General features: G+C 70.5%; 52 protein-coding genes and 1 pseudogene (2 of these 53 only partly in view). 23 read left to right on the forward strand and 30 right to left on the reverse strand.

Annotated elements, in window-relative coordinates; all coding sequences use genetic code 11:
• Positions 1–898, forward strand: partial view of a nucleotide sugar dehydrogenase gene (locus ACIA5C_RS42200; protein WP_396065680.1) — the 3' portion only. 419 nt of this gene lie to the left of the window's left edge; only the last 898 of its 1317 coding nucleotides appear in the window; the start codon falls outside the window, past its left edge; the stop codon is at positions 896–898.
• The gene (locus tag ACIA5C_RS42205) at positions 888–2219 is read left to right on the forward strand and encodes a glycosyltransferase family 4 protein (protein ID WP_396065682.1); all 1332 of its coding nucleotides are present in this window, start codon (positions 888–890) and stop codon (positions 2217–2219) included. Before ACIA5C_RS42200 ends, ACIA5C_RS42205 begins: the two co-directional genes overlap by 11 nt.
• Positions 2220–2594: 375 nt before the next feature.
• Here ACIA5C_RS42205 and ACIA5C_RS42210 read toward each other — a convergent pair.
• Positions 2595–2930, reverse strand: a pseudogene (locus ACIA5C_RS42210) (glycosyltransferase); the annotation flags it as partial.
• Positions 2931–2950: 20 nt separating this feature from the next.
• Between ACIA5C_RS42210 and ACIA5C_RS42215 the strand changes: the two are divergent.
• Positions 2951–4168 (forward strand): acyltransferase family protein, encoded by a 1218-nt coding sequence (locus tag ACIA5C_RS42215; protein ID WP_396065684.1) that lies wholly within the window; start codon positions 2951–2953, stop codon positions 4166–4168.
• A 128-nt stretch (positions 4169–4296) separates the two neighbouring features.
• Here the strand turns inward: ACIA5C_RS42215 and ACIA5C_RS42220 are convergent, their stop codons facing one another.
• From ACIA5C_RS42220 to ACIA5C_RS42230, 3 genes are all read right to left on the reverse strand, one after another.
• Positions 4297–5418, reverse strand: coding sequence for a hypothetical protein (locus ACIA5C_RS42220; protein WP_396065686.1), 1122 nt, complete (start codon positions 5416–5418; stop codon positions 4297–4299).
• 151 nt (positions 5419–5569) lie between these two features.
• Positions 5570–7342 carry a hypothetical protein gene (locus ACIA5C_RS42225; protein ID WP_396065688.1) on the reverse strand — a complete coding sequence of 591 codons (1773 nt, stop codon included), beginning with the start codon at positions 7340–7342 and terminating at the stop codon, positions 5570–5572.
• A gap of 113 nt (positions 7343–7455) precedes the next feature.
• On the reverse strand, positions 7456–8337 hold the full coding sequence (locus ACIA5C_RS42230) for a glycosyltransferase family 2 protein (protein WP_396065690.1): 882 nt from the start codon (positions 8335–8337) through the stop codon (positions 7456–7458).
• 292 nt (positions 8338–8629) lie between these two features.
• Here ACIA5C_RS42230 and ACIA5C_RS42235 point away from each other — a divergent pair, with 292 nt between their 5' ends.
• Both ACIA5C_RS42235 and ACIA5C_RS42240 read left to right on the forward strand, forming a co-directional pair.
• On the forward strand, positions 8630–9580 hold the full coding sequence (locus ACIA5C_RS42235; RefSeq protein ID WP_396065692.1) for a TIGR03621 family F420-dependent LLM class oxidoreductase: 951 nt from the start codon (positions 8630–8632) through the stop codon (positions 9578–9580).
• A 57-nt stretch (positions 9581–9637) separates the two neighbouring features.
• On the forward strand, positions 9638–10774 hold the full coding sequence (locus ACIA5C_RS42240) for a class I SAM-dependent methyltransferase (protein ID WP_396065694.1): 1137 nt from the start codon (positions 9638–9640) through the stop codon (positions 10772–10774).
• Between the two features lie 60 nt (positions 10775–10834).
• Here the strand turns inward: ACIA5C_RS42240 and ACIA5C_RS42245 are convergent, their stop codons facing one another.
• The 5 genes from ACIA5C_RS42245 to ACIA5C_RS42265 form a co-directional block, all read right to left on the reverse strand.
• Entirely contained in the window at positions 10835–11716 is an 882-nt protein-coding gene (locus ACIA5C_RS42245; protein WP_396065696.1) for a phytanoyl-CoA dioxygenase family protein, read from the reverse strand.
• Positions 11713–12372 (reverse strand): PIG-L deacetylase family protein, encoded by a 660-nt coding sequence (locus ACIA5C_RS42250; RefSeq protein ID WP_396065698.1) that lies wholly within the window; start codon positions 12370–12372, stop codon positions 11713–11715. The genes ACIA5C_RS42245 and ACIA5C_RS42250 overlap by 4 nt, the downstream gene beginning before the upstream one ends.
• 4 nt (positions 12373–12376) lie before the next feature.
• Positions 12377–13201, reverse strand: coding sequence for a glucose-1-phosphate cytidylyltransferase (locus ACIA5C_RS42255; RefSeq protein ID WP_396065700.1), 825 nt, complete (start codon positions 13199–13201; stop codon positions 12377–12379).
• 1 nt (position 13202) lies between these two features.
• Complete coding sequence (locus ACIA5C_RS42260) at positions 13203–14432, reverse strand: methyltransferase domain-containing protein (RefSeq protein ID WP_396065702.1); 1230 nt, start codon at positions 14430–14432, stop codon at positions 13203–13205.
• 210 nt (positions 14433–14642) lie between these two features.
• Positions 14643–15689, reverse strand: a complete 1047-nt coding sequence (locus ACIA5C_RS42265; RefSeq protein WP_396065704.1) for a hypothetical protein — start codon at positions 15687–15689, stop codon at positions 14643–14645.
• A 452-nt stretch (positions 15690–16141) separates the two neighbouring features.
• On the opposite strand from ACIA5C_RS42265, the gene ACIA5C_RS42270 reads away from it, so the two are divergent.
• From ACIA5C_RS42270 to ACIA5C_RS42280, 3 genes are all read left to right on the forward strand, one after another.
• A complete protein-coding gene (locus tag ACIA5C_RS42270; RefSeq protein WP_396065706.1) occupies positions 16142–17776 on the forward strand; it encodes a fatty acyl-AMP ligase in 1635 nt (544 codons plus the stop codon).
• On the forward strand, positions 17773–19314 hold the full coding sequence (locus ACIA5C_RS42275) for an alpha/beta hydrolase (protein ID WP_396065708.1): 1542 nt from the start codon (positions 17773–17775) through the stop codon (positions 19312–19314). The genes ACIA5C_RS42270 and ACIA5C_RS42275 overlap by 4 nt, the downstream gene beginning before the upstream one ends.
• A gap of 74 nt (positions 19315–19388) precedes the next feature.
• Positions 19389–20171: a hypothetical protein gene (locus ACIA5C_RS42280; protein WP_396065710.1), complete on the forward strand. Its 783-nt coding sequence runs from the start codon at positions 19389–19391 to the stop codon at positions 20169–20171.
• On the opposite strand, the gene ACIA5C_RS42285 is transcribed toward ACIA5C_RS42280, so the two are convergent.
• Genes ACIA5C_RS42285 through ACIA5C_RS42295 form a run of 3 tightly spaced genes read right to left on the reverse strand, consistent with a single transcriptional unit; the run spans position 20158 to position 22512 of the window.
• Positions 20158–20562: a hypothetical protein gene (locus tag ACIA5C_RS42285; protein WP_396065712.1), complete on the reverse strand. Its 405-nt coding sequence runs from the start codon at positions 20560–20562 to the stop codon at positions 20158–20160. The genes ACIA5C_RS42280 and ACIA5C_RS42285 overlap by 14 nt on opposite strands.
• Positions 20559–21323 carry an SDR family oxidoreductase gene (locus tag ACIA5C_RS42290; protein ID WP_396065714.1) on the reverse strand — a complete coding sequence of 255 codons (765 nt, stop codon included), beginning with the start codon at positions 21321–21323 and terminating at the stop codon, positions 20559–20561. The genes ACIA5C_RS42285 and ACIA5C_RS42290 overlap by 4 nt, the downstream gene beginning before the upstream one ends.
• Before the next feature lie 4 nt (positions 21324–21327).
• A complete protein-coding gene (locus ACIA5C_RS42295; RefSeq protein WP_396065716.1) occupies positions 21328–22512 on the reverse strand; it encodes an MFS transporter in 1185 nt (394 codons plus the stop codon).
• Positions 22513–22570: 58 nt separating this feature from the next.
• Between ACIA5C_RS42295 and ACIA5C_RS42300 the strand changes: the two genes are divergently transcribed.
• From ACIA5C_RS42300 to ACIA5C_RS42315, 4 genes are all read left to right on the forward strand, one after another.
• On the forward strand, positions 22571–23572 hold the full coding sequence (locus ACIA5C_RS42300; RefSeq protein ID WP_396065718.1) for an ArsR/SmtB family transcription factor: 1002 nt from the start codon (positions 22571–22573) through the stop codon (positions 23570–23572).
• Positions 23556–24191: a transcriptional repressor LexA gene (lexA, locus tag ACIA5C_RS42305; RefSeq protein WP_396065881.1), complete on the forward strand. Its 636-nt coding sequence runs from the start codon at positions 23556–23558 to the stop codon at positions 24189–24191. The genes ACIA5C_RS42300 and lexA overlap by 17 nt, the downstream gene beginning before the upstream one ends.
• A gap of 44 nt (positions 24192–24235) precedes the next feature.
• The gene (locus ACIA5C_RS42310; RefSeq protein WP_396065720.1) at positions 24236–27040 is read left to right on the forward strand and encodes an FAD-binding and (Fe-S)-binding domain-containing protein; all 2805 of its coding nucleotides are present in this window, start codon (positions 24236–24238) and stop codon (positions 27038–27040) included.
• A 127-nt stretch (positions 27041–27167) separates the two neighbouring features.
• Positions 27168–27809 (forward strand): DUF5753 domain-containing protein, encoded by a 642-nt coding sequence (locus ACIA5C_RS42315; protein ID WP_396065722.1) that lies wholly within the window; start codon positions 27168–27170, stop codon positions 27807–27809.
• Between the two features lie 14 nt (positions 27810–27823).
• On the opposite strand, the gene ACIA5C_RS42320 is transcribed toward ACIA5C_RS42315, so the two are convergent.
• Positions 27824–28021, reverse strand: a complete 198-nt coding sequence (locus tag ACIA5C_RS42320; RefSeq protein ID WP_396065724.1) for a DUF397 domain-containing protein — start codon at positions 28019–28021, stop codon at positions 27824–27826.
• A 307-nt stretch (positions 28022–28328) separates the two neighbouring features.
• Here ACIA5C_RS42320 and ACIA5C_RS42325 point away from each other — a divergent pair, with 307 nt between their 5' ends.
• On the forward strand, positions 28329–29246 hold the full coding sequence (locus tag ACIA5C_RS42325) for a helix-turn-helix domain-containing protein (RefSeq protein WP_396065726.1): 918 nt from the start codon (positions 28329–28331) through the stop codon (positions 29244–29246).
• On the opposite strand, the gene ACIA5C_RS42330 is transcribed toward ACIA5C_RS42325, so the two are convergent.
• From ACIA5C_RS42330 to ACIA5C_RS42340, 3 genes are all read right to left on the reverse strand, one after another.
• Positions 29173–29682, reverse strand: a complete 510-nt coding sequence (locus ACIA5C_RS42330; protein WP_396065728.1) for a DUF6232 family protein — start codon at positions 29680–29682, stop codon at positions 29173–29175. The two genes, ACIA5C_RS42325 and ACIA5C_RS42330, sit on opposite strands and share 74 nt — an antisense overlap.
• Before the next feature lie 193 nt (positions 29683–29875).
• Positions 29876–30769 carry an acetoacetate decarboxylase family protein gene (locus tag ACIA5C_RS42335; protein ID WP_396065730.1) on the reverse strand — a complete coding sequence of 298 codons (894 nt, stop codon included), beginning with the start codon at positions 30767–30769 and terminating at the stop codon, positions 29876–29878.
• 84 nt (positions 30770–30853) lie between these two features.
• Positions 30854–32230 carry a PLP-dependent aminotransferase family protein gene (locus ACIA5C_RS42340; RefSeq protein WP_396065732.1) on the reverse strand — a complete coding sequence of 459 codons (1377 nt, stop codon included), beginning with the start codon at positions 32228–32230 and terminating at the stop codon, positions 30854–30856.
• 47 nt (positions 32231–32277) lie between these two features.
• Between ACIA5C_RS42340 and ACIA5C_RS42345 the strand changes: the two genes are divergently transcribed.
• The 5 genes from ACIA5C_RS42345 to ACIA5C_RS42365 all read left to right on the forward strand — a co-directional run bounded on the left by ACIA5C_RS42345 (position 32278) and on the right by ACIA5C_RS42365 (position 36151).
• On the forward strand, positions 32278–33426 hold the full coding sequence (locus ACIA5C_RS42345) for an MFS transporter (RefSeq protein ID WP_396065734.1): 1149 nt from the start codon (positions 32278–32280) through the stop codon (positions 33424–33426).
• Entirely contained in the window at positions 33423–34100 is a 678-nt protein-coding gene (locus tag ACIA5C_RS42350) for a hypothetical protein (RefSeq protein WP_396065736.1), read from the forward strand. Before ACIA5C_RS42345 ends, ACIA5C_RS42350 begins: the two co-directional genes overlap by 4 nt.
• Entirely contained in the window at positions 34097–34414 is a 318-nt protein-coding gene (locus tag ACIA5C_RS42355) for a transcriptional regulator (protein ID WP_396065738.1), read from the forward strand. Before ACIA5C_RS42350 ends, ACIA5C_RS42355 begins: the two co-directional genes overlap by 4 nt.
• A 115-nt stretch (positions 34415–34529) precedes the next feature.
• Positions 34530–35606, forward strand: a complete 1077-nt coding sequence (locus ACIA5C_RS42360; protein ID WP_396065740.1) for an EAL domain-containing protein — start codon at positions 34530–34532, stop codon at positions 35604–35606.
• Between the two features lie 101 nt (positions 35607–35707).
• A complete protein-coding gene (locus ACIA5C_RS42365; protein ID WP_396065742.1) occupies positions 35708–36151 on the forward strand; it encodes a nitroreductase/quinone reductase family protein in 444 nt (147 codons plus the stop codon).
• A gap of 374 nt (positions 36152–36525) precedes the next feature.
• Here the strand turns inward: ACIA5C_RS42365 and ACIA5C_RS42370 are convergent, their stop codons facing one another.
• The 4 genes from ACIA5C_RS42370 to ACIA5C_RS42385 form a co-directional block, all read right to left on the reverse strand.
• Positions 36526–37788 carry an MFS transporter gene (locus ACIA5C_RS42370; RefSeq protein WP_396065743.1) on the reverse strand — a complete coding sequence of 421 codons (1263 nt, stop codon included), beginning with the start codon at positions 37786–37788 and terminating at the stop codon, positions 36526–36528.
• 34 nt (positions 37789–37822) lie between these two features.
• Positions 37823–38152, reverse strand: a complete 330-nt coding sequence (gene fdxA / locus ACIA5C_RS42375; protein ID WP_396065745.1) for a ferredoxin — start codon at positions 38150–38152, stop codon at positions 37823–37825.
• Positions 38153–38161: 9 nt separating this feature from the next.
• Complete coding sequence (locus ACIA5C_RS42380) at positions 38162–39142, reverse strand: NAD(P)/FAD-dependent oxidoreductase (protein WP_396065747.1); 981 nt, start codon at positions 39140–39142, stop codon at positions 38162–38164.
• A 188-nt stretch (positions 39143–39330) separates the two neighbouring features.
• Positions 39331–40098: a FadR/GntR family transcriptional regulator gene (locus ACIA5C_RS42385; RefSeq protein ID WP_396065749.1), complete on the reverse strand. Its 768-nt coding sequence runs from the start codon at positions 40096–40098 to the stop codon at positions 39331–39333.
• A 73-nt stretch (positions 40099–40171) separates the two neighbouring features.
• Here ACIA5C_RS42385 and ACIA5C_RS42390 point away from each other — a divergent pair, with 73 nt between their 5' ends.
• A complete protein-coding gene (locus ACIA5C_RS42390) occupies positions 40172–40894 on the forward strand; it encodes a class II aldolase/adducin family protein (RefSeq protein WP_396065751.1) in 723 nt (240 codons plus the stop codon).
• A gap of 35 nt (positions 40895–40929) precedes the next feature.
• Positions 40930–41505, forward strand: coding sequence for a cupin domain-containing protein (locus ACIA5C_RS42395; RefSeq protein WP_396065753.1), 576 nt, complete (start codon positions 40930–40932; stop codon positions 41503–41505).
• Between the two features lie 49 nt (positions 41506–41554).
• Here ACIA5C_RS42395 and ACIA5C_RS42400 read toward each other — a convergent pair whose 3' ends face one another.
• Positions 41555–42544 carry an ABC transporter substrate-binding protein gene (locus tag ACIA5C_RS42400; RefSeq protein ID WP_396065755.1) on the reverse strand — a complete coding sequence of 330 codons (990 nt, stop codon included), beginning with the start codon at positions 42542–42544 and terminating at the stop codon, positions 41555–41557.
• Between the two features lie 79 nt (positions 42545–42623).
• Between ACIA5C_RS42400 and ACIA5C_RS42405 the strand changes: the two genes are divergently transcribed.
• Entirely contained in the window at positions 42624–43640 is a 1017-nt protein-coding gene (locus ACIA5C_RS42405; protein WP_396065757.1) for a cupin domain-containing protein, read from the forward strand.
• Positions 43641–43707: 67 nt separating this feature from the next.
• Positions 43708–44427 carry a methyltransferase gene (locus ACIA5C_RS42410; protein ID WP_396065759.1) on the forward strand — a complete coding sequence of 240 codons (720 nt, stop codon included), beginning with the start codon at positions 43708–43710 and terminating at the stop codon, positions 44425–44427.
• A 225-nt stretch (positions 44428–44652) separates the two neighbouring features.
• On the opposite strand, the gene ACIA5C_RS42415 is transcribed toward ACIA5C_RS42410, so the two are convergent.
• Both ACIA5C_RS42415 and ACIA5C_RS42420 read right to left on the reverse strand, forming a co-directional pair.
• Positions 44653–45387 carry an SDR family oxidoreductase gene (locus ACIA5C_RS42415; RefSeq protein WP_396065761.1) on the reverse strand — a complete coding sequence of 245 codons (735 nt, stop codon included), beginning with the start codon at positions 45385–45387 and terminating at the stop codon, positions 44653–44655.
• A 17-nt stretch (positions 45388–45404) separates the two neighbouring features.
• Positions 45405–46307, reverse strand: a complete 903-nt coding sequence (locus ACIA5C_RS42420; RefSeq protein WP_396065763.1) for an SDR family oxidoreductase — start codon at positions 46305–46307, stop codon at positions 45405–45407.
• 57 nt (positions 46308–46364) lie between these two features.
• Between ACIA5C_RS42420 and ACIA5C_RS42425 the strand changes: the two genes are divergently transcribed.
• Positions 46365–47324: a LysR family transcriptional regulator gene (locus ACIA5C_RS42425; protein WP_396065765.1), complete on the forward strand. Its 960-nt coding sequence runs from the start codon at positions 46365–46367 to the stop codon at positions 47322–47324.
• A gap of 81 nt (positions 47325–47405) precedes the next feature.
• Here ACIA5C_RS42425 and ACIA5C_RS42430 read toward each other — a convergent pair whose 3' ends face one another.
• The 7 genes from ACIA5C_RS42430 to ACIA5C_RS42460 all read right to left on the reverse strand — a co-directional run.
• Positions 47406–49430, reverse strand: a complete 2025-nt coding sequence (locus ACIA5C_RS42430) for a hypothetical protein (RefSeq protein WP_396065767.1) — start codon at positions 49428–49430, stop codon at positions 47406–47408.
• A complete protein-coding gene (locus tag ACIA5C_RS42435) occupies positions 49427–50221 on the reverse strand; it encodes a CbbQ/NirQ/NorQ/GpvN family protein (protein ID WP_396065769.1) in 795 nt (264 codons plus the stop codon). Before ACIA5C_RS42435 ends, ACIA5C_RS42430 begins: the two co-directional genes overlap by 4 nt.
• A complete protein-coding gene (locus ACIA5C_RS42440; protein ID WP_396065771.1) occupies positions 50221–51678 on the reverse strand; it encodes a hypothetical protein in 1458 nt (485 codons plus the stop codon). The genes ACIA5C_RS42435 and ACIA5C_RS42440 overlap by 1 nt, the downstream gene beginning before the upstream one ends.
• Positions 51671–52804, reverse strand: coding sequence for an ABC transporter ATP-binding protein (locus ACIA5C_RS42445; RefSeq protein WP_396065773.1), 1134 nt, complete (start codon positions 52802–52804; stop codon positions 51671–51673). Before ACIA5C_RS42445 ends, ACIA5C_RS42440 begins: the two co-directional genes overlap by 8 nt.
• Before the next feature lie 5 nt (positions 52805–52809).
• The gene (locus tag ACIA5C_RS42450; RefSeq protein ID WP_396065775.1) at positions 52810–54573 is read right to left on the reverse strand and encodes an ABC transporter permease; all 1764 of its coding nucleotides are present in this window, start codon (positions 54571–54573) and stop codon (positions 52810–52812) included.
• 64 nt (positions 54574–54637) lie between these two features.
• Complete coding sequence (locus ACIA5C_RS42455) at positions 54638–55705, reverse strand: ABC transporter substrate-binding protein (RefSeq protein WP_396065777.1); 1068 nt, start codon at positions 55703–55705, stop codon at positions 54638–54640.
• Between the two features lie 155 nt (positions 55706–55860).
• Positions 55861–55954 carry the 3' portion of an MFS transporter gene (locus ACIA5C_RS42460; RefSeq protein WP_396065779.1) on the reverse strand. 1145 nt of this gene lie beyond the right edge of the window, so 94 of the gene's 1239 nt are visible here — the last part of the coding sequence; its start codon lies off the right edge, out of view; its stop codon occupies positions 55861–55863.

The following is a 55954-nucleotide window of genomic DNA, read 5'->3' on the forward strand; positions in this document are numbered from 1 at the left end:
GCAGTCCGGCAAGACCGCCGGCGTCGACTTCGGCGTCGCCGTCAACCCGGAGTTCCTGCGCGAGGGTTCGAGCGTCAAGGACTTCTTCGACCCGCCCAAGACGGTCATCGGCGAGCTCGACGCGCGCAGCGCCGACTCGGTCGCCGAGATGTACAAAGGCCTGCCGGGCGAGATCCACCGGGTGCCGATCGCGGTGGCCGAGATGGCCAAGTACGCCGACAACTGCTTCCACGGCCTCAAGATCGCGTTCGCCAACGAGCTCGGGGCGATCAGCCGCGCGCTCGGCGTCGACTCGCACAAGATGATCGAGGTCTTCCTCTCCGACACCAAGCTGAACATCAGCCCCGCGTACCTCAAGCCGGGTTTCGCCTTCGGCGGTTCCTGCCTTCCGAAGGACCTGCGCGGCCTGGTGTACGCCGCCCGCCGCGCCGACGTCGCGGTGCCGCTGCTGTCGCACGTGCTGCCGTCCAACGAGGAGCACCTGAAGCGGGCCATCGAGCTGGTCGTGGCGACCGGCAAGCGCAAGGTCGGCCTGTTCGGCCTGTCGTTCAAGCCGGGCACCGACGACCTGCGCGAGAGCCCGCTGGTCGAGCTGGCCGAGCGGCTGCTGGGCAAGGGCTACGACCTGAAGATCTACGACTCCAACGTCGCCCTGTCGCGCCTGATGGGCGCCAACCGGGAGTACGTCGAGGGCCGGCTGCCGCACCTCGCCGACGTCCTCACCAACGACGTCACCGAGGTGTTCGAACACGCCGAGGTGTGCGTGGTCGGCAACACCGAGCAGGCCGTGCTGGACGCGCTGGCCGAGCCGGGCGACCGCCTCGTCGTCGACCTTGTCCGTATCCCCGACGCCGAAGAGCGCCGGGAGACCGTGGGGTATCAGGGCCTTGGCTGGTAAGCACGCACTCATCCTGGTCGAAAACCTGTCCGTGCCGTTCGACCGGCGCGTCTGGCAGGAAAGCCTCGCGCTGCGGCAGGCGGGCTGGGAGGTCAGCGTCATCTGCCCGCAGGGCACGAAGCGCGACACCGAGACGTACGCCGAGATCGAAGGCGTACGCATCTACCGCTACCCGTTGAAGGCGGCGGCCGGCGGCCCGCTGGGCTACCTGCAGGAGTACGGCTCGGCGCTGTGGCACACGTTCCGGCTGGCCCGCAAGGTGGGGCACGTCGACGTGGTACACGGCTGCAACCCGCCGGATCTCTACTACCTGCTGGCCAAGCGGCTCAAGCGGCGCGGCACGAAGTTCATCTTCGACCAGCACGACCTGGTGCCCGAGCTCTACCTGTCGCGCTTCAACCGCGGCGAGGACCGGCTCTACCGCGCCGTGTGCTGGGTCGAGCGGCAGACCTACAGGACCGCCGACGTGGTCATCTCGACCAACGAGAGCTACCGGGCGGCCGCCCTCGAGCGGGGCGGGAAGCGGCCGGAAGAGGTCTTCGTGGTGCGCAGCGCGCCGGCGGTCGAGCGGTTCCGTCAGGTGCCGATCGAGCCGGAACTCAAGCGGGGCAAGCCCTACCTGCTCTGCTACCTGGGTGTGATGGGGCCGCAGGACGGCGTCGACTACGCACTGCGGGCGCTGGCCAAGCTGCGCGACGAGCAGGGGCGTACGGACTGGCACGCGGCCTTCGTGGGCGGTGGCGACACGTTCGACCAGATGGTCGCGCTCGCCGCCGAACTGGGGTTGTCCGACCAGGTCGAGTTCACCGGCCGGGTGTCCGACGACGACCTGCTGCGCTACCTGTCGGCGGCCGACGTCTGCCTCTCCCCCGACCCGCTCAACCCGCTCAACGACGTGTCGACGATGAACAAGGTCATGGAATACATGGCGATGGGCAAGCCGATGGTCTCCTTCGAGCTGAAGGAGGCCCGGGTGTCGGCGGGCGAGGCCGCGCTGTACGCCCCGGCCAACGACGAGTCGCAGTTCGCCAAGCTCGTCGCCAAGCTGATGGACGACCCCGGGGAACGCCGTCGGATGGGCGAGATCGGCCAGGCCCGGGTCAGCGGCCCGCTGTCGTGGAACGAGTCGCGCAGGCACCTGCTGGCCGCCTACGCGGCCGCCGTCGGCTCAGCCGCCGACCCGGGTGCTGGCGTCGCTGCCCCAGGTGTCGGCGCGGTTGTTCCGCACCCGCGTCAGCGCCCGGTCGAGGACCATCACGGCCAGGTAGCAGCCGGAGTCGACGACGCCCACCCGGCGCCCTCGGACCAGTCCGGCCAGTGAGCCCAGCGTGAGCCGGCTCTCGCCCGAAGCACGACCCAGCTGGGCGAGCTGCCGGTTCCCGCGCCGCACCCGCACCCTCCGGTTGAGATATGTCCGGACGGTGCGGGCCGGTCGGACCACCGACCGCGCGGTGCGCACGACGACCCGCTCATGGGGGGCGAAGCTGGCATGAACCAGACCATCGTCGGAGATGACGTCCGGCATCGGGAACACCCGCGCGTGACCGGCCTCGGTGAGCACGTACACGCCGACGCCGGCCAGCGCCCGCTGCGGCGCGATCAGCGCCTCGTGCACCCGATGCACCCGGCGCACCACCGGCCCCGTCCCGGCCAGGTCGAGCTCGGGCGCCGGGGCGCAGGCGAGCACGCCCGGCTGGGCGCAGGCCACGACCAGCTCGCGCACCGAGGCGGCGTCGAGTTGCACGTCGGCGTCGAGGTAGGCCCGCGGGAACGTCGTGCAGGCCTCGTCGCCCAGGCGCAGCGCGTTCGGCTTGCCGCCGACCGGGGTCTCGAGCACCCGGACGCCCTCGACCTCGGCGGCCGCCTTCGCGGTGGCGTCACTGCAGGCGTTCGCAACGACGATGACGTCGAACTCGCCGGGGGCGCTGCCGTCGAGGAGCCGGCGCAGGTTGCCCGCGATGACCGCTTCCTCGTTGTGCGCCGGAATCACGATGCTGACTGCTGCCGCGTTCACGTTGGCCAGAATAGCCACACCAGGGTCCAGGAGAGCCGATGACCTCGAACGCTTCGGAGTCCGCCGTCACGAACCGCCGTGTCGTCGGTCTGGACGGCATCCGCGGCATCGCCGCGCTGTTCGTGGTGCTGCACCACACCTATCTGATGTCGTACCCGACCTATCCGGTCAACTCCGGGCCGCGGGGGCTCATCTGGCTGATGTACGGCCATCTCGCCGTCGTCGTGTTCATCGCGCTGTCCGGCTTCTCGCTGGGCATCGGGCCCGCCCGGCGCGACTGGCAGCTGGGTGGCAAGGGCCGCTTCGCGTGGCGCCGGGCCTGGCGGATCCTGCCGCCCTACTGGGCCGCCCTGGTCTTCAGCCTCATCATGTGCTGGACGGTGGCGGCCGAGCCCGGCTCGGCCGAGCCGAACGCCAAGGCGGTCGTCGTCTACGGCCTGCTGCTGCAGGACGTCTTCGGCTCCCCGGTCCCGAACGGTGCGTTCTGGTCGATCGCCGTCGAGGCGCAGCTGTACATCGTCTTCCCGCTGCTGCTGGTGATGCTGCGGCGGGCCGGTGCGGTCGCCATGGTGGCCGCGGTGACCATCGTCGTCACCACGGTCGGGGTGCTCGCCCCACACGTGTCGGCGGTTCACCTGCTGATCCGGCTCACCCCGCAGTTCGCCTCGCTGTTCGCGCTCGGCCTGGCCGCGGCGGGCATTCTGCGGGCGAGCGACCGGGTACGCAACCTGCCCTGGCAATGGTTCTCGCTGGCCGCCTTCGTCCCGGTGCTGGTGCTGCTGATGGTGCAGGGCACGGTCTGGTTCAACGACAACCAGTACTGGGCCGACCTGGCCCTCGCGCCGGCGATCGCGTGCTTCCTGGCCGCCGTGGCGACCGGCCGCGCCCGCTCGGTGCGCTGGCTCCTCGACACCTGGCCGGTACGCCGCCTGGGCACCTTCTCCTACAGCCTCTACCTGATCCACGCGCCGATCGTGGTCGCGGTCAGCGAGAAGATCGTCGGCCCGCACTTCGCGCCCGGCCTGCCCCGCTTCCTGCTGACGCTGGCGATCGTCCTGCCGCTGTCCCTGGTCGGGGCCCGCTGGTTCGCCGCGGTGTTCGAGATCCCGTTCCAGCGGTACCGCAGCTGGGCGGCCCTCAGGGACGCGGCCCGCAACCGGTGGCGCCCGGTCCCCGCAGTTCCCGCCGAGGCTCCGGCGGCCACGGCCACGGCCGCCGCCACTGTCGCGGTCGCCACCGCCGAGCCGGACCGGTAGGCCCGCACAGAACAGAGACCCGGCGTCCCCCGAGGGGGAACGCCGGGTCTACCGAACGGCACGGCCCGGACGGTGACGAAGTGCCTGCCCCGGACGCGGTTGCCCGCGTACGGGGAACTCCGGGGGTGTCAGAGCGTCGGTGTGACGTTGCCGCCGTTGGACCACTTGTTGTTGTGCCAGACGTTGCCCGGCCCGTCCATGTTGTAGCTGCTGACCGGGCCGTAGTCGGCGCACTTGCCGTTCTTGCCGCGCTCGAAGACGTTGTCGGTGACGACCACCTTGTTGGCGTGCGGGAACGGCTTGCTGGCCGCGTCGCCGCCGTAGAAGCAGAACGACGAGCCGGTGTTGGCGCCCAGGAAGTTGTCGTCGATGACCACGTCGGAGATGACCGCGAAGTCGCCGAGCAGGTTGAGGTCGCCGGTGCAGCCCTGGCCGTCCGGGGTGACCGGGGTGTCACAGACGATGGTGTTGTGACGGATGCGGATGTTGTGGCCGCCGTTGGAGAGGAACCCGCCCAGGTGCCAGTCGGTGCCCGGCTTGATCTGCTGGCCGTGCAGCCACGAGTCCTCCACCGTGCAGGTGATCGCCTTCTCGCCGCACTGGACGCTGGTGATGCCGCCGTAGATGTTGCTGCGCAGCACGGTCATGTTGCCGTAGCTGACCGCCGGGTGTTCCTGCACGCCGGCGTCGACCTCGGAGTCGGCCAGCGTGTAGGACCAGCGGTCGGAGCCGGGCACGTCGCTGTCCAGGAGTACGACGCCGTTGATTTTGCTGCGCTTGATGGTCACGTCGGCGGCCCGCACCACGATGTCGCAGCTGATCTTCTTGGCGTCGATGGTCGTGCCGGCCTTGGTGATGGTGCACGGGCCGTGGTAGTCGCTGAGGCTGGTGCCCTTGGGCACGCCGGTGTTCGAGCCGTCGGGCCGGCCGCCGGACGCGTTGCGCGGGACCCCGCCGGTCGGTTTGGACGACGGCTTGGCGGATGAGGGCGCCGCGCTGGGCGAGGGCGAAGCGGACGCGGTGTCTGACGGCAAGCCGGAAGGCAGCAGGGTGCTGCCGGCCGCCTCGGGCGTCGTGGAGGGCGCGGCCCGCGGCGAGTCGCCCCGCGTCGCATAGGCATAGCCGCCGAGCAGGAGCAGCAGCAGGGCGCCGAGCAGCAGCGGGATGCGGGCGCGGTCGCGGCGGCGCGGCGGCTCGGGGCTGGGGAGCTCGGAGGTGCCCGAACCGGGGTAGGGCGGGTTGGGTTCCATCACGCCTCCGTCCGCTGCGGGTGACCGTTGACAGGTGCGAGCATGGGAACGACTCCAGCCACGTGGTGTTTCGGACGCCGGAAGATGCCGGGCAGGGCTCGGTCGAGCCCGTCCCGGCGGAAGACCTCCCGGCGTAACGGCAAGGGGCCGCCTAGCCCTGCGGCCCGGCGGCGAGCAGATTGACCAGGAACGCCACCGTGGTCGGCGCGGCGGAACGGCTGCCGTCGAAGACCCCGTCGAGCCAGCCCCGGTCGAGGATCGGCTGGTCGTAGAGGGCCTTGGCGGCGGACGGCTCGGCCCGCCAGTGCGCCAGCACCAGTTCGGCCATGCCGGCCGCCCCGAGCTGCGGGTTGCGGCCCTGCGTGAGCCGCTGGCGCACCTTGCGGGCCGCCTTGCGGGCGGTGACCGTGGCCAGCGACAGCCGGGTCGCCGCGCCGCGCCGGCCGAGCCGGGCCGGGACCAGGCCGGAGTCGAGCGGCATCCGGGCGAGTTCCGGGTCGAGGCGGCTCATCAGGCGGCCGAGCAGCAGGGAGTCGCGCTTTTCGGACGGGGCCACGGCCAGCGCGAGCTCGATGAACCGCCGGTCGAACATCGGGTTGACGGCCAGCCGGCGGACCGCGGCGACCGTGCCGTGAGCGCCGGACCAGCGGTGCATGCGGTGGTAGAGGTAGAACTGGTCGGTCGCGCGCAGCCAGTCGCCGGAGTCGAAGAGACCGGTCAGGGTCTCGACGGCGCCGTCGCGGGCCTCGGTGCGGAACGCCGGGGCGAGGGCGGCCTCCTCGACCGCCTCGTTGGCCATGATGCGCCACTGGGCGAGCCGCTTGACCAGCCGGGGCGAGGTCTCGGCGCCGGACGGCTGGCCCGCGTAGTAGAAGCCGCGGGCCACCTCGCCGCCCAGGCCGGAGAGCCGGTAACCCTGGTCGAGGTGTGCCTCGGTGAGCAGCAGCGGGGCCAGCGCCATCGGGCTGGCCAGGCACTCGAGTGCCTCGGCGGCGGCCAGCGAGACGGCGTGCGCGTCGGCCGGGGTGGGGTGCTCGTCGTCGAGGCGGCGGGCGTCGTGGCGCAGCCCGTAGCGCTGGCTGATCCGGGCCGCGATGACGACGTCGGGGTGGCCCGGCTCGCCGAGGGTCAGGGCGGTCAGGCCGTGGCGCAGCTTCTCGGGGATGGCGCCGAGCAGGATGCGGGAGTCGTGGCCACCGGTCAGCTGGAGCACCGTGTCGGGATGGGCCCGCAGAAGGCTGCTCTGCAGGCTCAGCAGGATCTCGGCCATCTCGGCCACCGCGTCGTCGACCGAGGGCACCGGGCCGGTCAGGGACAGCGGCTCGGCGTACGTGCGGAGTGTCGCCTCGCCGTCGGCGAGGGAGACGATCGAGGCCGGCGGCAGCGCACGGACCCCCTCGAAGATCGTGCGGTCGCCGACCTGCCAGCCGATCATCGCCTGGGCGGCCAGCCCGGACCGGTCCAAGCCGCCGCCTGCGAGCAGCGAGAGTGCGCGGGCGCTGGTCGAGACGGCCGCGATGCCGTCGCCGCGCCACCAGTAGAGCTGGCGGTAGCCGAGCCAGTCGCCGGCCAGCACGACCGGTCCGCCGGCCCGCTCGCGAACCGCGGCGGCGAACGGCGGCAGCAGTCCGGCCAGCGGCGCGCCGGCGGCGATCAGGGCCGGCAGGTCGGCGGTGGCGGGCTCGCTGTCACGGGTGCGCAGCAGCTTGCTGAGCCGCACCGTGAAGGCGCCGCCGGGTTCGCCGAGGAGGTCGGCTGGGTGGCCTTCGTCGGCACCGGCGAAGGCCACCCAGCCGCCGGGCGACTCGTCGACGCGCCGCACCTCGGTCTCGTGGTCGGAGAGGCAGGCCAGCACTGCCTCCGACGGGCGCGGCAGGCGCGCGACGGCATGGGGCGCGACCGAAACCGCGAGAAACGCTCTCATGGCACCCCAAGCTAGTGAAAGCGCTCAAGGACCCCCATCGGTCGGTCGGGCAACCGACCGTGCCGCATCGGTCGGCGCTCGAGGGCCGTGGCGTTCTGAGCCCGGATCGGAGGTCAGCGGGCCGTCGCCAGGCGGACGAGCTTCTTGCTGCGCCGGCGGACCAGCTTCCACTGGCGGGCCAGGTACATCTTGCGGATCGCGGCCATGGCCTGACGGCGCTGCTCGGCGGTCAGGTCGGTGCGGCCGTTGACGTAGTCGGCCGTCTCACGGGCCTGCAGGGCGTTGCGCATGCGCCACTGCCACCGAGGCACGTTGAGAAGCCGGCCGAGCTGGGCCACCGAGTCGTCGGCCCAGTGCCGGTGCGCCAGCACCTCCGGCAGGTGGCCCCACGGGCCGGCCAGCGCGAGCTTCCCGGCGAAGATCTCGTCCTCGTGCAGCATGTTGCGGCGCGGGAGGGCGGCCACCACGTCGCGCCGCATCATGCCGTACATCGGGTCGATCATCAGGTGGCTGGCGTTGAGCAGGCGCATCAGCTCGCCGAAGCGGACGGCCGGGTCGTCGGACCGCAGGGCCGTGCTTTCGTACGGCTCGGTGGCGACCGTGCCGTCCTCCGCCGTGTACGAGATGCCGGTCGTGACCAGGATCAGCCGCGGGTCGGCGGCGAACTCGGCCAGGCAGCGGCTCGCGAACTCGGGCTCGAGCCGATCGTCGTCGCCGATCCACCGGAAGTAGCGACCGTGGGCGGCGTTCATCGCGAAGATGAAGTTGGGCAGCAGCCCGATGTTTTCCGGCTGCCGGTGGTAGGCGACGCGGCGGTCGGCGCGCGCCAGCTCGCGGCAGACGTCTTCCGTGTCGTCGGTCGACGCGTTGTCCGAGATGACCAGCTCGATGTCGGTCTCGGTCTGCGCGAGGATGGAACGGATGGTCCCGGCCACCTCGGGGCCCGCGTTGCGGACCGGCAGGCAGATGGACAGCACCGGCTGGGCATTCGACATCAGGACTCCCCTCATCGGGGTCGGAAGTGTGGGGGTCAGCCGCACCTTATCGCACCGTGCCGACAAGGCAACCACTGTCATTAACCGGACCGTCACAATGACAAATCGGTGCGGGCGGCCGGTCGTCCCAACAATTCTGTCCGAAATAACGAGGCCATGCCGACCGTCGCAGTCGCGGCCATTCGGCCGACCGTTGGATAACCGTCACAAGCGTGGCCACGTTCCCGGCCGCGTCCGTAGGATGACAATTCCCCGGGCGGCGGCGCATCGGGAAATCTGGACTGGAGACGTGATGGCGAACCCGTTCCGCTTCAGCACCGCGATGCCCGCCCTCACCGGGTCGGTGTCGCAGTGGCGCGACAAACTGCGCCGCATCGAGGATCTCGGCTACTGGTCGGTGGCGGTCTCCGACCACTTCACCGCCGGCTGGGTGATGGACCCGCTGATCGTCATGACCGCGGCCGCCGAGGCCACCACGACCCTGCGCATCATGCCGCTGGTGCTGGCCAACGACTACCGCCACCCGGTACTGCTGCACAAGGCCCTGGCCACGCTCGACGTGCTCTCCGGGGGCCGGGTGGAGATCGGGCTCGGCGCCGGCTGGATGGAGAGCGACTACCTCGCGGCCAACATCCCGTACGACCCGGCGCCGGTCCGCATCGAGCGGCTGGGCGAGTCGGTCGAGGTGATCAGGGGCTTGTTCGGCGACGCACCCTTCTCGTACGCGGGCAAGCACTACCGGATCACCGAGCTCGACGGGCTGCCCAAGCCGGTGCAGAAGCCGCATCCGCAGCTGCTGATCGGCGGCGGTTCGCGCCGGGTGCTCGAGCTCGCCGGGGCGGCCGCCGACATCGTGGGTATCAACCCCGTGATGCGCCGCGACCGCGCCGACGGCCTGGCCCTGCTCGACCTCAGCTCGGAGGGCGTGGGCAAGCGCATCGCGATCGCCCGCGCCGCTGCCGAGGCGGCCGGCCGCGATCCGGACGCCCTGCGCTATCACACGTCGATCCGGTCGGTCGACATCAGCGACGCCCCGGACGCCCGGCCCTGGGTGTCCAGCATGGCGTCCGAGGTGACCGATCCGGCCGTTCTGGCCGACTCCCCCGCGGTGCTGCACGGCACCGTGGCATCCTGCGTGCAAGCGCTGCAGCAGCGGCGCGACCAGTTCGGCCTCGACTACTTCCACTTCGGGGGCGATCCCATGGCCGCGGCGCCGGTCGTCGCCCGGCTGGCCGGCCGCTGACCTTCGGGAGGAACCCCTTTGTCTCGTCTGTGTGATGCGTGCGGCGAGAGCACGCTCGTGACCTTCGCCGATCTCGGCGACATCCCGGTGCTGTGCGGCGTGCACTGGGCCGACGCCGGGGCGGCCGCCGCCAGCCCGGTCGGCCGGATGACGCTGGGCTACTGCCCGTCCTGCGCGTACGTGCGCAACCTGGCGTTCGACCCGGCGGTCATGGTCTACGACACGACCATGGACACCAACCTGCACCACTCGCCGGCGTTCCAGGAGTTCTCGGCCGGGCTGGTCAAGCACCTCGCCGGGCGGTTCGACCTGGCCGGCAAGCGGGTGCTCGACGTGGGTTGCGGGCAGGGCGAGTTCCTGCGCGAGCTCTGCCACATCTCGGGCAGCACCGGCGTCGGCTACGACGCGATGTACGCCGGCCCGGAGGGAACCGACCCGTCGGGAGCCGAGTTCCACAGTGGATACGCTCCGCGCGGCGAGGCGCTGCCCGAATTCGACATGTTCACCTCGCGGCACTGGTTCGAGCACATCGACGACCCGTACGAATTCCTGGCCGACCTGCGGCAGCAGGCCGGCACCCGCCCGGTGTACGGCTACCTGGAGGTGCCGGACGCCGTCTACGACATGTCGACTGCCGGCTGGGAGGTCATCTACCCCCACGTCTCCTACTTCGACGCCTACTCCCTGGTCCGGATCGCCGAGCGGGCCGGCTGGCGGGTGGAGGACACCGGCACCTGGTTCGGCGGCATGTTCCGCTACATCGAGCTCTCGGCCAACGTCGACGACCGGCCGCGCCTGGGCAGCGAGCCGATTCCCGGCCCGGCCGAGCGGGAGCGCCAGCTGGCCGCGGTCGCCGGCTTCCAGGAGCGCAACGCGTCCGAGCAGAAGGCGTGGCGCGACCGCATCGGCGAACTCGTCGCGCGGGGCGCCCGGCCGGTGCTGTGGGGCGCGGGCTCGCGGGGCGTGCAGTTCCTGACGTTCGCCGACGCCGACCGGCGCCTGGCCGCCGTGGTCGACGTCAACCCGCGCAAGTGGGGCCGCTATCTTCCGGTGACCGCCCACCGCGTCGACCCGCCGGAGACGCTCACCGAGCTGAAGCCCGACGCGGTCATCATCACCAACCCGTCCTATCGCAACGAGATCGCCGAGGAGTTGCGCCGGTTGGGTGTCACGGCCGAGCTTCTGATCGCCTGATCACCGCGTACCGGAAAAGGCCGAGCCAAATGGCTCGGCCTTTTCCCGTCCGAAAATCCGTCAGACCCCGGCGGTGTCGTATTCGCCGATCAGCGAAGCCGGCAGGCGCTCGAGATCGGTGGCCCGCATGAAGTCACCCAGGTTGGTTCCGGTGCATTCCGAGTCGACGTTCGGGGCGCCGTTGTGTGACTCGACGTCGCGCCGGTTGACCACCCGGAAGTCGATCGAGAACCGGGTGCGGCCGGACGTGTTCGGCACGGTCGTGTGCAGCTGGGCGCCGGAGAAGATGAGGATGCCGCCGGGCGGTGTGATGACCCGGATGTCCGGCGTGCGCTCGACCTCCTCCTCCGCCTCGGGCTGCTTGCGCGTCTCCATGTCGATCTGGGAGGCCGCCGCGGCCCGGCTGTTGGCCACCCACTCGGCGTAGTTGTAGTCGCGCGAGCTGTTACGCACCCCGTTGCCGAAGTAACGCGGGTGGAACGCCATCGCGTTGTCCTCGGCCACGTCATAGACCGGGATCCAGTAGTTGAGCTGGGAGAACGGGGCCGAGAACCAGGTGTCGCGGTGCGGCTCGAACTGCAGGGTCAGACCGGCGTTCAGGTATTCGCTGGTCATCGTGCGCAGCCGCGGGACGTCGAGGTAGGCCTCCTCGATGTCGATGCCGAGGTCGGCCAGGATGCCGCCGACGAGTTCCTTGCTGCGCGCGTGGTTGATGAACGTCGGCTTCAGATCGGCCAGGACGTCGACGTAGGCCTGCTTCTCCATGTGGTGCTGGGCATCCGGCGGGAAGTGCGGCGCCAGCGCCTTCTCGGCCATCTCGCGGGCGAAGGCGACGAGCTCGAGCGAGTGTGCCGTCGGCGAGTAGACGAACAGGTCACCGCCGAACAGCTTCTGCCGGCGCTCGTCGTCCGACATCGTCGAGTCGTAATAGAGAACGGTCATGATCCCCCCTCGGATCCGAGCGTCAGCGATGCCTTGTTGCAGTCGAAGGCCTCGGCATAGCGCGACCGGCACTCCATGCCCCGCAGCCGCGCCAGTCCCAGGAAGACCTCGTCGTCCCACCAGTCCCGCCCCTTCTGGGACGGGAACGACGCGTGCAGCAGCTCGACCTTGCGACGGGCGATCTCGTCGGTCAGCGGGAGGTAGGTGTTGCGCCGGGACAGGTCGCCGTCCCATTTCGGGATCTCGTAGTGCAGCACCAGCTGGTCGCGGAAGACCGTCGGCGCCAGCTCGGCGAGGAGCCGGTGGTCCTGATGGGCGTCGTTCTGCGCCGGGCAGATCACGAGCTGGGCGCCCGGGAAGGTGGCCGCCGCCTCGTGCACGATGTTCTTCGTCGCGTTCCAGTGCGCGGGCAACCGGCTGTCCGGCAGGTCGTGCAGCGCGAAGGTCAGCTCGGCGCCGGGCAGGAAGGCGGCCGCGGCCGCGCGGGCCTCGGCCTGACGTTCCGGGCTGCCGGTGCAGAGCACGTAGTGGACCCGCAGGCCCGGGTTGGCCTCGGCCAGGCTCAGCAGCAGGCCGCCGGCCGCGATCTCGATGTCGTCGGGGTGCGCGCCGACCGCGATCATCGACCGCACCCCGGTGAGTGAGAAGCCGAGCATGTCCTCAGCCGACGAGTTCGGAGACGGTCAGCGCGGCCTTGCCGTTGTGGGTCGGGTCCCACAGCATCCACGGGCACTGGCCCCGATGGAACATGTCCTCGAGCTCCGCCCGGTCCTTGAACGTGTCGGCCGCACGCCAGAAGCCCTCGTAGCGGTGCGCGAGCAGCTTGCGCTGCGGGATGAGGCGATCGAAGGCGTTCGGCACCATGTCCTCGCCCTCACGCAGCTCGTCGAAGATCGTCGGCCGCATGACGAAGTAGCCGCCGTTCTCGTACTGCATGAGGTCGGTGACCGCGCGTACCCCGGTGACCTCGCCGTTGTCCGCGATCTCCACCACGTGGTGGGTCGAGACCGGCGGCACGGCCAGCATGCTGGCGACCGCCTCCGGCGACCGCTGGAACCGCTCGATAAGCTGGTCCAGCGGCGCGTCGGTGAGCGTGTCGGCGTAGTTGGCCAGGAAGATCTCCTCGTCCTGGACCAGCGAACGGACCCGCATGAGCCGCTCACCGATCGACGAGCTGAGCCCGGTGTCGATGAACGAGATGTTCCAGTCGTTGATGTCGGTGCTGTGCAGTTTGATGTCGCGGCCACCGGCCGTCATCGTGAAGTCGTTGGACTGGGCCTCGTCGTAATGAAGGAAGTAGTCCTTCACCGCCGACGCGCCGTAGCCCAGGCAGAGGATGAAATCCTTGTGGCCGTAGTGCGCGTAGTAACGCATCACGTGCCAGAGCAGGGGTCGGTCGCCGATCATGTTCATCGGTTTGGGCGCGCTGGCCGGCCCCTCACGCATCCGCATGCCCAGGCCGCCGCAGAACAGCACCACCTTCATGTCACACCACCTCGAGCGACGGGATGGGGAACACCAGCTTGCCGCCCCACTCACGCACGTAGCTCAGCTGCTCGCTGATCTCGGTGCGCAGGTTCCAGGGCAGCACGAGAACGTAGTCGGGGCGGTCCTCGGCGATCCGGTCCGGGTGGTGGATCGGGATGTGCGTGCCGGGAAGGAACCAGCCCTGCTTGTGCGGGCTGCGGTCGACCGTGTAGCTCAGGAGGTCGGACCGGATGCCGCAGTGGTTGAGAAGCGTGTTGCCCTTGCCGGGGGCGCCGTAGCCGACCACGGTCTTGCCCTCGGCGCGGGCCTGCATCAGGAAGCTGACAAGGTCACGCTTGATGCCGAAGACCGCCTCGGCGAAGCCGGCGTGGCCCTCGAGCGTGTGCAGCCCGGCTTCCTCCTCGGCGGCCAGGACCGCCTTGACGTTCGCCGACGGCTCACCGGCGGATTCCGCCGGGCGGGCGTGTACGCGCAGCGAGCCGCCGTGCGTGCTCAGCTCGTCGACGTCGACCACGACCAGGTTGCTGGTGGCCAGTGCCCGCGAGGCGGTCAGCAGCGACAGGTACTGGTAGTGCTCGTGATAAATGGTGTCGTACTGATTGCGCTCCATGAGCCGCAGCAGGTGCGGGAATTCGAGCGTCACCAGGCCGGTCGGCTTGACCAGCGCGGCCAGGCCGGCGGTGAAGTCGACGATGTCGGGCACGTGGGCGTAGACGTTGTTGCCGGCCACCAGATCAGCCCGGCCGTACGTCGCGGCCACCTTGGCGCCGGTCTCGGCGCCGAGGAACTCGACCTCGGTGCGGATGCCCTTTTCCCGCGCCACCACGGCGATGTTGCCGGCCGGCTCGACGCCGACGACCGGGATGCCCGCGGCGACGAAATGCTGCAGCAGGTAGCCGTCGTTGCTCGCCACCTCGGCGACGAGCGAGTCGGGGCCCAGGCCCAGCCGCTCGGTCATGTCGTCGGCGTAGCGCTTGGCGTGCTCGACCCACGACGTCGAGTACGACGAGAAGTAGAGGTAGTCGGAGAAGATGTCCTCACCGGCCACATAAGCCGGCAGCTGCACCAGAAGGCAGTTGCTGCAGGTGCGTACGTGCAACGGATAGAACGATTCCTGGCCGTCCAGCTTGTCGGCCGGCACATAGCTCTCGCACAGTGGCGACATGCCGAGGTCGACGAACGTCTCGGTCAGTGGTTCACCGCACAGTCGGCAGCTAACCGCGGTCATCTGGCCCCCTCCATCTACCGGATCGACGCTCAACCTAGTGGCATGGCTCGATCCGCTGGCCGCAGTTGCAAGTAAGCCGACAGCGGCCACTCAACTGCCTTCCGGCAAAGGATTTTCGGTACGCCCGTTGCGGGGCGCGGCCAAGAATATGGCCGCGCCGCGACGCCGGTCTGTCGGGCGTTCAGACAGTCACGACAGACCGACGAACGGTTACTTCGACTTACTGCCGTTCTCGCTGCCCACCCATTCGGAGGGCAGAACGGTACGAACGTCGGAAGAGTCGGCCGGGGCGTCCTCGTTGCCCTCCGCCGGGTTGTTGCCGTGCCGGTCGGTGCCCTCGTCGCCGCCGTCCTCGGCGCTCTGCGCGTTGGCTGAGCGGTAGGTGGCGGCGGGCGAGCGGCGCTGCTGCTTCGGCGGCGCCGGCTTTACCACCGAGGAGGTGCGCTTGATGATGATCGCGGTGCGTTCGAGCGACTCGGGTGGAGCGGCCCGCAGTGCGTTGTCGGCCTGCTCGCCGTTGAGCCGGTTGCCGACCCCGGACCGGGCCATCGGCACCTTGCTGCTGCCGTTGCTGCCGTTGGTGCTGCCGTTGGTGCCGGCCACCGCGCTCGCGGGTTCGGTGGTCGGCGGCGGGCCGTCGTCGGCGCCGAAGCCCTCGGTCGCCACGCGCTTGCGGCGCCGGCTCCGCTGGATCGCGTCGATGCCCACCGTGCCGCCCGCGGTGAGGATGAGTCCGGCCGCGGCCACCGCGAGGATCGCCCGCTTCTGCTTGCTGCGCGAGGGAAGCAGGTTCTGCCCCGCGTCGAGCCGCTGCGTGGCGATGATGTCGGCGTCACCGACGCCGGCGTTGCGCTGCAGCGACTCGGCCGCCGCCCGGAGGCGGCTGACGACCAGGTCGGTGGTGGCCCGCGCGTCGGACGGCGTCGTACCGACCACCTCGACCGTGACGATCGGGTTGGGGTACGTCATGGTGAGAGTGAAGTTGTCGGTGTGGTTGGTCTTCTTCAACTGTTCGAGGAAGCCCTGATCCTGCGTCGCGTAGATGGCGGCCTGGCCGAGCGTGTTCAGGCCGAGCTGGTTCCACGGGTTACGCAGCGTCACGTTAGGGTTGTCGGTCGCCCCGATTTTGGCCGGGATGAGCTGCACGTACGAGGTCATCGCGTAATCGGGCTTGGCGGTGAACGCGACGAACACCGTCCCGCCTATCGCCAGCAGCAGCAGCGGTAGAGCGATCTTCCATCGGCGAAAGATGAGCACAGTCAGATCCCAAAAGTCCAATTTGCGTCTCTCTCCGGGAAGGTTCACCTTGCCGCGATGGTGATCGACATCCCGCAGAAGATGTAGACCACCGTCGTCCGAGGAGCCATCGGCCACCGAGATCGAGGATACGACCCGGACCAGGGTAACTCTGTCCCCCTACATCAGGGACAAACGGATCATCGCGGTCTCGCGCCTTGGACGTCACCGGCAGCCCGGACACAGCACAGGGGCCGTACGGGTGAGCGTGGGTGGTCCGAGCGGTTCGGCCAGCGGATGTGCATAGGCCGTTATGGCCCTCCGACCGGGGCGGATGTCCGGGATGCCGGATCTTGAAGAGATCCTTTGTGGAGCCTTAAGAGGTAGTCAAATATCCGACACAGAAAGAGATGGATCTACTACCGTCCGTGTTCCCGTACGCTGAACCGGTCAAAGCGCCCTTGGAGGTCCGGGTGAGCCGTTTCGTCGACGACGTGATCGCCACGGCCGGGCGTGCTCGCACCGGCATGGTGACGGGCGAACCCGACGAGCCCTTCCGTCGCACATGGACCGAACTGCACGAGTTGTCCCGCCGGATAGCCGGTCGGCTGGCCGGGTCCGGGCTGAAGCCCGGGCAGGCGGTGGCCGTGCTCGCCGGGGCGCCGGTCCAGATCGCGCCGGTGGCCCAGGGCATCTGGCTGGCCGGCGGCAGCATGACGATGCTGCACCAGCCGACCGCGCGCACCGACCTCGAGGTGTGGCGCGACGACACGCTCCGGGTCCTCCGCATGATCGACGCCCGCACGGTCGTCATCGGCTCGCCGTTCGAGCCGATGGCCGCGGTGCTCGAGGCCAACGGCATCGGCTACCACCTCGCCGACGACCTGGCCACCGGCGGCAACGACTTCACGCCGGTCGAGACACCCGAGGACTCACCGGCCCTGCTCCAGCTCACCAGCGGCTCGACCGCCGAGCCCAAGGCCGTCCGCATCACCCACCGCAACGTCTGGTCCAATCTCCGCGACGCGGCCGAGCACCTGCGCAGCGACGAGACCGGCGTGATGGTGTCGTGGCTGCCGATGTTCCACGACATGGGCATGGTCGGCTGCTTCCTGCTGCCGATGATCAGCGGGATGGAACTGGTCAGCGTCACCCCGGCCGACTTCCTCAGCCGCCCGCTGCTCTGGGCCGAGCTGATGAGCCGCCACCGCGCCACCATCACCACCGCGCCCAACTTCGCGTGGGCGGTGCTGACCCGCCAGCTGGCCCGGGTGCCCGACGGTGCGCTCGACCTCTCCTCCCTCGAGGTGGCGGGCAACGGCGCCGAGCCGATCGACCCCGGCACCATGCACGCGTTCACCACCGCGGGCGCCCGGTTCGGCCTGCGGCCGGAGGCGGTCCAGTGCTGCTACGGCGCGGCCGAGAGCACGCTGGTCATCTCGCTGTCGGAGATGGCCGACCCGATGCTGCTCGACGTCGTCGACGCCGACGCGCTGGAGAAGGACGCCCGGGCGACGCCCTCCGAGGCGCCGTCGGGCGTCCGCCGGCTGCCCAAGCTGGGGCGCCCCTGCAAGACCGTCGAGGTGCGGGTGGCCGGCGACGACGGCCGTACGCTCGGCGACCGCGAGGTCGGCCGCATCATGCTGCGCGGCGACTCGGTCACCGACGGCTACCTGACGCCGGCCGGCTACGAACCGGCCCGCGACGAGCAGGGCTGGCTCGACATCGGCGACGAGGGCTACCTGGTCGACGGTCAGGTGGTGGTCTGCGGCCGGCGCAAGGACGTGATCATCATGGGCGGCCGCAACATCTATCCGACCGACATCGAACGAGCGGCGGCGACCGTGCCCGAGGTGCGCAGCGGCAACGTCGCCGCGGTCCGGCTGACCGCCGGCGACGACCGGGCCCGGGAGTCGTTCGCGGTGCTGGTCGAGTCGCGGGCGGCCGGCGACCCGGAGGCCGAGGAGCGGGTCGGCCGGGAGGTGATCTCCCGGATCGTAGCCGAGATCCACGTTCGTCCCGCCGCGGTGAAGGTGCTGCCGCCCGGCTCCCTGCCCAAGACGCCGTCGGGCAAGCTGCGCCGGACCGCCGCCCGCGACCTCCTTTGAGGCGGCTGCTGGCCGCGCTGGCGCTCATTGCCGCGACGCTCGGCGTCATCCTTCTGGCCGGCGACGGCCACGGCCTCCGCCGTACGCACGTGACCGCCGACGGTGTGCCCCTGTACGAGGTGCACCCGCCGGCCGGGCCCGGGAAGCGGCCCGGTGTGGTGGTGGCGCACGGGTTCTCGGGCTCGGCCGAGCTGATGGCGCCGTTCGGTGACTCGCTGGCCACGCAGGGCTATGTGGTCGTGCTGCTCGACTTCGCGGGACACGGGGCCAGCACGACTCCCCTGCCCGACGACGCGGCGGCGACCGACGCCTCGGTCGATGCGCTGCAGCACGACCTCGACGTCGCGGTGGCCCGGCTGCGGTCGCTGCCCGACGTCGACCCGGCGCGGATCGCCCTCGTCGGGCACTCGATGGGCGCGACCGAGGTGACCCGCTATGCGGCCGCCCATCCGGCGGTCGGGGCGACGGTCGCGCTGTCGCTGCCCGGTTCGTCGGTCGCGCAGAGCTCCCGGCCGGCTCATCTGCTGTTGCTCTACGGAAGCCTGGAGTTCCCGGGGTTCAAGGCGGCCGCGGCCGATGCGGTGGCGCACGGCGGGCCGGACCGGCGGGCGTCGGCGGTGCCCGGGGTCGAGCACATCTCGATCCTCTATGCGCCGCGCGCGCACCGGGCGACCGTGGAGTGGCTCGACCGGAACCTGGGCGGCCTGTCCGGCTCACGGCCGCTGCCGTCGCCGCTGCGGCGGATCGGCGGGGCGGCGCTGCTGACTTCGGCGTTTCTGCTCGGGTTGTACCCGATCGCCGGTTTGCTGACCGGCGGCCGGGTGCGGACAACCGGGGCAGGCGGCCGGGTGCGGACAACCGGGGCAGGCGGCCGGGTGCGGACAACCGGGGCCGGCGGCCGGGTGCGGACAACCGGGGCAGGCGGCCGGGTGCGGCTTCTTCGGACCGCCTCGGCAGCGGGCGTGGCCGTCGCGGCGGCTGCCGTCGCGGCTCTGGTCGCGCCGCGGCTGCCGACCGAGCGGCTGCCGATCGCCATCGGCGGGTTCATCGCCGGTTACACCACGGTCATCGGGTTGGCCCTCACGGCGTACGGGATCTGGCGCGAGCCGGCGACCGCGAACGGTCGCGGCGGGCGGCTGGTTCCGCTCATCGCGTACGCGGTGGCCGCCATCGCCCTGCCGACGAGCCTCGGACTGACCCACGCGGTGCCGGTGGGACCCCGGTGGTGGCTGATTCCGGTGTTGTGGGCGGGGTTCGCGGTGCTCGCCTACGGGACCGAGCGGGCGACCGCCGGCCACCCGCTCGGCGTGCCCGTCATCGCGGCGGTCGTGGTGGGGGCACTGACCGGCGCCGCCGTGGCCGGGCTCACACACGGGTTCGTGCTGCTGGCCGTGCCGCCGTTGGTGCTGCTGTTCGGATGGCAGGCGCTGTGGAGCGCGGGGCTCAACCGGCTCGGCGCACCGGCCTGGCTGATCGCCGCCGTCGGCTCGGTCGTCGTCGCCTGGCCGCTCGGCATCGCCCTGCCACTCGTCGGGTAGCGGAAAGGTCGCCCTCAGCGGATCGGTGGCCCGGCCGATCGGATGGTCGGATCTGCTTGACGAGAGGGAGATACGTGACCGGCTACGAGAAGCGCCATCATCCGGCTTCGTGGTGGGCCCAGTTCGAGGAGTGCTCGGACCGGCTCGATGCGGCGACGCTGACCGACGCGCTCAGTGACGTGATCACACCTGCCATCCCGTCGGCGCTGCTGCGGCGGGAGGCGGAGCTCGCCACCGAGACGGTGCTGCGGCACCTCAACCGGCCGGGCAGCGAGGAGGCGGCCGAGGCCGCGAGCCGGGCCACCGCCCGCCTCGTCGCCACCGTCGAGCGGATCAACGAGCGGGCCACCGGGGACGACGCCGGTACGGCCGAGGCGTACGCCCAGTGCCTGCTGCTGCAGGGCATGTGGGCCGAGGCGGCGGCCGAGATCGAGCCGCTGGCCGGTGCGGTGCCGCTGATCCGGGCGTTCGTGTCGGCGCTGCGGCTCGACGGCTTCGGCCACGAGCTGACCCTGCGGCTGCTGAAGGCCGGCGAGGAACCGGCCGTCGCGGTGCAGTCGAGCCTCGCGGTCGGCCGGTACAGCTGGTGGCCGGACTGGCTGCTGACCATCGTTACCGAGCGGGTCATCGCCGGCACGGTCGACGCCACCACGATCAACGCGCTGCAGCGGTGCGCGTTCGCCGAACTGAGCCCGTCGCAGGCGCGGATGGCGAAGCGGCTGTTCAACGCCGAGCCGCAGCTGGTCGAGGCGGCCGCCTCGCGCCTCGACAACCTCGGCGAGCACCCCGCGGCCCGGCTGCTGCGTGAGGGCGACCTCGGCACGGTCGCCTTCGCCGCCCGGCTCATTCCCGTCTGACAAAGGCGGCGAACAGCAGCACCACCGTCAGCACCACCTCGATGCCGAGGCCGGTGCCGACGCTCAGGGCATCGCGCAATGAGAAGTGCTCGAAATGGCCGACGTGGAAGGCGAAGTGGGTGGCCGCGTAGATCAGATAGCCGGTCAGCGCGGTCAGCACCACCGGGCGGGTCATCGCGACGGCGGCGATGACCAGCATCGCGGTCAGGGCCAGGCCGAGACCGCCCACATCGGACACCAGGTGCTCGTTGTACGGCGGGTCGAGCTCGACGGTCGGGAAGTCGTCGAAGAACGAGCGTGGAAACGCGTACTGCCAGACCGAGACGACGGCCTGCAGCGCGGCCAGGAGCACCAGACCGCCGCGGATCCACGGGTTGGACAGGCGGGTCATGAGGCCCGCCCGTCGGCCGATGACAGCCACTCCGCGTACCGGGTCCTGCCGACCAGCACCTCGCCGCGCGGCAACAGGCCGCCGTTCGCCTGCTCGCGCCCGGCCTTGCCCGGGAAGCGGATCGGGACCGCGATGCGGCGGAGGCCGCGGGTCCTGATGGCGTCGCGGACGAGCTTGTCGATGCGCAGTTCCTCCGGTCCGGCGATCTGCTCGATGTTCTCGCCCAGCGGCGGCCCGGCCGCGATGCGCACCAGTTCGGCCGCCACCTCGCGGGCCGCCACCGGCCGGCTGATCAGGCGCGGTGCGGGCACGAACGGGCCGACCGCGTGGCCGGTCATCTGCACCGCGAACTCGAAGAACTGGGTGGCCCGCAGGATCGACACCGGGATCGGGCCGGCCAGCGCGATCTCCTCCTGGCGCCGCTTGGCCACGTAGTAGCCGACGTCGACCCGGTCGACCGCGACGATCGACAGCACCACGTGGTGCCCGACCCCGGCCTCCGCCTCGGCCGCGAGCAGGTTGCGGGTGGTGGTCTCGAAGAACGAGGTCACCTTGGCTGCGCTGTTGGAGTTGAGGTTGGCCACGTCGATCACGACGTCGGCGCCGCGCAGCGCCTCGGCCACCCCTTGGCCGCTGACGAGGTCGACGCCGGTCGAGCGGGCGAGCACCACGGTGTCGTGCCCGGCGTTCCCGGCGGCCGTGACCACCATCCGGCCGATCCAGCCGGTCCCGCCGGCCACTGCGATATGCAATCGGTTCATGCCGTCAGGACGAGGCGGCCGCCGAAGTTGTGACAGGACCCAGGTCACGGACCGCGCGCAGGCTCAGCGGCGCGAGTTTGAACACCGCGTAGCCGATGCCGGCGATCAGGGCGACCCGCTTGGCGCCGATCACGGCCGCGAACGGGCCGGTGAGCAGCTGGCCGAGCGGGATCGCGGCGTACGAGATGAGGTCGTCGATGCTGGCGACCCGCGACAGCGCCTCGGATGGCACGTGGGTCTGCAGCGTGGTCTCCCAGGTGATGTCGGTGAGCGTGAAGCCGAGCGCCCCGACGAACACGGCGACCAGCAGCACCGGCAGCGGGGCGCCCACCCCGAGCGCGAGCAACGGCAGTGCGGCCACGACGCCGAACAGCGAGCCCGCCCGCAGCGGGTGCCGGAACGTGAGCCGGACGAGCAGCACGCTCATCAGCAGCAGCCCGGCCGCCCGCACGCTGAGCACGACACCCCAGGCCGCCTCGCCGCTGCGGGCCTGGGTGAGCGCCGGGCCGAGAATGTTCCAGGGGCCGACGTTGACCAGGTTGAGCATGCCGAACGAGACCGCGCCCGCGGCCAGCCAGGGCAGGCTGCGAAAGACCGCCCAGCCTTCGCGCAGGGCCCGGCCTTGTCTGCGGGGGACGACCGCACCCAGCCTCAGCCGGGCCAGAAATGCCGCGGCGAGGAAGAAGGAGGCCGCGTCGATCGCGATCGACCAGCCCGCCCCAACCGTGACGACGAGCAGGCCGGACACGGTCGGTCCGGCGATCCTGCTGGCGTTGCGGGCGGCGGCGAGCATCGCGTTGGCCCGCTGGACCCGTGCGGGTGGCACGAGTTCGGGCAGGATGCCGCGCAGCGCGGGCGACGCGAACGCCTCGGCCACCCCGTTCCCGGCGGCGAGGGCGCCCACCAGCGCGAGGTGGTAGTGACCGGTGATGATCACCGAGGCCACCGCGGCCTGGGTGGCGCCGGCGCCCAGCTGCGAGCCGAGCAGCACGGCCCGGCGCGGGAACCGGTCCGCCGCCACGCCCCCGACCAGCAGAAAAGCCAGCTGGGGGACGATCTGGCAGGCCAGCACGACGCCCAGGTCGGTCGGCCGGTGCGACGCGCCGAGCACGGCGAAGGCGAGCGCGACCGGGGTCATGGCGCTGCCCAGCAGCGAGATCAGGCGGCCGGCGAAGAAGAGGCGGAACACATCCGGCAGCTTCCGGCAGGTCCGCGGAAGGGCAAAACCTTGCGCCTACAGTCGCAAGGTGACCCTCCTCAGACTCAGCCCGCGGGCGCTGACGCGGTGCCGGTTCGCGGTGTCGCCGCTCGCCGAGACGGTCGGCACGCTGCTCAACCTGGAACGGCTCGCGGATCCGCGTTTCCGGCGCTGGCGCGATCGGTCGCCGGCGCGGCGCGGGCTGTTCGACCTGTCGGCGCGTACCAAATATCTGCCCGACCCCCTCGCGGTGCCGCCGGACGGCGGCCTGCGAACCAAGCTTTCCGACGAGCTCGCGCTGGTTGCCGGGTTCAGCGATTTTTCCGTACGCGACTCCGTGCGCCTCGCCGAAGCAGCGAGCTGGGGTGACCGCCCGGACATCTCCTGGGCTTCCGCCGACGGCCTCGCGAAGCAGATCGCGGAAGACCTCGCCGAGGCGTGGGAGCTCTTCGTCCGCCCGGACTGGCCGCGCCGCCGGGCCGTCCTCGAGCGGGACATCGCGTACCGCACCGAGTTGCTGGCCGCCGAAGGCTGGCGGGCGGTGGTCGCGACGATCGCCCGGAACACGTCGTGGGCGACCGACGACGCCATCGCGTTCGGCCGGCCCGGCCACCCCGACCGGATCATCGACGACGGCATCATCTTCGCGCCCCACACCGAGGGCACCGGCACCTGGACCTGCGAGTTCCCGCCGCCCCGGTTCGCGATGACCTACCCGGCCCGGGGCCGGGCAGCCGACGTCGACCCGGCGGCCGGCGCCGACCTGGCCCGGCTGATCGGCGACGGGCGGGCCCGGGTGCTGCTCGAACTGCGGGTGCCGGCGACCAGCACCGAACTGGCCCGGATCCTCGGCGTCTCGCTCGGCACGGTCAGCGCGCACCTGGCCGGGCTACGGTCGGCCGGTGTGATCACCGGCGTGCGCAGCGGGCGTACGGTCCGTTACCGATTGGACCCCCGGGGGTGGGACCTGCTGGCCGCGTTCGGCGTGCCGGTTTCTTCTTCCGTTCTTGATCAGGCAAGATCCTCGGGTGCTGATGGATTCCGATCTTGATACGTCGATGCTGACCGAACGCCGGCGGCAGGTCCTCTCGGTGATCCACAAGTGGGCGGTTCGCTTCGGTTACTCACCGTCCACCCGGGAAATCGCCGACGAACTGGGCCTGGCCTCGGCCTCGTCGATCGGGCGCCACCTGCGGGCCCTCGAGGATGCCGGCTTCCTGCGGCGCGGCCCGCGCACCACCCGGCCGGTCGACGTGCGGATGTTCCTCTCCGTCGACGAGGCGCCGCCCCCGGCGGAAACCGTGGGAGTGCCGCTGCTCGGCGACATCGCGGCCGGCACCCCGATCCTGGCCGAGCAGAACTCCGACGAGACGCTCCAGCTGCCGCGCGACCTGGTCGGCAAGGGCAACCTCTTCGGCCTGCGGGTCCGCGGCGACTCGATGATCGGCGCGGCGATCTGCGACGGGGACATCGTGGTGGTCAAGCAGCAGCCCGAGGCGTACAACGGGGAGATCGTGGCCGCCATGATCGACGACGAGGCGACCGTGAAGGTGTTCCGCCGCACCCGGGGCCACGTCGTGCTCGAGCCGCGCAACCCGGCGTACGAAAATATCGACGGCGACCACGCAGTGGTACTGGGCAAGGTGGTCTCGGTCCTCCGCCGGACCTGAGAACTAGGATGGGATGCTGCCCAACTGAAGGAACATCGCGGGACATGACTGACACCGACCTGATCGACCGGTTGCGCAAGGCGGGCGTCGGCGACGTGCTCGTCGACGACGCCAACCGGTCCGCCTACGCGAGCGACGCCTCCCTCTACCGGGTGGTCCCGCGCGCGATCGTCCGGCCGCGCGCGGACGACGAGGTCGCCGCGACGCTGGCGGTCTGCCGCGACCTGGGCGTGCCGATCACGGCACGCGGCGCCGGTACGTCCATCGCCGGTAACGCCATCGGCCCCGGTGTCGTGATCGACTTCAGCCGGCACATGAACCGGGTGCTGTCGATCGACGCGTCGTCGAAGTCGGCCCGGGTGCAGGCGGGCACCGTCCAGGCGAGCCTGCAGGCGGCGGCCAGGCCGCACGGGCTGCGCTTCGGGCCCGATCCCTCGACCCACACCCGCTGCACCATCGGCGGGATGATCGGCAACAACTCCTGCGGAGCCCGCACGCTGGGTTACGGCCGGACGTCCGACAACGTGATCGAATTGTCGGGGTTCCTGGCCGACGGTTCGCGGCTCGGACCGGACATGGCCGTCCTGACGCCGCTGCGCGAAATCATCGGCGCCAACCTGGCCGTCGCCCGCACCGAGTTCGGCCGGTTCGGGCGCCAGGTCTCCGGCTACGCGGTCGAGCACCTGCTGCCCGAACGCGGCTTCAACGTGACCGAGTTCCTGGTCGGCAGCGAAGGCACGCTCGCGATCCTCACCGAGGCCACCGTCAAACTGGTCGCCGACCCGGCCCACCGGGTGCTGATCGTGCTCGGTTACCCCGACTTCGGCACCGCCGGCGACATCATCCCGGCGATCCTCGAGTTCTCCCCCACCGCCTGCGAGGGCATCGACTCCCGCATCTGCGACGTCGTCCGCTCCCGCCGCGGGCCCGGCGCGGTGCCCCCGCTGCCCGGCGGCACCGCCTGGCTCATGGTCGAACTGGCCGGTGACGACCTCGGAGCGGTCCGCGAGCAGGCGGTCAAGCTGGTCGGGGTCGCCGAGGCGGTCGACTCCGTGATCGTCGAGGACCCGGTCGCGGCCGCCCCGCTGTGGCGCATCCGGGAGGACGGCGCAGGGCTGACCGGCCGGGCGCCCTCCGGCAAGCCGGCCCACGCCGGCTGGGAGGACTCGGCGGTCCCGCCGGCCCGGATCGGCGCCTATCTGCGCGACTTCGACCGGCTGGTCGACCGCCACGGCCTGAGCGCGATGCCGTACGGCCATCTCGGCGACGGCTGCGTTCACGTACGCCTCGACTTCCCGCTCGACCAGCCCGGCGGCCCGGCGGCGTTCCGCTCGTTCCTCTCCGACGCCGCCGACCTCGTGGCCGGCTACGGCGGGTCACTCTCAGGCGAGCACGGCGACGGGCGGGCTCGCAGCGAACTGCTGCCCAAGATCTACTCCCCGGCCGCCATCGACCTGTTCCGCCAGATCAAGCGCGCCTTCGACCCGGCCAACCTGCTCAACCCGGGCAACCTCGTCGACCCCGATCCGCTCGACGCCAACATCCGGGTCGCGCAGGCTCGGCCCGTACGCGAAAAGCTGGCCCTGGCCTATCACAGCGACCACGGCGATTTTTCGCAGGCGGTGCACCGGTGCACCGGCGTCGGCAAGTGCCGGGCCGGACATGCCGGGACGACCAATGTGATGTGCCCGTCCTACCTCGCCACCCGCGACGAGAAGGACTCGACCCGCGGCCGGGCCCGCGCCCTGCAGGAGATGCTCGACGGCGACCTGGCCCCGTCGTGGCGCTCCCCCGCCGTGCACGACGCGCTCGACCTGTGCCTGTCGTGCAAGGGCTGCGCATCGGACTGCCCGACCGGCATCGACATGGCGGCCTACAAGTCCGAGGTGCTGCACCAGTCGTACCAGGGCCGGCTGCGCCCCCGGTCGCACTACTCGCTGGGCCGGCTGCCCCGGTGGTCCCGCCTCGCCTCCCGCATGCCCCGGCTGGCCAACCGCGTGACCCGCCTGCCCGGCATCCGCCGCCTGGCCCTGTGGGCGGCCGGCGTCGACTCCCGCCGCTCGGTTCCCGCGTTCGCCTCGCGGACCTTCCGCAGCTGGTTCGCGGCCCAGCCGGCGGTGGAAACCGGCAAACCGGTCGTCCTGTTCGTCGACAGCTTCACCAACCACTTCTCGCCGTCGGTCGCGCAGGCGGCCGTGACGGTCCTGCGTTCGGCCGGTTACGCCCCGACCATCACCTCGGAGTCGGCCTGCTGCGGCCTCACCTGGATCAGCACCGGCCAGCTGACGGCCGCGCGGCGCATCCTGTCGTCGACAGCGGCCGAGTTGCGCACGGCGGCGGCCGCGGGCGTGCCCATCGTGGGCCTGGAGCCGTCGTGCACCGGCGTGCTGCGCTCGGACATCGTGGAACTGCTCGACAACGAGGACGCCCGCCTGGTCAGCAAGGCAACGGTGACGGTGGCCGAACTGCTGGCGGCCACGCCGGACTGGACAGCGCCGTCGCTGGCCGGGGTGAGCGTGATCGCCCAGCCGCACTGCCACCACCACGCGGTGATGGGCTGGGAGGCCGACGCCGCGCTGCTGAAATCCACCGGGGCGACGGTCAAGCGCCTGGGCGGCTGCTGCGGCCTGGCCGGCAACTTCGGCGTCGAGAAGGGCCACTACGAGGTCTCGGTGCAGGTGGCCGAGCAGCAACTCCTGCCCGCCCTGCGCGACGCCGCCCCCGGCGACATCTTCCTGGCCGACGGCTTCTCCTGCCGCACCCAGTCCGAAGACCTCGCCGGTGTCGACGGCATTCACCTGGTCGAGTTGCTCGCTCAGGCGCTGGTCAGCGCCCGAGACGCGGCATAGCCCCCTTTCCGACACAACACACCCGGCCCCGGGACTCGACCCATGGGTATGCCGGGCGCTAGGGTCCTCAACCGGAAAAACTGCAACCCGCAACTAGCTGCGGGCAAGTAGGGCTAGGCTATTCCGAATGAGAGGCAGCGCTGCCATGACGCGTACCGACGATCTGATCACCTCGATGGACGCTCGAGGGCCGGCGGCCTTCGACGAGCTGATGAGGCGCGAGCAGGAGTCGGTCCGCATCAGCTTCAACCAGCCGCTTTACCTTCCGGGTGTGTTTCAGATCGAGGGTTATGCCGCCGAGATGATCGGACGCATCCGGGCTCTCGACCCGGGCGACCCCGAGCTGCAGGAGCGGGTCGACGCCCGGATGCGGCGCGCCGCCGCGCTGGCCGACCGGCTGCGAGGCGACGCCCCGCCACAGGTCTCGGTGGTGACCGAAGAAGGCGTCCTGCGGCGCGTCGTGGGCGGCCCCAAAGTCATGCGACAGCAGCTCGACCGGCTGCGCGAGCTCTCCGAACTGCCCAGCGTCGAGCTGGCGATCGTGCCCGCCCGCTACGGCGCCTACCCCGGAGGCGACGCCTCGTTCGAGGTCCACGAGGATGCCAACGGCGACGCCGCGGTCTATTTCGAGGGGCATGAGGACGCCATCGTGATCAACAATGAGGCCGAGACCCAGCGATGCCGCAGGATCGTGGCAACCCTGCGGGAATCGGTGGTGTCCGGCGCCGACGCGCGGGCGCTGTTGGAGACGATCAGCCGCGAGTGGTGAGGAGCCGTCCGGTGCTAGCCCTCGCTTGCGCCGTTCTCGACGACGAAGGCGATGAAGTCCCGGAAGGCCGCCCGGTCGACGGTCAGCACCGGTCCCGAGGGGTCCTTGGAGTCGCGCAGGTGCACCAGGTCTGCGTCGAAGGCGACCTCCACGCAGTTGCCTCCGCCGCTCCTGGAACTCGTCCGCCACTGGAGTTCGTGCCGGTCAGTCATTGCCCCTCCCGCAAGCAACAGCAAGGACTCACGCGCGGGACAGCCACCCGTCACGCGAGGCCTTGGAAGAGGCGCGGTCGCCGGTGGGCGCCGCGCTCCTGGGCGACAGCTCCGTCGTTGGAGCCAGCTGATCACTTACAGTACCCGGAATCCAGCTTGGTGTATAAGCGCCGACCGTCGCACCGCCGACACTCGGCCCAGCAATTCAAAAATCGCTATTGCGATGCGATAGAGTCATCGGAATATGCAATTCGCTGTTTGCGCACAGCGATTTCACGATGGGTACGGGAGGACGAGCGGAGTGACCGTGGCTAGGCCGGGCTCGCGTGACCCGTCCGCCGGATCCGATGCGGACGTCGGTCCCACCGTGGCCCGGGAGCTGGTCCGCTCCCGCCTGAAGGCGCTCCGCGAGGCCAGTGAGCTGAGCTCGGCGACCGTCGCCGAGCACACGGGCTGGTCCACCTCGAAGCTCAACCGCATCGAGAACGGCGAGGTCACCGTCCAGCCGTTCGAGCTGCGGGCGCTGCTCTCCTATTACGGTGTCGCCGAGGGCGAGGTCGCGACCCTCGCCCGCCTGTCCAGGGTGTCCCGGGCCCGACAGTGGTACAGCAAGCATCGGCTGGAGGGTGACTTCCAACGCTTCGTCGCGTACGAATACGAAGCGTCGGTCATCAATATCTGGCAGATCCTGTTCTTCCCCGGTCTTCTCCAGACCGAGGAATACGCCCGCGCGATCACCGCCCTGTCGATGCGCCGCAGCCCCGATCATGAGGACGTACTGTCCCGGGTCAAGCTGCGGATGGACCGGCAGCAGGAGTTCCGCGAGCGGCTCACCCGGCCCCACCCGCCCCGGATCGTCGCGGTGATCGACGAGTCGGTGCTGCACCGCCCGGTCGGTGGCCCGGACTGCCTGCGCCGGCAGATCGACCACGTTCTCGACCTGGCGGAGCGGCAACCCGAGGTCTACACCATCGCGGTCACCCCGATGGACCTCGCGCACCACTCCGGCCTGGGCGGCACGTTCGAACTTCTGCAGTTCGACACGCCGGGGCATGACGACGTGCTCTACGTCGAGGCCGCCGCCGGCGCGTCCAGCCTGCAGATGAGCCCGGTCGAGGACAGCCTCTTCCGGGCCATCATGCAGGATCTGCTCACCTACGGCCGGACGGGCGACGAGGCGATCGAGATGATACGGAACGCCCGGACAACGTTGCCGCCACCATGATCTCGTGCCCGGCTACCAATCGGGAGGCAGCGTCCGCCTCCACGGCCCGGAGGACCGCCCGCCGGATCTGCTCGAACTCCTGCTGATTCTGACTGCTGAACAGCGCCACCGGGTGGCCGCGATGCTCGGCGAGCAGCACCATCCACCCCCGCTTGCCGCGACCGAGCGCCCGGATCGCCGCACCCATCGCCGCCGCGACGACCAGTCCGGCGATCGCGATCGAGGCCGCACCGGCGAGTGCCGCCGCGATCACCGCGACGGCCAGTTCCACCGCGGCGCAGATCATCGCGATCCGCCGGCCGGGGTAACCCTGGTAGACACATTGGAACTCGTCCAGATCGCGGACCAGAAAGCGACCGCCGGTGGTCTCGATGCGCCGGCTGGTCACCACAATGCGGGGGCCGGGGTGGTAAACCGTTTCGGAGTTCTGTGCCATGACGACCTCCCTGTCATCATGGTCTCCTAGCTGTCAGCTATCAGCAACGTTCATTCGTGTCGCAGCCGACTGCGTTACCCTGTCTGCGGATTGCAGGTTGTTCGAAATGGATTGATATGCCGGCTCATAGAGCGAATTTGATCGGCCGATTCGGTGGTTCTTGTGAGTTTCGGCGTCTCGGCCTGCCGAGGCGTCAGAGGATCTTCAGGTCGTTGACGGTGTAGGAGAGGGAGCCGCGGAAGCCGACGCCGACCCGGGTGGGGCCCAGGTCGGCGAGTTCCTCGCGCGGGGCCGGGAAGAAGTGCAGGTCGCCGGAGCCGACCCAGGTGTTGGCCATCTTCAGGTTGTCGAGGACCGACATGGTCAGCTCGTGGACCGGCGGGGTGTCCTGGCCGGACAGCGCCAGCTGCGGAAAGTGCCGCAGGTTGACGATCGGCCGGGTGAGGGCCGGCAGGCGGTCCGCGGTGTGGTCCAGGGTGACCGTGGTCTCGGCGAGGCGACGGCCGCCCGCGGACATGGTCGCGCCGAACCGGCCGCTCTTGCCGACGATCGGGCCGGCCAGGCTGTCGACCGCGAAGGCCCGGGTCTGCCTGATCTGGCCGATCTTCTTGGGGAAGCCCTGCACCCAGCCGCGGGCCAGCGAGGCGTCGTTGTCGACCCAGATGAACGGGCACCAGGCCACCGCGGTGCCCTGGTACGAGGCGTCCATCAGCAGCAGGAACTCGGAGTACTGGCTGAACGTCGGGTCGAGGTAGTCGTCCGAGGTGGCCGCGAACTGCCAGTCGATGAAGACGGCGTATCCGTGGCCCGGGTTGGCCGGGTCGGGGTCGAGGCCGGTGGGCAGCGAGGCCGCCGCGGCGTCGGGCCGGGTCCAGAACTCGGCGCCGACCGCGTCGCCGACGTAGTTCCACGGCGGCTTGCCGGCCAGGTTGGCCACGCCGCGCGCGCTCAGCGGCAGCGTGTAACCCTTCAACCTCTCGGGCGCGGCGGCGGGCGCGGCCATGGCCGGCCCGGCGCCCGTCGCGGCGGCGACGGTGCCGCCGGCCATCGCGGCGAGCACGGTACGCCGCTGGAGGTTCTTGTCCATCCGGGTCTCTCCTCAAGTAGGTGCAGCTGTGTCTACTGAGGAGGACGCGGCCGGCCGGGCCGGGTTCAGGGACAGGGATCTGGATCACTTTGAGCCGATCAGGTCGGCGATCGCGGCGATGCCGGGCTCGATGCGGCCGCGGGGCGTGTTGCCGAAGCCCAGGATCAGCTGCCCCGGCGCCGGCTCTCCGCGGTGGCGCAGGCTCCTCATGCCGTACAGGCCGACGCCGCGGGCGGCCGCCGCATCGATGACGTGGTCCTCGCCGACGCCGGGCGGCAGATGCACGACAGCATGGAAACCGGCGGCCAGGCCGGTGACCGCGACCTGCGGGGCGTGCCGGGCCAGGGCATCGACGAGGGTCCGGCGGCGGGCGGCGTACTCGGACCGCACCCGCCTCAGGTGGCGGTCGTAGCGGCCCGACTCGATCAGGCCGGCCAGGGCCAGCTGGTCGATGCCGGGGGTGCCGCGGTCGGCCAGCCACTTGGCGCGGGCGAGCGGCCCGAGCAGGCGGGTCGGCGCGACGATCCAGCCGAGTCTCAGCGCGGGCGCGAGCGACTTGCTGACCGTGCCGAGGGAGACGACGTGGTCGGGGGCGAGGCCCTGCAGCGAGCCGACCGGGTCGCGGTCGTAGCGGAACTCGGCGTCGTAGTCGTCCTCGACGATGACGCCGTCGCAGTCGCGGGCCCAGGCGATCAGCTCCCGGCGTCGCGGGCCGGTGAGCACGACGCCGGTCGGCCATTGGTGGGCCGGGGTGACCAGGACCGCCCGGGCGCCGGTGCGCCGCAACGCCGCCACGTCCAGGCCGTCCTCGTCGACCGGTACCGGCACGCCGGTTCCGGTCGGCAGCCCGGGGCCGGGGTCCTCGAAGGCGACGGTCACGTCCGCCAGCATGGCCAGCACCAGATTCAGCGACTGCTGCATGCCCGAGCAGATGATCAGGTCGTCGGCCGTCGCTGCGACCGCGCGTACGCGGCCCAGATAGGACGCCAGCACCTCGCGGAGCGGGCGCGCGCCGGCCGGTTCGCCATAGCCGAAGGCGGCGTTGGGCGCGGTGCGGCAGGCTTCGCGGACCGCCCAGGCCCAGTCCTCGCGGGGCACGAGTCCGAGGTCGGGCACGCCGTGCGCGAAGTCGGCGACCCCGAATCCCCTGGCCGGCGGCGGGTTCCGGGGTGGCCGGCTGAGGCCGGCCGCGGTCGCCGCGACCCGGGTCGCCGATCCGGCGCGGCTTGTGAGGTAGCCCTCGGCCTGCAGCTGGGCGTAGCAGTCCTGCACCAGCCCGCGGGACAGACCCAGGGTCCGGGCCAGCTCGCGGGAGGAGGGCAGAGGCTCGCCGCCGGCCAGACGGCCGGTGCGGATTGCCGTACGGAGTTGCTCCTCCAACTGCGCACGGAGGCCGGACCGGCCGGCGCGGTCGATCGTCACGAGCAGTTCGGGGCCCGAACCGGCCCACTCGACGGGCATGAAACTGGACCTTATCAGTGGGCTGGTCGGCTCCTAGCGTCATACCCATGAGCAGCTTCGTCTCCCGCCCGCTCCTGGTCCGCTCGGTGTCGATCCTGGGCGGGGCCATCGGCTTCTACCTGCCGCTGTCGGTGGTCCCCCTCTTCAACCCGCAGTCCGCCGGGTCGGCCACGGTCGCCCTGCTGGTGGCCACGGTCGTCGGCGAACTCGGCACACCGCGGCTGGTCGCCCGGATCGGCTACCGGTGGGCGCTGACAGCCGGGCTCACCCTGCTCGGCCTGCCGACGCTGTTCCTGCTGCTCGGCCCGGCCCCGGCGCTGATCCTGGCGGTGTCGGTCGTCCGCGGCTTCGGCTTCGCGATCTGCACGGTCGCCGGAGGGGCCCTGACCGCGGCCCTGATACCGGCCGACCGGCGGGGCGAGGGACTGGCGTTCGTCGGCCTGGTGAGCGGGGTCTCGGGTCTGCTGGCGCTGCCCGCGGGGGTCTGGGCCGCCGACCGCTGGGGCTTCTCGCCGGTCTTCCTGGTCACCACCGTCGCCACCCTGCTCGCGCTGGTGTCGGTGCCCGCCCTGCCGGCCCGGGCCTCGGCGACACCGGCCTCGGCCGGGATCCTGGCCGGCCTGCGGCAACCGTCGCTGAACCGCCCGGCCGCACTGTTCGCCACGTCGACTGCGGCCGTCGGCGTGCTCGTGACGTACCTCCCGCTGGCCGGCGCCGACAGGCCCGGCTGGATCGTCGCGCTCGCTCTGCTCCTGCAGCCCGCGGCCGCAACCGTCGCCCGGTGGGTCGCCGGTCGCCTCGGCGACCGCCGCGGCCTGCGCCGGATGCTGGCTCCGGGTCTGGTCTCGAGCGCCGCCGGGATGGCCGCCCTGGCCTGCACCGGCTCCGTGCCGATGCTTCTCGGCGGGGCCGTGCTCTTCGGGGCGGGCTTCGGCATCCTGCAGAACACCACGCTCGCATTGATGTACGCCGAGGCGCCGGCCGGCAGCGAGGACACGGTCAGCGCGGTCTGGAACATCGCCTACGACCTGGGCATGGCGGCCGGCGCGTTCGCGGCCGGGCTGACGGTCACCTCGATCGGGTACGGCTGGACGTTCCTGCTCGCCGCCGCCGCGATGCTGCCCGCGCTGCGACTGATTCCGGCCCCGAAACTGCACTTGCGCAAATTGGTTGGCGATGGAAACCTGTTGGCATGACGACAGATTCGATGTCCGAACCTCGCCGGATGCTGGCCGAGACGCGCTCCCTGGCCCGCCAGGTGCGCCTCGACCAGCGGCTCACCTGGGTGACGCTGGCGGTCCTGGCCGGGGTGACGTTCCTGGCGATCCCCTTCGACACTCACTTCATGTACGTGCACTGCAGGCCCGACGGCGCCTGCCAGTTCAAGCGCTGGGGCGTGCTCTACTACTGGCCGGCCGCGCTGATGCTGTCCTACGCGGCCATCGCGTACGCCTACATGCGGGTCGCACGGTCGCGGGGGCTGGGCGCGCGCGTCCTGCCGTACGCGATAACCGGCGCCGCCCTGACCGTCCTGTTCACCGGGGTCTATCTGTGGGTGGGGCACTACTTCGACACCCACCCCGTACCGGCCCACCCGTACCCGGCCTGGGTGATGGTCCTCGACCGCCTGATCGCACCGGCCGGCATCATCGGCATCGCCCTGCTGGTGCTGGCGCGACTCGAGCGAAACACCGCACTGCTGCTCTTCACCGTCATCTACCTGCTGTTCGTGCTCGTGCCGATCAACTTCGGCTGGGTCGGTCACGGCGACCGCACCCGCACGTTCTGGGTGCCGGAGCAGGTCATCAACGGCACCCTGCTGCTGCTCGGCGCGGCCGGCTTCGCCCTGGCCCGGCGGCGGCAGCGATGACCGAGACCCATCCGGCCCTCGGGCTGGACGACGTGGTGCACCAACGGGTCCGGCTCGGCATCCTGACCATCGCCCACGAGGCCCGGCGGGTCGAGTTCGGCTATCTGCGCGCCCAGCTGGAACTGACCGCCGGCAACCTGTCCAAGCACCTCGGCGTCCTCGAGACGGCCGGGCTGATCGCGGTCGAGAAGGGTTACGAGGGCCGCCGCGGCCGCACCTGGGTCACCCTCACCCCGGCCGGCGACACCGCACTGGCCGAAGAGATCCGAAAGCTGCGAGAACTGATCACGCGAGTCTCCGGGGAGGAACAATGAACGGATAAGGGCCGGGCGGCGCCTGATCGAAACCCGAGTATTGTCGGCACTCAACAAACGCCTCCGGCTGTCGATCGAAGAACCTGACCCGAACGCGGGACCAGGAGAGGCGCAGATGGAGACCATTGCGGTTGCGGAGGCCGACCAGGCGCTCATGGTGCACAAGTCCGATCCGCAGCTCGACCGGCTTCTCGGGCTGGCGCGCAAACACCTCGCGGCCGACGTGGCCTGGCTGGTCTCCGGCGACCAGGTGATCGTCAACGGCGGTCCCGTCCCGCTTCCCAGCGCTTTCGCGCTCCCCACGATCATCCCGGACGCCCGGCACCTCGGCCTCGGCTGGGTCGCCGGGGTCCCGCTGGACGGCCTCGACGGCATGGTGTGCTGCGCCGGTCTGCTGCCCGACCCCGCACTCGACGAGAGCGCGTTGCGGCCGCTCGGGCTCGCCGCCGACCTGATCGCCGAGCATCTCGGGAGCCCCGCCGCGCACGCGCGGCGCGAGGCCTCCCGCAACGAGACGGTGGTGCGGCAGATCCTGGCCGCCGGCGCGGCCCGGTCGGTGGTGCAGCCGGTCGTACGCCTTCAGGACGGCGTCATCGTGGCGTACGAGGCGCTGGCCCGTTTCGACCCGGCAGTGTTCGCGACGCCCGACCGTGCGTTCGCCGCCGCCGAGGCGTGCGGGCTCGGCCTCGAACTCGAGCTGCTGGCCCTGTCCAAGGCGCTCGAGCAGATCGACTCGCTGCCGCCCGGCATCTGGCTCGGGCTCAACCTGTCGGCGGCCACGGTCGCCGACCCGCGCACTCAGGAACTGCTGCTCAGCCGTCCCGACGCCAACCTCGGCGTGGAGATCACCGAGCACACGCCGATCGCCGACTACCAGAAGCTCAACGCCGACCTGCTGCCGCTGCGCACGGCCGGCATCAACATCGTGGTCGACGACGCGGGCGCCGGCTTCGCCAGCCTCAGCCACATCCTGCAGCTGCGCCCCGACACCATCAAGCTCGACATCTCGCTGGTCCGCGGCATCCACAGCGACCCGGTGCGGCGGGCGCTGGCGCGCTCGCTGGTCGGGTTCGCGCACGAGATCGGCGCGGCACTGATCGCCGAGGGCGTCGAGACCGAGGAGGAACGCGCGACGCTGGCCGCGCTCGGCGCCGTTTACGGCCAGGGCTACCTCTGGGGCCGCCCGGCCTGACACCCGCTCCCCTGAGAGAGCAGTGCTCTTGACTTGGAACACCGGGGGGTGTTCACTGGTCACAGGAGAGAGCACTGCTCTCGATTAGTGGGGAGACCACCATGCGCTACCTGGCCCCGGACCGCACCGCCCAGATCTTCAACGCCGTCACCAAATGGCTCACCAACCGCGGCGTCAGCCTCCTCGGCAGCCGCGTCCTGGCGGTGCGCGGCCGCAAGAGCGGCCAGACCCGCACCACAATCATCAACATGTTCACGTACGAGGGCTCCCGCTACCTGCTGGCGCCCCGCGGCCACACCGAATGGGTCCGCAACCTGAGGGTCGCCGGCGAAGGCGAACTGCGCCTGGGCCGACGGGTCGAACCCTTCACCCCGATCGAGATCGCGGATGTTGACAAGGAGCCGCTGATCCGGCTCTACCTGCGCAAATGGGCGTGGGAGACGGGCGCCTTCTTCGACGGCCTCAAGGCGGACTCCCCCACGGCCGACATCGAGGCGGCGGCCCCCGGCTTCCCGGTCTTCCGCGTCGTGTCACCGGCCCGCTAGAGCCGCCTCGGCGAGCGGTCGCACGTCACCGACCACCGGGCCCGAGGCAGCCGCCGCAGACGGGGTGAGCCAGTCGGCGAGCCGGACCCCGGTCGGGCGCGACCACCAAGAAGCCGGTTCGGCCGTAATCTCCGCGCGGCGATGGTGCCACCGGACGCCCGCGCGCGGTCAGCCGTTCGAGAACGTCGCCGACGAGCACGTTGATCCCCCGATGTTTTCGTGCCGGCTGCCAGGTCGCGAAGGCGCGTGGGCCGAGTCCCGGACGGCATCGCGGCGATCGGGCCCGGCGAGCGTCGATGACGTACGCGCCCGCGTCGCGCGCGAGCTGAACGGCGATCGAGCCGACACCAGCACAGCGCGGCCAGGCCGAAGCCCTACGACGCGGGGGCGCCCGGGGACGGTACTGACAGGTCGGCCGGGCGGTCGAGGCGGGACAGCATCGGGTAGAGGACGAGCCCGATGGCCAGCGTCGGGATGCCGCCGATGAGCAGGCTGCCTCGGGCGCCCAGGTTCTGGCCGACCCAGCCGACGATCGGGCCGCCGATCGGGGTGGAGCCGACCCACGCCAGGGCCCACAGGGCCATCACGCGGCCCCGCATGTCGGGCCTGGCGGTCAGCTGCAGGGCGATTTTTCCGTACGAGTTGAACGTGATGCTGCCGTAGCCGACGAACAGGAGGACGGCGTACTCGATCGGGAGTGTCGGGGCGAGAGCCGCGACGGTGATCGCGAGGCCCCACCCGATCGCGGCGAGGGCCAGGGCCCGGGTGCCGATGTGTTTGCGGGACGCCGAGACCAGCCCGCCGGCGACCGCTCCGGCGCCCATCACCGACGTCATCGCGCCGTAGGTGCCGGCGCCGCCGTGGAAGGTGGTGCCGGCGAGCAGCGGGAGGCTGACCTGGAACTCCCAGGCGAGCATGCCGACGACGGCCACCATCAGCAGCGGGAAGAGCAGCTCGGGGGTGTGTGCGACGTAGCGGAAACCGTCCCGGATCTGGCGGGGAGCGCGGGGAGCCCGCGGTGGCCTGGCGATCGTTGATTTGTCCATCAGCAGCATGGTCAGTACGACGATCAGGAAGGACACGCCGTTGAGCGCGAAGCAGAGCGCCAGTCCGAGTCCGGCCGCGATGACGCCGCCCGCCGCCGCGCCGAAGATGCGGGCCGCGTTGATGGTGATGGAGTTGAGCAGCACCGCGTTCGACAGCTGGGAACGGTCGACCAGGTCGGAGATCATCGACTGGCGTGCCGGGTTGTCGAAGACATTGACCAGGCCGAAGCCGAGGGCCAGGACGTAGACAATCCAGAGCCGGATGGCGCCGGTGCCGATCAGCAGCGCGAAGATGCCGGCCAGGACCGCCGAGGCGACCTGGGTGGCGCACATCAGCTTGCGGCGGTCGATGCGGTCGGCGACGACACCGCCCCACGGGCCGAGCAGGAAGACCGGGGCGTAGCGGGCGGCGACGGTGAGGCCGAGTTCGGTGCCCGAGCCGGTGAGCTGGAGAACCAGGAACGACTGGGCGACCGTCTGCATCCAGTTGCCCATGACCGAGGCGAGCTGGCCGAAGAAGAACCATCGGTAGTTGGGAACTGCGAGGGAGCTGAACATGTGCCGGCCGAAGGACGCCGACCGGTTCGCCATGCAGCCCCCTTTCTACAGTAGAAACATCTTACTTTTAGCTCGCCGCGGCCAGCGGGGCGTCCGCGTCAATGCGGCCCAGGTCACCCGCGCCGCCGGGCGACCCGAGCGGCGCGTCGCGGCCCGGGAGCACGCTCTCGAAGAACGCCGCGTTGTCGTCCCGCCAGGGCCGGTCGGGCTCGGACAGCGGGAGGTCGGAGGCGATCGCGGTGACCGGGCAGACCGCCTCGCAGGCGCCGCAGTCGATGCACTCGCGCGGATTGATGTACATCTTGCGGCCGCCCTCGTAGATGCAGTCGACGGGGCACTCCTCGATGCACGACTTGTCGAGCACGTCGAGGCACGCGCCGGTCACGAAGAAAGGCATCAGAACTCCTCAAACAGTCGCGGTCGAGTGACCGGGGAACAGCGAGGCCGACGGGTCGCTCGCCACGTACGCGTTGTTGACCGCGAGCGCCGCCTCGCCGAAGCCGACCGAGATGAGCCGGACCTTGCCCGGGTATTCGGTGACGTCGCCGGCCGCGTAGACGCCGGGCACGCCGGTCGCCATCGTCGAGTCGACGACGATGTGCCGGTCGACGATCTGCAGGCCCCAGCGGGTCAGCGGGCCGAGGTCGGCGGTGAAGCCGAGGGCGGCCACGACCCGGGTGCAGTCGATCTCGTGCAGTTCGCCGGAGGCGGTGTCGCGCAGGATCGCTCGGTCGACCGACCGGTCGCCGGAGAGGGCGTGGAGGACGAACGGCGTGCGGACGAGGGCGTCCGAGCCGTGCAGTTCGGCCACCGACGCCTCGTGGGCGGTGAACCGGTCGCGGCGGTGGATCAGGGTGACCGACTTGGCGATGGCTTGAAGGGTGAGCGCCCAGTCGACCGCGCTGTCGCCGCCGCCGACCACGAGCACGTCGTGCCCGGCGTAGGAGGACGGGTCGGTGACGAAGTAGTCGACGCCTCGGCCGAGGAACTCGGCCCCGACCGGCAGCGGGCGGGGTTTGAAGGTGCCGATGCCGGCGGCCAGCACGACCGAGCGGGTGGTCAGCGACGTCCCGCTCCTCAGGTGCAGCTCGATCCGGCCGTCGTCGAGCCGGGCGATCTGGTCGGCCGACTCGCCGAGCAGCCAGCGCGGCGAGTATGTCCGGGCCTGCTGGAGCAGGGCGCGCACCAGTTCGCGGCCGCGGACGCCGGGCAGGCCCGCGACGTCGTGGATGAGCTTCTCCGGGTAGAGCGCGGCGACCTGCCCACCGGGCTCGGGCAGCGAGTCGACCACGGCGGTCGTCAGGCCGCGGAACCCGGCGTAGTAGGCGGCGTAGAGCCCGACCGGCCCCGCACCGACCACGACCAGGTCGACGTCGTCACCACTCATCGGCACCTCCTCGTAATGGTCTAACCATTTGACCAGAGGACGGCGCGCGGTGCAAGACGACGGCGACGGAAGCGGCACAACCACCCCGCCGAAAGGCCGGGAACGGCCTGGTGCGGGTGAAGCGCGGCCCCTCCGCGTACGGAAAAGGCCGCCGCGCACAAAGCGCGGCGGCCCCACCGACCGAAAGGTCAGCCGTTGTCGCGGGCGGCCTTGGTCCGGCTCACCCGCCTCGCCGTGCGGTCGAGGTGAGCCCGCATGATCTGCTCGGCCTTCTCGACGTCCCGCCGGGCCACCGCCTCGACGAAGTCGCGGTGCTCGTTGGTGCCGCGGACGCCCATCAGCGGGGCCGCCACCTGCGCCTCGCGCAGCGACATGAGTAACGGCCCGTGGAACGAGTGGACCAGCATCTCGATCGCCGCGTTGTGCGTGCAGGCCGCGACCTTCACGTGGAAGGCGGCCGACATCTGCATGTTGTATTCGCCCTTTTTCAGGGCGCCTTGATGCTGGGCGACCATCTCCCGCAGGTCGGAGATGTCGTGTTCGTCGGCGCGGGCGATCACCAGCGGGATGATGCCGAGCTCGAACACCTGGCGGGCCTCGGTCACCTCGGCGGCGGTCAGCGGCGAGAGGCTGATCAGATCGGCCAGCCCGCTGCCCAGCTTGTTGGAGCTGGGCGTCGTCACGATCGCCCCGCCGCGCGCGCCGACCCGGATCTCGATCAGGCCGCCGGCCTCGAGCACCCGCATCGCCTCGCGCACCGTGACGCGGCTGACGCCCATCTGTTCGCCCAGGTCACGCTCGCTCGGCAGCCGGTCGCCGGGGCGCAGCTGCTCGGTGCGGATCAGGTTGCGGATCTGCTCGACGATCGCCTCGGACATCCGGTTGGACGACACCGTCTTGAACAGCCGGGGGTCACCCTTGACCGGCTCCCGGGGGGCCACCACACCCTCGCTCATGTTGATTCCTTCGCTGGACGGACAAGGGCTCAGTCGTTAAAGGTTAGACCAGCAGTCCACTAATGTGCCCATCATGTCAGACATAACGGCGACGATTGCCACCGCTTGTCGGGTGATGGCAGCCTGCGGACTGGTCGAACACGTGCTGGGTCACATCAGTGCGCGTCAGGGGACCTCCCATCTTCTCGTACGATGCCGTGGCCCGCGAGAGGCGGGCCTCGCCGCGACCGAGCCGGACGACATCCGGCGGGTGCCGATGACCGGTACGCCGGATCAACTTAACGGCTGGAGCGCCCCGAACGAGTTGCCCATCCACCGGGCGGTGCTGCGCCGGCACCCCCGATCCACAGTCGTTGTCCATGCCCATCCTCCGGCTGTGGTAACAGCCTCGCTGCTCGACGAGCCACTGTTGCCGATCTATGGCTCGTACGACATCCCGGGCGCGCGGATGGCGGCCGACGGCATTCCGGTCTGGGACCGCTCGGCTCTGGTCACGACCGACGAGCTCGCCGATGCCATGGTCGACGCGCTCGGCGACCGGCCGGTGGTGATCCTGCGCGGGCACGGCCTGGTGAGCGTGGCCGGCGGCGATCCCGACACCGCGGTGAAGACCGCGGTGCTGCAGGCCCTCGCCGTCGACACGCTGGCCCGGATGACGCTAGCGGTGCGCCAGGCCGGCGGCACCCCGCGGGCGATCAGCGACGACGACCTGGCCGCGCTGCCCGATCTCGGGGGCGGGTTCAACGTCGAGACGATGTGGCGGCACCTGTTGACACGCTTGCCGGCGAAAGCTTGACTGTCTAATGGACTGACCATTATCCAGGAGGCCCCATGCGCGACGACTATCTCAAAGGCGTGCTCTCGTCCGAGAAGAAGAACCAGGACTCCTCGGAGATCGCGGCCCGGGACGAGTTCAACAAGCAGCACCCGCCGATCACCGGCCTGGTCGTCGAGGACGACCTGCGCAAGATGGAGCTGCCGGCCCGCCCGTGGCGCAAGAACAAGGGGCACTACTTCGACCTCGCCGACTACGAGGTGCTGGGCGCGCACATCTCCGAACTCATGCCGGGCCGCAACTCGGTGCGCCACCGGCACACCACCGAGGCCTACCTCTACGTGGTCAAGGGCCACGGCTTCTCGCTGATCAACTATGACGACGAGCCGATCGAGGCGGTCGAGTGGCAGGAGGGCACGCTTTTCGCCCCGCCGCGCTGGGCCTGGCACCAGCACTTCAACCTCGACCAGGAGGACACCTCGCGCTACCTGGCGATCCAGGACACCGGGCTGTTGCGCACGCTGCGCCTGCACAACATCGAGCGGCACGCCGTGCAGCTGACTCCCGAGGACGCCCAGCTGGTGCTCGAGGAAGCGGTCAAGCAGGGCCGGAGCCACAACCACAAGCGTTGAGCGTTCCGGCGGCGGCCGGGCGGTTCGCCCGGCCGCTTTCCGTACGCCGTCAGACCACCACCTTCGTCATGATGCCCACCGGAAAGACCTCCTCGGGGTCGACCAGTTTGTGGGCGATGCCTTGCTGATGGGCGTACGTCAGCAGCTGGCTGAAGGTCGGACGGTTCGCCTCGATGCCGTACGGGAACGGGTCTCCCCCGAACCGCTCGCGCATCTGCCGTCCGTAGGTCGCGAGCCACGGCAGCGGATAGCGCGACACGGCCGGGTCGAGAAGCCGCTCCACGCTGCGGTTCTTCGACTCCAGGAACGCGTTGTAGAGGTTCCGCGCGACCCACGGGTGATCCTCGATGACCGACCGCTTCATCGCGATCAGGTGCATGATCGGCCAGACGTGGGTCTGTTCGTAGTACTCGGATTCCATGTCCTGGTAGCCGGGATAGAGCCGCACGACGTCCGGGTGACCCTGAAGGAAGCAGTCCGGCGGCCGCGCGATGATGGCGCAGTCGATGTCGCCGGCTGCCAGGAGGTCGGAGAGCGAGCGATCGCGTACGCGGGTGAGCCGCACCCCGTCCGGAAGCGCGAGTTCAACCTTCTCCTCGCGGCCCGGCGCGTTCGCGCCGGCCTGGCACCAATGCACCTCGTCGAGCTTCACGCCGGCCTCGTTGTGCATCCACCCTCGCATGTAGACGGCGGCCGAATGGGCCCACTCCGGGGAGCCCACGCGCTTGCCCCGCAGGTCTTCGATCGTGCGGATGCCACTGTTCCGGTTGACGTAGAACGAGCTGAAGCGGAACAGCCGCGAGCAGACCACCGGCAGGCCGACGATGTCCGGGTCGTCCCGGGTGACCTGGGCCGAGAACTTGGCGATCGACAGTTCGGCGACGTCCCACTCGCGGTGGGCGGTGAAACGGGCGAACACCTCGTGGTGGCCGAGAACCGACCAGGTGTGGTCGATGCCCTGCGCGGTGACCGTGCCGAGGCGGAAGTCGCGGAAGTGGTCGTAATCCGTCGTCGCGATGCTGAGATGAAGGTTTCCCATCGTGACTCCTCTGGAATGGTTAGACCATCAGTCCTATACTGACGCCCTGTCGTCAAGCAAGAGAAAGCGAGCAGCCAGCATGGGTAAGGGACGCACCTTCGTCCGGGGCCTGGACTCGGAGACCTACGGGCTCAACCACTTCCGGCGCGATCAGCTCGCCGCCGAGCGGGTCCGCGACGACTCCGTCGTCGTCGACACCGGCGACAGCGCCGCGCACTCCGGTGACTCGGCCAAATCCCGTACGTGGTGGCGGATCGGCCCCGGCGACGACCCGTTCCTCACCCAGACCGTGCAGATCCACTTCGTCGAGCTCCCGCCGGACAGCGCCAACCGCGGCCACGGCCACCAGAACGAGGCCGCGTTCTACATCCTCGAGGGCCGCGGCTACGAGATCCACGACGACCAGAAATACGACTGGAAGCAGGGCGACCTGGTGTTCGTGCACACCGACTCGGTGCACCGGCACTACAACCCGTACGACGAGCGCGCCGTCTGCCTGGTCATGAAGGCGAAGTCGACCTGGATGTTCATGGGCCTGATCCAGCAGGGCCGCAGCGGCCCGATCGACCGCCCCGGCGAGTTCGGCGACCGCGAGGACTGGACCCGCATCTGGACCCCCGGCGTGATGGACCGCAAGAAGGTCGTCGCGGCCGAGGACGGCACGTGGGAGACCACCCCGATGGGCCACATCCGGGTGATGAACTCCAAGGAGCAGACCGACCACCGCCAGTTCTCGGTCGACGTGCAGGAGCAGAAGATCGACGCCGGCAGCCGCTCCGGCAGATACTGGAAGATGGCCGACGAGGTCGTCTACGTGCTCGAAGGCGATGGCTACTCCCTGCACTGGGAGGTCGAGGCGGAGATCGCCGAGCGCTACTACGCCCGCATCGCCAAGGAACCGACCCGGCACGAGATCACCAAGGGCGACACCCTCTACGTCCCGCAGAACACGATCGTCCAGCACTTCGCGGCCGACGGCACACCGCTGCACCTCCTCTCGGTGCAGAACCGCATTTTCAAGTACCTGGGCTACGACAACACCCACTACTTCGAGAACGCCCCGGATTACCGGGCGGAGGCCGCGAAAACCGCTTGATCGGTGCGGAAGGATCGCATCGTGGACACGGTCCGATCGCCGGCGCCGTCTTCCGAGGGGTCCGCCGATGACGTACGACGAGTTGGTCGCCGAGGCGGTGGCGGTGCCGCTGCGCGGGTGGGACTTCGGCTGGCTGGCCGGGCGGGCCACCGGCTCCGATCCGTCCTGGTCCTACCCGGACATGGCCCGGGCGCTGGTCGCCCGCAGCACGGCCGTGCTCGACCTCGACACCGGCGGCGGCGAGCTGCTGGCCTCGCTGGGCCCCTTGCCGCCGGGGACGATCGCGACCGAGGGCTGGGAGCCCAACCTGGCGGTGGCCCGCGCGGTGCCCGGCATCGACGTCCGCTACGCCCCGGACGCAAGCCTGCCGGTCGACTCCGAGTCGGTCGACCTGGTTCTCAACCGGCACGGTCGGCTCGACGCGGGTGAGGTGGCGCGGGTTCTCCAGTCCGGCGGCGTACTTCTCACGCAGCAGGTCGGCAGCGACGACTGCGCGGAGATCAACGCCGCGCTGGGCGCGCCGCCCGCGTACGACCGGGTCTGGGATGCCGCCACGGCGACGACCCGGCTGACCGAGGCCGGGCTGACGGTCACCGACCGCATCCAGGAGCGGCCGGACTTCGTCTTCCACGACGTCGGCGCGCTGGTCTTCCAGCTGCGGGCGGTGGCGTGGCAGGTGCCGGACTTCACCGTCGGGAAATACGAGGAAGCGCTGCGACGCGTCCACGAACAGGGCGAGTTCCGCGCCCGCTCGCACCGCTTCCTCATCCGCGCCCAGCGGCCATAGGGCCCAGCCGGCTACCGATCGTCCGGAAGCACGTGAGTTCGATGGTCGTCATGTCCCACCATACGCAGCCGGAATCCTTGAATTCAGATGGAACCGCAGGCGTTCGAGGACCGCCACTACCCGTACGCCGACCTGGTGAACGCCGAACTGCTGGAGTTCTTCCGGTCCTGAACGCGTACGGGCAAGGGCCGAGAGCGAACTCTCGGCCCTTGTCGTGTCGGGGTGTCAGATGATTCCGCCGTTGGCCCGGACGACCTGGCCGTTGACCCAGTGGCCCTGCGGCCCGGTCAGGAAGGTGACGACGTCGGCGATGTCGCCGGCCTCGGCCAGGCGCTCGAGCGGCGGCAGCTTCGCCAAATGGTCGATGGTCGCCTGGTCCTTGCCGTTGAGGAACAGGTCGGTGGCGGTCGGGCCGGGCGCCACCGAGTTGACCGTGATGTTCCGGCCGCGCAACTCGCGGGCCAGGATTGTGGACATCGCCTCGATCCCGGCCTTGCTCGCCACGTACGGCCCGTAGGTCGGGAACAGCAGACCGACCTGCGACGTGGAGATCGTCACGATCGAGCCGCCGTCCCGCAGCCGGCGGGCCGCCTCGCGGAGCACGACGAAGGCGCCGCGGGTGTTGGTGTGGTAGATGCGGTCGAGCACCTCGAGGTCGAGCTCGGCGATCGTGGTGAGCGGCATGATGCCGGCCGAGTTGACCACCACGTCGACGCCGCCGAAGGTCTCCTGGGCGAGGTCGAACATGGCGGCGACCGCCTTCTCGTCGCCGACGTCGGCGCCCGCGGCGACGGCCCGGCCCCCGGCCGCGGTGATTTCGTCGACCACCTTTGCGGCCTCGGCCGCGCCGCCCGCATAGCCGACGACCACGGCGGCGCCCTGGGCCGCGAGCTTGACCCCGGTCGCGCGTCCGATGCCTCGCGAACCGCCCGTGACGATCGCGACCTGCTGCTCTGTCATGATGAAATCTCCGTCCTTCACAGGCTGGGGTTGGCGTTCAGAAGTTCCGCGATGCCGATGCGATGGTAGAACTCGGCGCGGATGCGGTCGTAGACCGCCGACACGACCTCACTGCCGTCCCGGCTCGGATCGATGTGAACACGATAGGGCCGCTCGGCGGCCGGCCGGTCGACGACCCGCACGATCTCGTCGGCGACCTCCTCGACGCCCCGGCCGGCCGGGAAGATGCCCTCGAGCCGCGCCGCCATCTCTTCACGGAGCTTCCCGTAGGCCTCGTCGTACTCGGCCGCGCGGGCCGGGTCACCAGGCGGCGACGCATGGAGGAAATGGTTGGTGCCGCTGGGGTAGGCGCCGGGCACGACGATCGTGGTGCCGATGCCGAACTTGACGAGTTCCGCGGCGTAGCTCTCGGCGAGCGCGTCCATGCCCGCCTTGGCGGCGAAGTACGGAGCCAGGAACGGCGGGTGGCCGCCGCGGGTGCTGGAGCTGCCGATCCACACGAGGTGGCCGCTGCCCTGGCGTCGCAGCAGCGGCAGGACCGCGCGGTTGACCCGCTGGGTGCTGATGACGTTGATGTCGTAGAGCTCGGCCAGCTGCTCCGGCGTGTACGCCTCGGTCGGCCCGAGCACCATGTGTCCGGCGTTGTGCACGACCACGTCGATCCGCTGCTGCTCGGCGGTGATCCGCGCGATCGCCGCGTCGACCGAGTCCTGGTCCTGCACGTCCATCTCGATGCCGCGCACGTCGATGCTCTCGGCCGCGGACAGCCGCCGCAGCTCGTCGACCTTGTCAGCATTACGTCCCGCGGTCTCCCGCATGCCGGCGTAGACGATGTGACCGCGGCGGCCGAGCGCGCGGGCGGCCAGGTTGCCGAAGCCGCTGGAGGCTCCCGTAACGATGATGACCTTCGAATCAGGCATGTAATCAGCGTGCACCCGTTTGGGGTCTGCGCGCCATGCAGAATCTACAATTGCGATATGCACCGGGCGCATCTCGAGAACGTCGACCTCAACCTGCTGCCCGCCCTGCACGCGCTGCTCGAGGAGCGCAACATATCGCGGGCGGCCGAGCGCGTCGGGCTGAGCCAGTCGGCGATGAGCCGGGCCCTCCAGCGGCTACGGCGCGTCCTCGACGACGACCTGCTCGTGCGGGCCACCCGCGACTACCGGCTGACGCCACGGGCCGAGCGGGTGCGGTCCCAGCTCGCGGTGCTGGTGCCGCAGCTGGACGAGCTCTTCGCGGGCTCCTCCTTCCACCCGGCTGACTATCGCCGCGCCATCCGGCTGGCCGGCAGCGACTACGCGACGGCCGTGGTCGGGCCCGCGCTGGTGCGGCGGGTCGCGTCGGAGGCGCCGCTCGCGACCATACGCTTCACGGCCTGGCACCCCCGCATCTTCGACGACCTCGCCGTCGGCGACCTCGACCTGGCCTTCTTCGGCGCGCAGCCTCCGCCGCCGCTGCGCACTCTCGAACTGTTCACCGACCGGTTCGTCTGCGTGGTGGCCCACGACCATCCGCTGGCCGGGCGCTCGGCGGTCACCCTCGACGACTACCTCAGATGCCGCCACGTGGCGATCGACGTCACGGCGGGCACCCAGCCGGCGATCGACCGGGTGCTGGCCGCCCGCGGCACACCCCGCGATGTGGCGTCGATCCTGCCGTTCCACGCGGTGGCGCCGCTGACCTTGCCGGGCACGGCGCTGATGGTCACCCTGCCGTCGCTGCTGGTGCCGTCGCTGGCCGGCCGCGACCGGCTGTCGGTGGTGCCGGCCCCGCCGGAGATCGAAACCCTGTCCTACCGGATGGCCTGGCACCCGCACGTCGACTCCGACCCGGGCCACCGCTGGCTACGCGGGATCGTGCGGGCGGCCGTCCCTACGGATTCCGGAACAGGGCCGGCAGAGCCCGGGCGGGCGGGCTTTCCGGGTCGAAGGTGAAGTGGCCGGGCGCGGGCTCGTAGGCCATCGTGTTGTGGCGCCGGAGGCAGAACGCCACCTCCGCCGGCACGGTGCCACCGGTCAGGAGGCGGCGCGGGCGACCAGGTAGAGGGAGGCCAAGGCGTTCGGCAGGTCCAGGGCGTCGCTGATGACGTGGTATTCCTGCGGGTCGGCCATCTCGCTCAGGTAGTCGCCGCCGGCCGGGTCGATCGTCACCAGGTAGGGGCGTACGCCGAGCGCGCGGGCCTCCTGCAGCGCCTTCGCGGTGTCGGCCACGGCGTAGGACAGGACGGCCGGGTCGCCGTACTGCTGGCCGTAGTCGAGGTCGTAGGGGCGGCCGTCCGAGACGATCAGCAGGATCTTCGTCGCTGCGTCGGCGCGGCGCAGCAACGATGTCAGGTGACGGATCGGCGGCCCCATGCGGGTGGTGTGGTCGGGGACCAGGCCGGCCAGACGGTGGACCATCGCCGGGGTGCGGCGCTCGTCGAGGCCCTTGACGACCGAGACGCGGACGTCGTCGCGGCCGCCGCCGGAGAAGCCGTAGATGCCGTAGCCGTCGCCGATCCGGTCCAGTGCCTCCAGCAGCAACGAGACGGCGTCGCGCTGAAGGTCGAGGATGCGTTTCGGCGGAGTCGTGCCGGGCAGGCGTTCGGCGGTCGACGAGCTCAGGTCGATCGCGACCGCCACCGCCACGTCGCGGCGGCGTTCCTGGACGCTGACGAAGACGCGGTCGCTCGGCTCGACGCCGGTGCGCAGGTCGATCAGCGCCTCGATGCAGGCGTCGAGGTCGAGGTCGTCGCCGTGGCGGCTGCGGCGGACGAAGTCACGGCCCGCCGGGCGCACCCTTTCCAGCTCACCGACCATCCTCGGCAGCAGGTGACCGTGCCGGGCCAGCGCGCCCCGATGGCTTCGGTCGGCCCGGGCTTTCACCAGCGGCGACGGCCGCCACTGCCGCACCAGGGTCCAGTCGCGCAGATAGTGACCGGCCACCGAATCCCATTCCGGGTAGACGAACTCGTCGCGTCCGTGGGCGTGCAGGTGCCCGTGGACGTGGTCGTGCTCCTCGTCGAGGTCGGGGCCGTGGTCGTGCGGCAGCGGCTCGGGCGGCGTGTCCGGCCGGTCGGTCGCCGTCACGTCGACACCGCCGCGCTCGGCCTGCAGCGACCGCTCGACCAGGCCGTCGGTGTCCTCGTCCGCCGAGGCCTCCGAGGAATCCGGCATCATCCGCAGGATGGCCTCCTGCAGCGGCATTCCCGACGCCTGCTGCCCGGCGTAGCGGGGCCCGGGCACGTCCCGGTAGCGCACCGGGTGGAAGCGCACTTCGAACTTCTCGTCGCCCTCCAGCTGGATCTCCTTCTCCCCCAACCTGAACCCCGGATCGTCCGGGTCGGCATCGGAGGAGAGGTAGGCGAACGGCCGGGCAGCGCGCTGCACGCCGACGTTCGGAAGCCCGGCCAGCACCTGGTAGATCCGGATCGCGGCTTCCACCGACGATTCCGGGGTGGCGGCCGGAGAGTCCAGGACGCGGGCCACGGCGGCCATCGACGCTAGCGGGCCGAACAGCGACGGAGGCGCCATGACGTCGCGAGCGCCCAGCGAAAACCGCACGAGAGCCTCGGCGACCGCGGCCCGCGGTGGCAGCAGCACGAGTTCGGGCCGGTTTTCCAGCGCTTCGCGCTGCACCGCACGAAAGGCGGCGGCCAGCCCCGGGAAGCGGCGCACGGCCGCCGCATCGATGCGGAGGTCTTCCAGTACGGCGTAGATCTCGACCGCCAGCGCCGATCGCCCGAACAGGCGGGTGAATTGTTCCAGCGCCGGCAGCGACCGATCGGCGGCCGGCCGGATGCGCCGGAACAACGGCTCCGGCCGGTCGAGGTCGAGCCGGAACGTGCCCATCGCGTGGTGCAGCGCGCGATGGGTCAGCGCCACGTCGTACCACCGGTCGACCGGCGGCGCCGTGGCGGGCAACCGGACGGTCGTCGCGGTGTCCGGGTGCTGCCACAGGTCGGCGTCGTCGGCGTACGGGGAAAGCTCGCACCCCCGGCCCGAGAGCGCCCGGAAATAGAGGGTGAGAGCCTGTTGCCGGGGTTCGAACTGCGGTCTCACGACGCGAAGACCGCCGACGCCACCTTGCGTACCGCCTCCTGGACCTCCGCGTCGTCGCTGATCGCCTGCACCAGCGCGACATCGCAGGCCCGCCGAGCCGGGATTCCCTTACGGACCAGGGCTCCCACGTAGATGAGCAGCCGGGTGCTGGGCCCGTCGATCAGGTCGGCCTCGTCGAGGTTGCGCAGCCGGTCGCCGAGGAACGCCAGCGATTCGGCGGTGCCGGCGTCGATGCCCGCCTCGTGCGCGATGATCGTCGCCTCCGGCCCGGCCCCCGGATAGTCGAACTCGATGGCCATGAACCGCTGCCGGGTGCTCGGCTTGAGGTCCTTCGCCGACGCCTGGTAGCCCGGGTTGTAGGAGACCACCAGGAGAAAATCGGGGTGGGCGGTGAGCTGGGCGCCGAGGCGTTCGATGGGCAGCGTACGCCGGTGGTCGGTCAGCGAATGCAGGACGACCGTGGTGTCCTTCCGGGCCTCCACCACCTCGTCCAGGTAGCACAGTGCCCCGGATCGGACCGCCTGGGTGAGCGGCCCGTCGAGCCAGGTCGTGCCGTCGGCCGCGAGCAGGTAGCGCCCGACCAGGTCGGCCGCGGTCATGTCGTCGTGGCAGGTGACCGTCACCAGTTCGTGGGTCAGTGTCCAGGCCATGTATTCGACGAACCGGGTCTTCCCGCAGCCGGTCGGGCCCTTGAGCAGCACCGGGATGCGCTCCTCGTAGGCCGCCCGGAACAGTTCGACCTCGTCTCCGGTGGGCAGATAGAACGGCGCTTCCAGCAGAAGGTCGGACATCAGGCGAACTCTCCCCGCTGCTCGCGCTCGATCCAGGCCACCGGGTCACCCGCGTAGTCGCGGTGGTAGTCACCCGGGAAGTTGATGCCGGGCAGCGCCGGGATCCAGTCGTACTCGAGGTGTTCGGTGCCGCCGAGGCTGCTCGCCAGCCGCACCACCCGGGGGTGGTCGAGGGCCGCGATGCGGCCCTTGTCGATCAGCGTGACCCACTCGCCGGTGTCCCGCCGCTTGATCCGGTAGGTGGCGAACAGGTTGTGCACGTGCGGGAAGTGCATGGTCGGCAGCTTGTTGCGCTTGGCGTAGTCGAGGAAGGTGTGGTCCCAGTGCTCGGCACCGAAGCCGAAGTGGATGACGCCGGCCTGGGCGCGCTCGGGGAGGTTGGTCCACGAGTCGTTGTACTTCCAGAGCGTCTCGATCTGCCGGTAGCTCTTCGGATTGGTGCCGATCGAGGCGTCGTTGAAGTATGCCCAGCCCGGGTAGGGGAATCCCGGGTATTGAACGTCGCGATAGCGCTCGACCACCTCGCGCCAGAGGTCGCCGTACCGGCCGCCTCCGTCGATCTTGGAGATCATCCCGCCTTCGATCGTGATCTGAATGTGCGGGTAGTAACCGGTGTGGTTGCTGGTTCCGCCGATCACGCCGTTGAGCGTGGGCATCAGGGTCTTCGCTTCTCTGAGAAACGTCTCCGCCGGGTGGCCGAAGCGGATGCCCTGGATGGTCGAGCCGAGGATATGCCCGGAGATGTACGCACCCCTGGGCCAGAGTTCCGCTTGGGCCTGGGTGACCTGCCAGCCGATGTCGGTGCCTTCCGGGCTGGTGATCCGCACCTCGGCGGCATTGCGGAAGGCGTCGACCACCATCAGGTCGACCGTCCGCCAGATCTCGTCCGGCACGCCGTTGGCCCGGGAGATGAAGTCCTCGTACGTCGAGTACACCCAGTTGTTGCGGATGCGCTTGCCGGCCGCCCTTTTCCAGTGCGACCGCCCGGCCTCCCCGGCATAGACCCCGGTGAACCCCGGCCGGTCGTCGAGGAACTTCTTCAGCGCGGCCGCGGCAACGTTGAACTCGACGCCCTCCTCGATCATCGGGGGCAGCCGGTCGGTGATCTCGCGCCAGCCGTCGGCCGCGCTGTATTCGCGCACCTCCATGCCGAGGTCGGTGACGTCGATCCGGTCCACTTTGGCCACTCCGAGTTCGAGCAGGGCCCGGCGCAGTGCCTCGAACACGAGCTCGTGCTGGTGCGGGAAGGTGACGATGAGCAGTTCGTCGCCCGGCCGCACGTCGCCGAGCGCCGACCGGCCGTACCGCCGGCGCACGTGCGCGCGGGCCAGCGGCATCAGCTCCTCGATGTCGTCGGTGCGGTCCTGCAGCAGGTAGCGGGGAAAGCGGGGGGCGGGAAACTCGAAACCGTCGAGGGGCGCGGGGACGCCGGGCCCTCGCAGCGCTGCGTCAGGCAAGACGGCTCACCTCGGCGGGGGTGGCGGCCATGCCGGTGGCGGCCGGCATGACGATCGCGCTGTCGGCATCGGGCTCCAGGTAGACGAGATCCCCGTGCTCGAGGCCGACCTTCTCCCGGTAGACGCGCACCTTCAGCAGGTCGTCGCCCAGGCGTACGTGGTAGTCCCAGCAGTCACCGTGGTAGATGCTGAATTCGATGGTTCCCGACCAGGCCTCGTCGCTGTGCTGCCGGCGCGACAGCTTGAAACTCTCCGGCCGCATGAACACGCTGACCGGCTGGCCGGTCTCGATGGACTCGCACTGGCGGCACAGCATCGAGCGCTTGCCGAACGTCACCGTCGCCCCGTCCGGCCCGACCGACTCGACGATCCCGTCCAGGCTGTTGGAGACGCCGAGGAAGCGGGCGGTGAACATGTCGCGGGGGTAGGTGTAGATGGCGTGCGGAACGCCGCGCTCGATGACGTGGCCGCCGTTCATGACCACGACGTCGTCGGACACCGCGAGCGCCTCGTCCTGGTCGTGGGTGACGAAGACGGTGGTGATGCCGAGCCGCTGCTGGACGGCCCGGATCTCGTCGCGCATGCGGCCGCGCAGGCCCTTGTCGAGGTTGCTCAGCGGCTCGTCGAGCAGCAGCACCTTCGGTTCGCGTACCAGAGCCCGCGCCAGCGCCACGCGCTGCTGCTGCCCGCCGGAGAGTGCCGGCGCCGGCCGTTCGGCGAAATCGGCCAGACCCACCGCGTCGAGGGCTTCCAGCGCCCGCTTGCGGGCCTCGTTTTTCCGTACGCGCGGACGGCTCACCCGAAGCGGGAACATCACGTTCTCGACGACGGTCATGTGCGGCCAGATGGCGTACGACTGGAAGACGATGCCGATCGGGCGCCGGTGTGGCCCGATGAAGATGCCGCGGGCCGGGTCGGAGACGACCTGTCCGCCGATCTCGACCGTGCCGGCGTCGGCCCGTTCCAGCCCGGCGATCAGGCGCAGGGTGGTGGTCTTGCCGCAGCCGCTCGGCCCGAGCAGGGTGGTCAGCTTGCCCTCGCCCACCTCGAGGTCGATGCCGTCGACGGCGTTCGCGCCGACCGCGCGGCCGGGGTAGCGCTTGACGAGCCCGGTCAACTTGATCATGAGCGTCAACTTCCGTTCTTGATGCCGAACCGGCGGCTGATCAACCGCACGACCAGCGCGAGCACGCTGAGGAACAGCACGATGAGTACACCCAGGGCGGCCACCACCGGGTAGTTGCCGGACGAGTAGAGGTCGTAGACCTGCACCGAGACGACCTCGGTGTTCGAGGTGTAGAGGAAGATCGCGGCCGAGATCTCGCGGAACGCCACGATCATCGTGTAGACGAACGCCGACAGCAGCGACGGCATGAGCAGCGGGATGAAGATGCGCCGGAACGCCTGTGGCCAGTTGGCGCCGCTAGCGGTCGCCGCCTCTTCCAGCTCGTCCTTGATCTGCGCCATGCCGGGCACCAGGTAGCGCATGGCGTAGGGCAGGGTGATCGTGACGAATGCGATGATCAGAATGGTGAGCGTGCCGTAGATATGGAACGGCAGCGGCGCCGAGAGGTACCAGTAGAGGACGCCGACACCCATGACCACGCTCGGCACCGCGATCGGAACCGTCGCCAGCCCGTCCAGCAGGCCCCGGCCCCGGATGCGGGTCTTCACGGTCAGGTAGGCCACGACCGCGCTCAGCGCGGTCACGATCAGCCCGGCCGCGAACGCGGTGATCAGGCTGTTCTCGACCGCGTCGAGGATGCCGGCCCGGTGCAGCACCTGGGAGTAGTTGGTGACGCTCAGGTGGTGCAACGCGTCCATCGACGGCGACTCGTAGGTCGGCAGCAACGACGCCCAGAGCAGCATCAGCAGCGGCAGGGCGACCGCGACCACGAAGAACACCACGAACCCGGCCAGGCCGGCCCAGCGCCAGCCGCCGATGTCCTGGGCGCGCGGGCGGAAACCCTTGCCGGTGATGGTGGCGACCGCGCTGTTCCGGCTCAGCCGCTGCGAACCGATCAGCCCCACACAGGCGACCACCAGCACGAAGATGCCGAGCACGCCGACCGTGCCGTAGTCGGCCGGGAACTGCTGCAGCGCGGAGTAGATCCGGCTGACGAAGACGTAGTGCCGGGCCGGTACGCCGATCAGCTGCGGCACCTCGAAGGTGGAGATGGTCTGTACGAACATCAGCAGCGCCGCGGACAGGATGGCCGGGCGGGCGATCCGCAGGGTGATCGTGCGGAAGGTGCGGGCCGGCGTGCAGCCGGACGCCAGCGCGGCCTCCTCGAGCGAGGAGTCCATCGAGGTGAACGACGCGGTGCCCATCAGGTAGGCGACGGGGACGACGTGCATCGACTGCACGAAGACCATGCCCGCCAGCGAGTAGACGTTGAACTCGGGCAGGTGCAGCGCGTGCAGGGCGAGGTTGGCCTGACCACGCTGGGGCGAGAGCAGCAGGCTCCAGGCGACCGTGTTGAGGATGCCGGGGAGGATCAGCGGGACCAGCGCGGCGATCCGGGCGAAGCCCTTGGCCGGCGTGTTGGTGCGCACGACCAGCCAGGCGAGCCCGAAGCCGAGGACCGTCGACACCACCGACGTCGCGGCCGCGTAGACGAACGAGTTGTAGATCAGGCTGCCGATGCCGGCCTGGCTGAAGGTGCTGACGTAGTTGTGCAGCGTCCACGTGCTCGGCGTGGTGCCCAGGAAGTCGGACTGGAAGCTGGCGTAGAGCATCGTGCCGACCGGCACCAGCGCGAGGTACGCGACGGCGAGAGCGGCGACGGCCAGCGTGATGTACCGGGGATTGAGACGGTCCTGCCAGCGCCTCCGGTAGGGCGCCGGCCGGTCGGGAGGTGGAGCGGTGGTCGGCTGTCGAGCGAGCAACGCCATCGGACGCGTCCCTTGGTCTGGCTCGGCGGCGCCGGGTTCTGGGCGCCGGCGCCGCCGAGAGCTGTCACGGCGCCTGCAGGGCCGTCTTCATCTCGTTGAGCTCGTCGTTGTAGGTCTTCGCCGGCAGGTTCGGCTCGCCCCAGGCCGGCGTCCACTTGCTGGGATCCCAGACCGCCGCGTCGTTCTTGACGTCGGGCCGGATCGAGGTGTGGTTGGTGACGTCGACGACCGCCTGCTGACCCTCCTGCGAGACCATCCAGTCCTCGAACAGCCGGGCGGCGGCCGGATGCGGCGCGTTCTTGACCACGTCGATGAGGTTCAGCGAGGCCGGGAGCTGGGTGGCGTTGACGAACTCGACAGTCTTGGCGTTCTTCTTCTTGAGGCTCGACGCCTTGTAGCCGTACGCCGTGGCCGCGCCGGCCGGCTCGCCCGCCTGCACCTGGGTCAGCGCCTGGGTGTGGCTCTCGACGAACACCGGCTTGTTGGCACCGAGCGCCTTCAACAGGCTGAGCGCCTGGTCGTGGCCCATGCCGTGCACGAGGCTGTCGTACCAGTTGACCGCGCCCGGGTCGATCGAGAACTGCCCCTTCCAGGCCGGGTTGGTCAGGTCCGGCCAGCCGGTCGGTACGGGCATGTTCTTCTGCTTCACGATCTCGGGGTTGTACGCCAGGACCGTGGTCACCACGTACACGATGCCCTCGTAGCCCGCGGGCAGCGACAGCCCGGACGGCAGCGGCGACTGGTCCTTCGGGGTGTACGGCTGGAGCGCACCGACCTGGAGCAGCTGGGCCAGCTGGGGCGAGTCACCGGAGACGATGTCGGCGGTGAACTGCTTGCCGCGCTGCTCGGTGATGACCCGTGGCGGGATCTTGTCGGCCGACAGCCGCAGCGGCTTGACCCCGACGTTCGGGTATTTCTTGTGGAACGCCGCGAGGATCGGCTGGACGTCCTCGTCGGCGAAGGTGGTGTACCAGGTGAGGGTGCCTTCCTTGGCGGCCTGAGCGGCCAGGTCGGCAGTCGAGAGCGAGTCGAGGCTCGTGTCCTTGGCGGCGGCCTGAGTCGGCGCGCTGCCGCCCCCGTTCCCGCAGGCCGCGAGGACGAGGACCAGGGAGGTGGACAGTAACGCAAGCAATCTGTGTTGACGTACTCCGCGTGCTCTCATCTGCGTGAACCCTTCGAGGGGAGATTCGGCTGCGCGTCGAGGCCGGAACGGGCCGGCCGTGTCCTGGATCACGCCGTCAGCTAAGGGAGTATGGCCCGAAGGTAGGACCATTTGTCAATGGGACGTTACGGGGACGTGACGGCAGGCTCCGGCTCCGGAACGGTCCGGTAGTCCCGCAGGCGGCTCCCCCGCACCCAGAGGCCGGTCGCGTAGACGATC

Source organism: Actinoplanes sp. NPDC051343 (assembly GCF_044455125.1).
Taxonomy (GTDB): domain Bacteria; phylum Actinomycetota; class Actinomycetes; order Mycobacteriales; family Micromonosporaceae; genus Actinoplanes.

Coding starts and splice junctions, on each gene's coding strand:
- ACIA5C_RS42335 (WP_396065730.1), bottom strand. CDS start 30,769: ATGGACAAGAACCTCCAGCGGCGTACCGTGCTCGCCGCGATGGCCGGC.
- ACIA5C_RS42315 (WP_396065722.1), top strand. CDS start 27,168: ATGAGAGGCAGCGCTGCCATGACGCGTACCGACGATCTGATCACCTCG.
- ACIA5C_RS42225 (WP_396065688.1), bottom strand. CDS start 7,342: ATGAGAGCGTTTCTCGCGGTTTCGGTCGCGCCCCATGCCGTCGCGCGC.
- ACIA5C_RS42290 (WP_396065714.1), bottom strand. CDS start 21,323: ATGAACCGATTGCATATCGCAGTGGCCGGCGGGACCGGCTGGATCGGC.
- ACIA5C_RS42235 (WP_396065692.1), top strand. CDS start 8,630: ATGGCGAACCCGTTCCGCTTCAGCACCGCGATGCCCGCCCTCACCGGG.
- ACIA5C_RS42260 (WP_396065702.1), bottom strand. CDS start 14,432: ATGACCGCGGTTAGCTGCCGACTGTGCGGTGAACCACTGACCGAGACG.
- ACIA5C_RS42385 (WP_396065749.1), bottom strand. CDS start 40,098: ATGAGCGAGGGTGTGGTGGCCCCCCGGGAGCCGGTCAAGGGTGACCCC.
- ACIA5C_RS42245 (WP_396065696.1), bottom strand. CDS start 11,716: ATGACCGTTCTCTATTACGACTCGACGATGTCGGACGACGAGCGCCGG.
- ACIA5C_RS42340 (WP_396065732.1), bottom strand. CDS start 32,230: ATGCCCGTCGAGTGGGCCGGTTCGGGCCCCGAACTGCTCGTGACGATC.
- ACIA5C_RS42380 (WP_396065747.1), bottom strand. CDS start 39,142: ATGAGTGGTGACGACGTCGACCTGGTCGTGGTCGGTGCGGGGCCGGTC.
- ACIA5C_RS42370 (WP_396065743.1), bottom strand. CDS start 37,788: ATGGCGAACCGGTCGGCGTCCTTCGGCCGGCACATGTTCAGCTCCCTC.
- ACIA5C_RS42450 (WP_396065775.1), bottom strand. CDS start 54,573: ATGGCGTTGCTCGCTCGACAGCCGACCACCGCTCCACCTCCCGACCGG.
- ACIA5C_RS42230 (WP_396065690.1), bottom strand. CDS start 8,337: ATGTCGAATGCCCAGCCGGTGCTGTCCATCTGCCTGCCGGTCCGCAAC.
- ACIA5C_RS42420 (WP_396065763.1), bottom strand. CDS start 46,307: ATGCCTGATTCGAAGGTCATCATCGTTACGGGAGCCTCCAGCGGCTTC.
- ACIA5C_RS42405 (WP_396065757.1), top strand. CDS start 42,624: ATGGGTAAGGGACGCACCTTCGTCCGGGGCCTGGACTCGGAGACCTAC.
- ACIA5C_RS42415 (WP_396065761.1), bottom strand. CDS start 45,387: ATGACAGAGCAGCAGGTCGCGATCGTCACGGGCGGTTCGCGAGGCATC.
- ACIA5C_RS42355 (WP_396065738.1), top strand. CDS start 34,097: ATGACCGAGACCCATCCGGCCCTCGGGCTGGACGACGTGGTGCACCAA.
- ACIA5C_RS42285 (WP_396065712.1), bottom strand. CDS start 20,562: ATGACCCGCCTGTCCAACCCGTGGATCCGCGGCGGTCTGGTGCTCCTG.
- ACIA5C_RS42320 (WP_396065724.1), bottom strand. CDS start 28,021: ATGACTGACCGGCACGAACTCCAGTGGCGGACGAGTTCCAGGAGCGGC.
- lexA (WP_396065881.1), top strand. CDS start 23,556: ATGGATTCCGATCTTGATACGTCGATGCTGACCGAACGCCGGCGGCAG.
- ACIA5C_RS42445 (WP_396065773.1), bottom strand. CDS start 52,804: ATGATCAAGTTGACCGGGCTCGTCAAGCGCTACCCCGGCCGCGCGGTC.
- ACIA5C_RS42365 (WP_396065742.1), top strand. CDS start 35,708: ATGCGCTACCTGGCCCCGGACCGCACCGCCCAGATCTTCAACGCCGTC.
- ACIA5C_RS42330 (WP_396065728.1), bottom strand. CDS start 29,682: ATGGCACAGAACTCCGAAACGGTTTACCACCCCGGCCCCCGCATTGTG.
- ACIA5C_RS42220 (WP_396065686.1), bottom strand. CDS start 5,418: ATGGAACCCAACCCGCCCTACCCCGGTTCGGGCACCTCCGAGCTCCCC.
- ACIA5C_RS42215 (WP_396065684.1), top strand. CDS start 2,951: ATGACCTCGAACGCTTCGGAGTCCGCCGTCACGAACCGCCGTGTCGTC.
- ACIA5C_RS42350 (WP_396065736.1), top strand. CDS start 33,423: ATGACGACAGATTCGATGTCCGAACCTCGCCGGATGCTGGCCGAGACG.
- ACIA5C_RS42400 (WP_396065755.1), bottom strand. CDS start 42,544: ATGGGAAACCTTCATCTCAGCATCGCGACGACGGATTACGACCACTTC.
- ACIA5C_RS42425 (WP_396065765.1), top strand. CDS start 46,365: ATGCACCGGGCGCATCTCGAGAACGTCGACCTCAACCTGCTGCCCGCC.
- ACIA5C_RS42395 (WP_396065753.1), top strand. CDS start 40,930: ATGCGCGACGACTATCTCAAAGGCGTGCTCTCGTCCGAGAAGAAGAAC.
- ACIA5C_RS42310 (WP_396065720.1), top strand. CDS start 24,236: ATGACTGACACCGACCTGATCGACCGGTTGCGCAAGGCGGGCGTCGGC.
- fdxA (WP_396065745.1), bottom strand. CDS start 38,152: ATGCCTTTCTTCGTGACCGGCGCGTGCCTCGACGTGCTCGACAAGTCG.
- ACIA5C_RS42410 (WP_396065759.1), top strand. CDS start 43,708: ATGACGTACGACGAGTTGGTCGCCGAGGCGGTGGCGGTGCCGCTGCGC.
- ACIA5C_RS42435 (WP_396065769.1), bottom strand. CDS start 50,221: ATGTCCGACCTTCTGCTGGAAGCGCCGTTCTATCTGCCCACCGGAGAC.
- ACIA5C_RS42250 (WP_396065698.1), bottom strand. CDS start 12,372: ATGCTCGGCTTCTCACTCACCGGGGTGCGGTCGATGATCGCGGTCGGC.
- ACIA5C_RS42255 (WP_396065700.1), bottom strand. CDS start 13,201: ATGAAGGTGGTGCTGTTCTGCGGCGGCCTGGGCATGCGGATGCGTGAG.
- ACIA5C_RS42390 (WP_396065751.1), top strand. CDS start 40,172: ATGTCAGACATAACGGCGACGATTGCCACCGCTTGTCGGGTGATGGCA.
- ACIA5C_RS42360 (WP_396065740.1), top strand. CDS start 34,530: ATGGAGACCATTGCGGTTGCGGAGGCCGACCAGGCGCTCATGGTGCAC.
- ACIA5C_RS42345 (WP_396065734.1), top strand. CDS start 32,278: ATGAGCAGCTTCGTCTCCCGCCCGCTCCTGGTCCGCTCGGTGTCGATC.